At 38.9% G+C, this 57671-nt stretch carries 52 protein-coding genes (1 of these 52 running past the window's edge); 12 read left to right on the plus strand and 40 right to left on the minus strand.

Annotated features, from left to right (window positions below):
* Window positions 1-761 precede the first annotated feature (761 nt).
* From ACTQZM_RS04025 to hslO, 4 genes are all read right to left on the minus strand, one after another.
* Window positions 762-929, minus strand: coding sequence for a hypothetical protein (locus ACTQZM_RS04025; protein WP_441652974.1), 168 nt, complete (start codon window positions 927-929; stop codon window positions 762-764).
* Between the two features lie 272 nt (window positions 930-1201).
* Entirely contained in the window at window positions 1202-2704 is a 1503-nt protein-coding gene (gene lysS / locus ACTQZM_RS04030; protein WP_409194266.1) for a lysine--tRNA ligase, read from the minus strand.
* 106 nt (window positions 2705-2810) lie between these two features.
* Window positions 2811-3809, minus strand: a complete 999-nt coding sequence (dusB, locus tag ACTQZM_RS04035) for a tRNA dihydrouridine synthase DusB (RefSeq protein WP_047334011.1) — start codon at window positions 3807-3809, stop codon at window positions 2811-2813.
* Window positions 3806-4693 (minus strand): Hsp33 family molecular chaperone HslO, encoded by an 888-nt coding sequence (gene hslO / locus ACTQZM_RS04040; protein ID WP_441652975.1) that lies wholly within the window; start codon window positions 4691-4693, stop codon window positions 3806-3808. Before hslO ends, dusB begins: the two co-directional genes overlap by 4 nt.
* 363 nt (window positions 4694-5056) lie before the next feature.
* Between hslO and ACTQZM_RS04045 the strand changes: the two genes are divergently transcribed.
* Window positions 5057-6103 carry a Fic family protein gene (locus ACTQZM_RS04045; protein ID WP_441652976.1) on the plus strand — a complete coding sequence of 349 codons (1047 nt, stop codon included), beginning with the start codon at window positions 5057-5059 and terminating at the stop codon, window positions 6101-6103.
* A gap of 115 nt (window positions 6104-6218) precedes the next feature.
* Here ACTQZM_RS04045 and ftsH read toward each other — a convergent pair whose 3' ends face one another.
* The 9 genes from ftsH to pth all read right to left on the minus strand — a co-directional run bounded on the left by ftsH (window position 6219) and on the right by pth (window position 17649).
* The gene (gene ftsH, locus ACTQZM_RS04050) at window positions 6219-8261 is read right to left on the minus strand and encodes an ATP-dependent zinc metalloprotease FtsH (protein ID WP_113784916.1); all 2043 of its coding nucleotides are present in this window, start codon (window positions 8259-8261) and stop codon (window positions 6219-6221) included.
* 68 nt (window positions 8262-8329) lie between these two features.
* The gene (hpt, locus tag ACTQZM_RS04055; RefSeq protein ID WP_441652977.1) at window positions 8330-8878 is read right to left on the minus strand and encodes a phosphoribosyltransferase; all 549 of its coding nucleotides are present in this window, start codon (window positions 8876-8878) and stop codon (window positions 8330-8332) included.
* Window positions 8879-8898: 20 nt separating this feature from the next.
* Window positions 8899-10287 (minus strand): tRNA lysidine(34) synthetase TilS, encoded by a 1389-nt coding sequence (gene tilS, locus ACTQZM_RS04060; protein WP_441652978.1) that lies wholly within the window; start codon window positions 10285-10287, stop codon window positions 8899-8901.
* Window positions 10288-10595: 308 nt separating this feature from the next.
* Entirely contained in the window at window positions 10596-11027 is a 432-nt protein-coding gene (locus tag ACTQZM_RS04065) for a S1 domain-containing RNA-binding protein (RefSeq protein WP_016250337.1), read from the minus strand.
* 64 nt (window positions 11028-11091) lie between these two features.
* Window positions 11092-11481: an FtsB family cell division protein gene (locus tag ACTQZM_RS04070; protein ID WP_349279722.1), complete on the minus strand. Its 390-nt coding sequence runs from the start codon at window positions 11479-11481 to the stop codon at window positions 11092-11094.
* A 128-nt stretch (window positions 11482-11609) separates the two neighbouring features.
* Window positions 11610-11870, minus strand: a complete 261-nt coding sequence (locus ACTQZM_RS04075) for an RNA-binding S4 domain-containing protein (RefSeq protein ID WP_016250339.1) — start codon at window positions 11868-11870, stop codon at window positions 11610-11612.
* On the minus strand, window positions 11867-13459 hold the full coding sequence (locus ACTQZM_RS04080; protein ID WP_441652979.1) for a putative polysaccharide biosynthesis protein: 1593 nt from the start codon (window positions 13457-13459) through the stop codon (window positions 11867-11869). The genes ACTQZM_RS04075 and ACTQZM_RS04080 overlap by 4 nt, the downstream gene beginning before the upstream one ends.
* A 7-nt stretch (window positions 13460-13466) precedes the next feature.
* Window positions 13467-17012 carry a transcription-repair coupling factor gene (mfd, locus tag ACTQZM_RS04085; RefSeq protein WP_441652980.1) on the minus strand — a complete coding sequence of 1182 codons (3546 nt, stop codon included), beginning with the start codon at window positions 17010-17012 and terminating at the stop codon, window positions 13467-13469.
* 76 nt (window positions 17013-17088) lie between these two features.
* Window positions 17089-17649, minus strand: a complete 561-nt coding sequence (gene pth, locus ACTQZM_RS04090; RefSeq protein ID WP_047341634.1) for an aminoacyl-tRNA hydrolase — start codon at window positions 17647-17649, stop codon at window positions 17089-17091.
* Between the two features lie 565 nt (window positions 17650-18214).
* On the opposite strand from pth, the gene ACTQZM_RS04095 reads away from it, so the two are divergent.
* On the plus strand, window positions 18215-19180 hold the full coding sequence (locus ACTQZM_RS04095) for an L-lactate dehydrogenase (RefSeq protein WP_047341635.1): 966 nt from the start codon (window positions 18215-18217) through the stop codon (window positions 19178-19180).
* A 123-nt stretch (window positions 19181-19303) separates the two neighbouring features.
* Here ACTQZM_RS04095 and ACTQZM_RS04100 read toward each other — a convergent pair whose 3' ends face one another.
* The 3 genes from ACTQZM_RS04100 to ACTQZM_RS04110 all read right to left on the minus strand — a co-directional run bounded on the left by ACTQZM_RS04100 (window position 19304) and on the right by ACTQZM_RS04110 (window position 23673).
* Window positions 19304-20719: a L,D-transpeptidase family protein gene (locus ACTQZM_RS04100; RefSeq protein WP_441652981.1), complete on the minus strand. Its 1416-nt coding sequence runs from the start codon at window positions 20717-20719 to the stop codon at window positions 19304-19306.
* A 93-nt stretch (window positions 20720-20812) separates the two neighbouring features.
* Window positions 20813-22336 (minus strand): ATP-binding cassette domain-containing protein, encoded by a 1524-nt coding sequence (locus ACTQZM_RS04105; RefSeq protein WP_441652982.1) that lies wholly within the window; start codon window positions 22334-22336, stop codon window positions 20813-20815.
* 620 nt (window positions 22337-22956) lie between these two features.
* Entirely contained in the window at window positions 22957-23673 is a 717-nt protein-coding gene (locus tag ACTQZM_RS04110; RefSeq protein ID WP_441652983.1) for a class A sortase, read from the minus strand.
* 52 nt (window positions 23674-23725) lie between these two features.
* On the opposite strand from ACTQZM_RS04110, the gene hemH reads away from it, so the two are divergent.
* Together hemH and ACTQZM_RS04120 are read left to right on the plus strand one after the other, a co-directional pair.
* Entirely contained in the window at window positions 23726-24697 is a 972-nt protein-coding gene (gene hemH, locus ACTQZM_RS04115) for a ferrochelatase (protein WP_441652984.1), read from the plus strand.
* A gap of 288 nt (window positions 24698-24985) precedes the next feature.
* Window positions 24986-25441, plus strand: a complete 456-nt coding sequence (locus tag ACTQZM_RS04120; protein ID WP_441652985.1) for a hypothetical protein — start codon at window positions 24986-24988, stop codon at window positions 25439-25441.
* 47 nt (window positions 25442-25488) lie between these two features.
* Here the strand turns inward: ACTQZM_RS04120 and ACTQZM_RS04125 are convergent, their stop codons facing one another.
* The 5 genes from ACTQZM_RS04125 to ACTQZM_RS04145 form a co-directional block, all read right to left on the minus strand.
* Window positions 25489-26931, minus strand: a complete 1443-nt coding sequence (locus ACTQZM_RS04125) for a WD40/YVTN/BNR-like repeat-containing protein (RefSeq protein ID WP_441652986.1) — start codon at window positions 26929-26931, stop codon at window positions 25489-25491.
* 348 nt (window positions 26932-27279) lie between these two features.
* Entirely contained in the window at window positions 27280-27777 is a 498-nt protein-coding gene (locus ACTQZM_RS04130; RefSeq protein WP_047343105.1) for a VanZ family protein, read from the minus strand.
* 177 nt (window positions 27778-27954) lie between these two features.
* Entirely contained in the window at window positions 27955-28500 is a 546-nt protein-coding gene (locus tag ACTQZM_RS04135) for a TIGR01440 family protein (protein WP_441652987.1), read from the minus strand.
* Window positions 28501-28998, minus strand: a complete 498-nt coding sequence (locus tag ACTQZM_RS04140) for an ECF transporter S component (protein ID WP_047339226.1) — start codon at window positions 28996-28998, stop codon at window positions 28501-28503. It abuts the gene before it with no gap.
* A gap of 9 nt (window positions 28999-29007) precedes the next feature.
* Window positions 29008-29805 (minus strand): hydroxymethylpyrimidine/phosphomethylpyrimidine kinase, encoded by a 798-nt coding sequence (locus ACTQZM_RS04145; protein ID WP_441652988.1) that lies wholly within the window; start codon window positions 29803-29805, stop codon window positions 29008-29010.
* Between the two features lie 186 nt (window positions 29806-29991).
* Between ACTQZM_RS04145 and ACTQZM_RS04150 the strand changes: the two genes are divergently transcribed.
* Both ACTQZM_RS04150 and ACTQZM_RS04155 read left to right on the plus strand, forming a co-directional pair.
* Window positions 29992-31776: a M3 family oligoendopeptidase gene (locus ACTQZM_RS04150; protein ID WP_441652989.1), complete on the plus strand. Its 1785-nt coding sequence runs from the start codon at window positions 29992-29994 to the stop codon at window positions 31774-31776.
* Window positions 31777-31850: 74 nt separating this feature from the next.
* Window positions 31851-32417, plus strand: a complete 567-nt coding sequence (locus ACTQZM_RS04155; protein WP_441652990.1) for a GNAT family N-acetyltransferase — start codon at window positions 31851-31853, stop codon at window positions 32415-32417.
* 188 nt (window positions 32418-32605) lie between these two features.
* Here the strand turns inward: ACTQZM_RS04155 and ACTQZM_RS04160 are convergent, their stop codons facing one another.
* Window positions 32606-32971: a winged helix-turn-helix transcriptional regulator gene (locus ACTQZM_RS04160; protein WP_016250357.1), complete on the minus strand. Its 366-nt coding sequence runs from the start codon at window positions 32969-32971 to the stop codon at window positions 32606-32608.
* A 120-nt stretch (window positions 32972-33091) separates the two neighbouring features.
* Between ACTQZM_RS04160 and ACTQZM_RS04165 the strand changes: the two genes are divergently transcribed.
* Both ACTQZM_RS04165 and ACTQZM_RS04170 read left to right on the plus strand, forming a co-directional pair.
* Complete coding sequence (locus ACTQZM_RS04165) at window positions 33092-34138, plus strand: LLM class flavin-dependent oxidoreductase (protein WP_441652991.1); 1047 nt, start codon at window positions 33092-33094, stop codon at window positions 34136-34138.
* A 94-nt stretch (window positions 34139-34232) separates the two neighbouring features.
* Window positions 34233-34469 (plus strand): hypothetical protein, encoded by a 237-nt coding sequence (locus ACTQZM_RS04170; RefSeq protein WP_016250359.1) that lies wholly within the window; start codon window positions 34233-34235, stop codon window positions 34467-34469.
* A 20-nt stretch (window positions 34470-34489) separates the two neighbouring features.
* On the opposite strand, the gene ACTQZM_RS04175 is transcribed toward ACTQZM_RS04170, so the two are convergent.
* From ACTQZM_RS04175 to ACTQZM_RS04205, 7 genes are all read right to left on the minus strand, one after another.
* On the minus strand, window positions 34490-36934 hold the full coding sequence (locus ACTQZM_RS04175; RefSeq protein ID WP_441652992.1) for a heavy metal translocating P-type ATPase: 2445 nt from the start codon (window positions 36932-36934) through the stop codon (window positions 34490-34492).
* Between the two features lie 427 nt (window positions 36935-37361).
* Entirely contained in the window at window positions 37362-37673 is a 312-nt protein-coding gene (locus tag ACTQZM_RS04180) for a hypothetical protein (RefSeq protein WP_349278633.1), read from the minus strand.
* A gap of 42 nt (window positions 37674-37715) precedes the next feature.
* Window positions 37716-38486 carry a DUF6681 family protein gene (locus ACTQZM_RS04185; protein ID WP_441652993.1) on the minus strand — a complete coding sequence of 257 codons (771 nt, stop codon included), beginning with the start codon at window positions 38484-38486 and terminating at the stop codon, window positions 37716-37718.
* A gap of 13 nt (window positions 38487-38499) precedes the next feature.
* Window positions 38500-38958: a hypothetical protein gene (locus ACTQZM_RS04190; RefSeq protein ID WP_441652994.1), complete on the minus strand. Its 459-nt coding sequence runs from the start codon at window positions 38956-38958 to the stop codon at window positions 38500-38502.
* A gap of 174 nt (window positions 38959-39132) precedes the next feature.
* A complete protein-coding gene (locus ACTQZM_RS04195) occupies window positions 39133-39453 on the minus strand; it encodes a type II toxin-antitoxin system RelE/ParE family toxin (RefSeq protein ID WP_441652995.1) in 321 nt (106 codons plus the stop codon).
* A gap of 4 nt (window positions 39454-39457) precedes the next feature.
* A complete protein-coding gene (locus ACTQZM_RS04200) occupies window positions 39458-39760 on the minus strand; it encodes a type II toxin-antitoxin system RelB/DinJ family antitoxin (RefSeq protein WP_441652996.1) in 303 nt (100 codons plus the stop codon).
* Between the two features lie 146 nt (window positions 39761-39906).
* Window positions 39907-40257 carry a bacteriocin immunity protein gene (locus ACTQZM_RS04205; protein ID WP_441652997.1) on the minus strand — a complete coding sequence of 117 codons (351 nt, stop codon included), beginning with the start codon at window positions 40255-40257 and terminating at the stop codon, window positions 39907-39909.
* A gap of 273 nt (window positions 40258-40530) precedes the next feature.
* Between ACTQZM_RS04205 and ACTQZM_RS04210 the strand changes: the two genes are divergently transcribed.
* Window positions 40531-40833 (plus strand): MazG-like protein, encoded by a 303-nt coding sequence (locus ACTQZM_RS04210; RefSeq protein WP_243198114.1) that lies wholly within the window; start codon window positions 40531-40533, stop codon window positions 40831-40833.
* A 51-nt stretch (window positions 40834-40884) separates the two neighbouring features.
* Here ACTQZM_RS04210 and ACTQZM_RS04215 read toward each other — a convergent pair whose 3' ends face one another.
* The 4 genes from ACTQZM_RS04215 to ACTQZM_RS04230 all read right to left on the minus strand — a co-directional run bounded on the left by ACTQZM_RS04215 (window position 40885) and on the right by ACTQZM_RS04230 (window position 44131).
* Window positions 40885-41196: a heavy metal-binding domain-containing protein gene (locus ACTQZM_RS04215; RefSeq protein ID WP_087402305.1), complete on the minus strand. Its 312-nt coding sequence runs from the start codon at window positions 41194-41196 to the stop codon at window positions 40885-40887.
* A gap of 2 nt (window positions 41197-41198) precedes the next feature.
* Window positions 41199-42626 (minus strand): flotillin family protein, encoded by a 1428-nt coding sequence (locus ACTQZM_RS04220; RefSeq protein WP_047241696.1) that lies wholly within the window; start codon window positions 42624-42626, stop codon window positions 41199-41201.
* Between the two features lie 20 nt (window positions 42627-42646).
* Window positions 42647-43057: a hypothetical protein gene (locus ACTQZM_RS04225; RefSeq protein ID WP_047333989.1), complete on the minus strand. Its 411-nt coding sequence runs from the start codon at window positions 43055-43057 to the stop codon at window positions 42647-42649.
* Between the two features lie 240 nt (window positions 43058-43297).
* Window positions 43298-44131 (minus strand): VOC family protein, encoded by an 834-nt coding sequence (locus ACTQZM_RS04230; protein WP_441652998.1) that lies wholly within the window; start codon window positions 44129-44131, stop codon window positions 43298-43300.
* Window positions 44132-44312: 181 nt separating this feature from the next.
* Between ACTQZM_RS04230 and glf the strand changes: the two genes are divergently transcribed.
* Both glf and ACTQZM_RS04240 read left to right on the plus strand, forming a co-directional pair.
* The gene (gene glf, locus ACTQZM_RS04235; RefSeq protein ID WP_441652999.1) at window positions 44313-45416 is read left to right on the plus strand and encodes a UDP-galactopyranose mutase; all 1104 of its coding nucleotides are present in this window, start codon (window positions 44313-44315) and stop codon (window positions 45414-45416) included.
* Window positions 45417-45570: 154 nt separating this feature from the next.
* On the plus strand, window positions 45571-46296 hold the full coding sequence (locus tag ACTQZM_RS04240) for a DUF554 domain-containing protein (RefSeq protein WP_113784883.1): 726 nt from the start codon (window positions 45571-45573) through the stop codon (window positions 46294-46296).
* A gap of 43 nt (window positions 46297-46339) precedes the next feature.
* On the opposite strand, the gene ACTQZM_RS04245 is transcribed toward ACTQZM_RS04240, so the two are convergent.
* Window positions 46340-46912, minus strand: a complete 573-nt coding sequence (locus ACTQZM_RS04245) for a uracil-DNA glycosylase family protein (RefSeq protein WP_016250377.1) — start codon at window positions 46910-46912, stop codon at window positions 46340-46342.
* Between the two features lie 243 nt (window positions 46913-47155).
* Between ACTQZM_RS04245 and ACTQZM_RS04250 the strand changes: the two genes are divergently transcribed.
* Complete coding sequence (locus tag ACTQZM_RS04250; RefSeq protein ID WP_441653000.1) at window positions 47156-49147, plus strand: KUP/HAK/KT family potassium transporter; 1992 nt, start codon at window positions 47156-47158, stop codon at window positions 49145-49147.
* 53 nt (window positions 49148-49200) lie between these two features.
* Here the strand turns inward: ACTQZM_RS04250 and ACTQZM_RS04255 are convergent, their stop codons facing one another.
* The 6 genes from ACTQZM_RS04255 to ACTQZM_RS04280 all read right to left on the minus strand — a co-directional run.
* Entirely contained in the window at window positions 49201-49803 is a 603-nt protein-coding gene (locus ACTQZM_RS04255; RefSeq protein WP_441653001.1) for a histidine phosphatase family protein, read from the minus strand.
* A 226-nt stretch (window positions 49804-50029) separates the two neighbouring features.
* The gene (locus ACTQZM_RS04260) at window positions 50030-51493 is read right to left on the minus strand and encodes a peptide MFS transporter (RefSeq protein ID WP_441653002.1); all 1464 of its coding nucleotides are present in this window, start codon (window positions 51491-51493) and stop codon (window positions 50030-50032) included.
* A 541-nt stretch (window positions 51494-52034) separates the two neighbouring features.
* A complete protein-coding gene (gene cydC / locus ACTQZM_RS04265) occupies window positions 52035-53789 on the minus strand; it encodes a thiol reductant ABC exporter subunit CydC (RefSeq protein ID WP_441653003.1) in 1755 nt (584 codons plus the stop codon).
* A complete protein-coding gene (gene cydD, locus ACTQZM_RS04270; protein ID WP_441653004.1) occupies window positions 53782-55503 on the minus strand; it encodes a thiol reductant ABC exporter subunit CydD in 1722 nt (573 codons plus the stop codon). Before cydD ends, cydC begins: the two co-directional genes overlap by 8 nt.
* On the minus strand, window positions 55500-56516 hold the full coding sequence (gene cydB, locus ACTQZM_RS04275; protein ID WP_248625524.1) for a cytochrome d ubiquinol oxidase subunit II: 1017 nt from the start codon (window positions 56514-56516) through the stop codon (window positions 55500-55502). Before cydB ends, cydD begins: the two co-directional genes overlap by 4 nt.
* On the minus strand, window positions 56509-57671 hold the 3' portion of the coding sequence (locus ACTQZM_RS04280; protein ID WP_113827467.1) for a cytochrome ubiquinol oxidase subunit I. Its footprint extends 280 nt past the window's final position; only the last 1163 of its 1443 coding nucleotides appear in the window; the start codon falls outside the window, past its right edge — the gene reads right to left on this strand; it ends in the stop codon at window positions 56509-56511. Before ACTQZM_RS04280 ends, cydB begins: the two co-directional genes overlap by 8 nt.

Raw genomic sequence — 57671 nt, forward strand, 5'->3', positions numbered from 1 at the left:
GCGTTCGTCCTGAGCCAGGATCAAACTCTCATAAAAAGTATTGATAAGTCATAAATGACTTTAAGCTCAAAATTGATTTTGCTAGCTATTGCTTGCATGTATTTTTCTTTAACTCAAAAGTTAAAGACCCTACACATTGGTTGTTTGCATTTATTTGTTCAGTTTTCAAAGGTCTACTGTGTTGCATCGACAACTTCTAAAGTTTAACACTTTGTAATTTGTTTGTCAACAACTTTTTTCAAATAATTTTCTGAATTGTTTTTCAATTCAGCGACTCAATCAATATATCATCTTGGAACTTTTTTGTCAACAAGTTTTTTTATATTTTTTTGAGTGATTTGAAAATTATTTATTAACTTGAGAAAACCTTTATCAAATCAAGGCTCTATCTCAAAGACAAGTAATACTATACCAAGATTTCAGCTTTCGGTCAACAAGAAATTTAAAGTTTTTTTGTCATTTTTAAAACTTTTGCAAAAACTGGTACATTCACAACTATATTTGTTTTATTATTCGCTTTTTTCATAATAATAATACTGTTTCTTCTAAAATTATCGCTTTTTCGTTCATTACTTCTATTTGTTTATATTATATTGCGATCACTTGATTGCATCGGAATTTCAATCACTTCCAACATAAATTGACAAGAATTTAAAGCAAGAAGCGACCAATTCATAAATTTCTGAGATAACACTCGAAACCAAGTAGGTGCCTTCTTCGTTTTGGATAACTGGTTGCTAAATATTACGACTAGCTAAATTTCAAAGTGAAATTTGAGATAAGATATAACCAAATGAAGTAAATTTCCGTTTGACTTGTTCGAATTTTGGTACCTTACATACATCAAGCTCCATATCGGAAATAATTAATGATTTCACTGGCAAGGCTTCTTGTGGTAGTTCGTACTCAAGTACTACCTGTAAAATCAAATCAAAGACACCTTATAGATTAGTATTAGCAACTTCATCGTAGGTCGTTAAAGCTTCCAACTGATTCATAAATTTCTGACCTTTCATTCCCATTAGATGAAACTTCATATATTTACTTAGCTAGCCACTTCGGCGTATAGACATACTCGACTAGTAAAATCTTTATGCCTTGGAAAAACTTATCCGTTCGTAGCTGATCAACTCGCCTCACATTCTTATTCAAAAACGCCTAGAAGTCTCCTGTACTTCTAGGCGTTGTTTGTATATTATGCTTATTTTTCGACGTTTTTAAGAGTTGGGAATAATAAGACGTCACGGATAGATTGAGAATCAGTTAGCAACATCACTAGACGGTCGATACCGATTCCTAGGCCTCCGGTTGGTGGAAGACCATGTTCTAGTGCTTCTAGGAAATCTTCATCCACACCATGCGCTTCATCATTACCAGCTGCGCGTTCACGTTCTTGCGCTTCAAAACGTTCTCTTTGATCGATTGGGTCATTCAATTCCGTAAAGGCATTGGCAAACTCTTTACCCACGATGAACAATTCAAAACGGTCAGTGAAACGAGGATCTTCAGGGTTTTTCTTCGCAAGTGGAGAAACAGCCACTGGATGACCATAAACAAAAGTAGGTTGACGTAAAGTATCTTCTACAAATGTTTCAAAGAATTCATTGATAATATGACCGATTTCCATCGCATCAGTAATTTCTACATTGTGTTCTTTGGCTAATTGACGTGCTTGTTCAATCGTCATTTCTTGCCAGAAGTCGACACCTGTTTTTTCTTTCACGGCATCTACCATGTGTAAACGTCTAAATGGTGAAGTCAAATCAATCGCTTCTCCATCGTAACTAATTTCAGTCGTACCTAACACTTTTTGAGCAGCATTGCGGATAATGCCTTCTGTAAGGTCCATTACATCTTTATAATCAGTGTAAGCAGTATAAGCTTCTAACATGGTAAATTCAGGGTTATGAGTCGTATCAATCCCTTCATTACGGAACACACGAGAAATTTCGTATACTTTTTCCATACCGCCGACAATCAAACGTTTTAAGTGTAACTCTAAAGCGATACGTAAATAAAGGTCTGTATCTAAAGCGTTATGGTGCGTGATAAATGGACGAGCCGCTGCCCCCCCTGCTTGATTGTGTAAGACAGGCGTTTCAACTTCGATATAGCCTTGAGAATCTAAGTAACGACGAATTTCGCTGATTATTTGGCTACGTTTCATAAAACGGTCAAAACTTTCACGGTTACTGATTAAATCTAAGTAACGTTGACGATATCTTTGTTCGACATTGGTTAGTCCATGGTATTTATCAGGTAATGGGCGCAATGCTTTCGATAAAATTTCAAAAGTTTCAGCCTTGATGGACACTTCACCGGTATTGGTCTTCATAATTTGACCAGTCACACCATAAAAGTCCCCTAAGTCAGCTTGTTTGAATAATTCATAGGCTTCTTCGCCGACTTCATCTTTTCTCACGTAGATTTGGATTTGACCTTCGCGATCTAGTAAATGCGCAAAACCAGCTTTCCCTTTACCACGTTTGGTCATCATACGACCGGCAACGCTAGCTTTTAAGTTTAAGTCATGTAATTCTTCTTTTGTTTTGTCATCATAAGCTTCGTGTAATTCTTTTGAGTTATGGGTACGCTCAAAACGTTTACCGAATGGGTCAATGCCTTGTTCGATTAGTCGTTCCATTTTTTCACGACGAACCAACATTTGGTCATTCAACTCTTCTTGTCTTTCAATTTCAGTCAAGATATTTTCCTCCGTTTCAAAATTTGCACTCATCCATAATATTGCCAATGAAAGGCGAAAAAATCAAGCGAAATTTAGGAATTGCTTGATTTTTTTCATCTATCTATTATCGCACAACAGGATTTTCCTCCGTTTTTTTCAAGAAGTCATCCAATAATTGAATCATTGTTGCTTTATCTTCCGTTTGGTTAATCGCTGCTTTGACTTTAGCCGCACGTGGAATGCCTTTTAGATAGTAAGCAGCATGTTGACGGAATTCACGTGAAGCGACTTTTTCCCCTTTTAAATCAATTAAACGGTCGAAGTGAATTTTCGCAATATCAATCTTTTCTCGCGGGGTTGGCTCTGGTAATAATTCACCCGTTTCCAAATAATGGACGGTGCGTTTAATCATCCATGGATTACCTAAAGCAGCCCGACCAATCATCACCGCATCGCAGCCGACTTCCTCTAACATTTTCTTTGCATCTTCTGGTGTGCGGACATCGCCATTGCCCATAAATGGAATGTCGATGTTTTCTTTGACTTGACGCAAGATTTCCCAGTTTGCATGTCCTTCATACATTTGCACCCGAGTTCGACCATGCATTGCTAAAGCCGCTGCACCTCCTGCTTGAGCCGCTTTGGCATTTTCCACAGCGAATAAATGCGCTTCATCCCAGCCAGTACGCATCTTCACAGTTACCGGTAATTTCACCGCAGAAGATACCGCATCGACCATTTCATAGACTTTATCTGGATCTAATAGCCATTTAGCCCCGGCTTCAGCTTTGATCACTTTATTTACCGGACAACCCATGTTAATGTCGATAATGGCTGCTTTAGTATTCGCTTCAACAAACTGAGCCGCTTCTACCAAGCTATCTTTATTGCCACCAAAGATTTGCACGCTTAATGGATATTCGCGCTCATCGATGTAAAGCATGTCTAAAGTCTTTTTATTGCGGAAATGAATGCCTTGGTCACTAATCATTTCACACACGACCAGACCGGCCCCTGCTTCTTTGACTGTCACCCGAAATGCCGCATTAGAAATTCCAGCCATCGGTGCCACTACGACTCGGTTTTTAATTTCAATATCGCCTATTTTCCAAGTATTTGTCATTTGTTTTCCTCAATTTCTGTGATTAATCCTTGTAAGTCTTGCTCAGAGAAGTGATATTTATTCCCGCAAAATGAGCAAACTGTTTCTGCGCCATGATCTTCATCTATCATTTCTTGTAATTCTTTGGTCCCTAAAGTAATCAGTGCTGTGGCGAATTTGTCTTTGTTACAATCGCACTTAAAGCAAACTGGTTGGGTTTCAAGATAAAAAATGGTCGTGTCATCCAAAATGGTTTCTAAAATTTGTTCTGGCGTCATCCCACTATCTAAAAGACTAGATACACGTGGCAGGCTGGCTAATTTTTGCTCTAGGCGTGAAATCAGCTCTTCACTTGCACCCGGCATAATTTGTAGCATGAATCCACCTGCTATTTGAATCGTGTCATCTGGATTTACCAAGACACTTAGTCCAACTGCTGAAGGGATTTGTTCAGAAGAGGCTAGATAATAGGTGAAATCTTCCCCTAGCTCACCAGATACAATCGGTGTTTGACCGGTAAATGGTTCTTTCAAGCCTAAATCTTTAATCACGACAAATGACCCTTGCGTACCCACCGCGCCTCTGACATCAATTTTTCCTTGCGCATTTAATGGTAGGGCAACTTTAGGGTTTTGGATATATCCTTTAACTTCTCCTTTGGCATTTCCATCGACAATGATTGCCCCTGCTGGACCGTCACCTAAGATTTTTACGGTTAATTTATCTTCCCCTTTTAAAGTCGATCCTAAAAGCAAAGTTCCCACTAAGGCACGACCTAACGCAGCCGATGCCGTATGCCAAGTTTCATGTCTTTTTTGCGCCTCTGCTACGGTATCTGTGGCATTCACCGCATAGGCACGTACCACACCATCATAGGCCAGCGCTTTTACTAAATAATCAGCCATTTTTCTCCTCCTTTGGCTCTTTTCACTTTTTCCTCGATACCTAAAGATAATACCGAATTCACGGGAAAAATTCAAATTTAAAGTTTAATTGCAAAAAGAGAACAGCACGGGGGCTATTCTCTACTCATTTCCAAACGCCATTGCATCTTACATGACTCCAGAAAGTTCAGTGGATTCAGGTTTTAGTTTTTCACCATAAAGTATTCATCCAGCCCATCAAATAGCGGTAAAATCCCTAAATTATTCGCTATAACAAAGTCGAATTACTTGCTTGATCATACATTTCCCTCCATAATCGCCTAACACCTTAACAATCGCCTAAAATAGAGTTATAATTAGGCGAAAAGTGAAGGAGGTAGGCGAATGAGAATTTTTAATTATGAAAATCTAGCAAGTATGAAGTGGGATAGCGAAGTTGTAAATCTCCTCACCCAAATTCATGAACATAAGGGAAAACAAGAACTTTTTCTTCAAAGAAAGCCTGCTGTTTTAGATAAATTAGTGGAAATTGCTAAAATTCAAAGTGTAGAGGATTCTAACAAAATTGAAGGTATTGTTACGACATCAGTAAGAATTAAGGAATTGATGAATCAAAAAACAACACCTAAAAATAGAGATGAAGAAGAAATTCTAGGATATAGAGATGTGCTCAATACAATCCACGAAAGCTATGAATACATCCCAATTAATAGTAACTATATTTTACAACTTCATAGAAATCTATTTAAGTATAGTGAGAAAGGTATAGGTGGCCGATATAAGAACACTCAGAATACTATTGTAGGAAAAGATGCAAATGGTCATACCATCGAAATATTTAAACCTTTATCTCCATACGAAACGCCCGCTGCAGTAGAACAAATTTGTAACGAATTAAACAGGGCTCTTGATAGAAAAGAAATAGATTCACTCCTTCTAATCCCAATTTTTATTCATGATTTTCTATGCATCCACCCTTTCAATGATGGCAACGGAAGAATGAGTCGATTATTAACCACACTCCTTCTTTATAGACAAGGATATTTTATTGGAAAATATATCAGTTTAGAAAGTAAAATAGAAAAAAATAAAGATAGCTATTACGTATCTTTAGAAAAAAGCGGAATCGGTTGGTCTGAAAATAAGGATAATCCTCTACCATTTATCAAGTATATCCTTAGAACAATATTAGCCGCTTACATTGACTTTGAAGAAAGAGTAGATTATGTAGATGAAAAAACACCTACAATAACCCTTGTGAGAAATGCCGTTGATAGCAAATTAGGGAAGTTTACAAAGAGTGATATTATGGAATTAGTGCCTAGCGTAGGAAGAGCAACAATTGAAAATATGCTTAAAAAACTTACTGAAGAAGAATACATTGAAAGACATGGTAAAGGAAGAGCGACATTTTATGTAAAAAAACAATGAGCAACTATAGACAGTGAATTTTAAGATAAAAACCAAATTGAACCTTTTCATTTCTCTTTTCTAATTACCCACAATTAAAAAAAGCGACCGATTGCTAGAATCAGTCGCTTTTTTCTTATTCTTCAGTTGTATCATCTGGTGTGATTGTCGTATCTTCATCAGATTGCGCTTGTTTTTTCGCATCACGTTCTTCTAGGGCACGTTTTGCTTCTTCATAACTTTGCGCTTTTTCACTTGGAAATTCAGATTCATCTTGTGCAGGCATTTTCCCTGTTTCAAACAAGGACTTGATTGCCTTAGCATCTAATGTTTCAAACTCTAATAATTTTTCAGCAATTAATTTATGTTTGTCACGATGCGTTTCGATGATTTCACGTGCTTTATCATGAGCTTCCATCAAGATACGGCGAACTTCTTGGTCAATTTCATAAGCAATTTGTTCAGAATATGCTTTAGTTTGACCATAATCACGACCAATAAAGACTTGATGATTACCTTCGTATTGCACAGGTCCAAGCTTGTCACTCATACCATATTCAGTCACCATGCTGCGCGCTAAGGCTGTGGCTTGTTCAAAGTCATTGGAAGCCCCGGTAGATTGAACACCAAAGATAATTTCTTCAGCTGTACGTCCACCTAATAGACCAACAATTTGTTCGAACATATCGTCTTTGGTTAACAACATTTGATCTTCTTTTGGTAAAGCAATCATGTAACCACCGGCGCGTCCACGAGGGATAATCGTTACCTTGTGTACAACACGCGCACGAGAAAGCACTAAACCAACAATGGTATGTCCGGCTTCGTGATAGGCCACCATTTCGCGCTCACGTTTACTAATGACGCGGTCTTTCTTAGCAGGACCAGCAATCACGCGGTCTTCAGCTTCATCAATATCAGAAGCATCGATTTTCGTTTTATTACGACGGGCAGCCACTAAAGCCGCTTCGTTTAAGACGTTTTCCAAATCAGCCCCGGCAAATCCTGGTGTTTGTTGGGCGATTACTTTCAAGTCGACGTCATCAGCCAATGGTTTATTTTTCGCATGGACGCGTAAAATAGCTTCACGACCTTTGACATCGGGACGACCGACTAAAATTTGACGGTCAAATCGGCCTGGACGCAATAACGCTGGATCCAAGACGTCTGAACGGTTGGTAGCAGCAATGACGATTACGCCTTCATTTCCACTGAAACCATCCATTTCAACAAGCAATTGGTTAAGGGTTTGTTCACGTTCATCATGTCCGCCACCCATACCAGCACCACGTTGACGACCCACTGCATCAATTTCATCGATAAAGATAATGGCTGGTGAGTTTTTCTTCGCAGTATCAAATAAATCACGTACACGACTTGCTCCGACCCCGACAAACATTTCTACAAAGTCTGAACCAGAGATAGAGTAAAATGGTACGCCTGCTTCACCGGCAACTGCTTTGGCTAATAAAGTTTTACCGGTTCCTGGAGGTCCTTCTAGTAACACCCCAGCTGGAATACGTGCACCTAATGCTGAGAAGCGACGTGGATCTTTTAAGAATTCCACCACTTCGACTAATTCTTGTTTTTCTTCTTCAGCCCCAGCTACGTCAGAGAAACGCACGCGGTTGGCTTTTTTATCGGCTTCTTTGGCTTTTGATTTACCAAAGTTCATCACGCCACGGCCACCACCGCCACCACCGGCTTGTTGACCCATAATCATGTAGAAGAAGAATATCATGATGACAAACGGCACCATGCTAATTAAGAATGAAATCCAAACACCGCTGCTAGATTCTTCCTTAATGGTTGTATCTACGTTATGTGTTGCTGCCAAAGATGTAATTTCACTTAATGTGGAATCATTTGGCAAGACAATCGTTGTAAAACTCGTTGACTTCGTGCTAGTTGAACCTAGAATCGAAAGTCCACTGTTATTACTTACTGTTTGTTCATCTTTGTATTTCCCGCTAATTTTGTAGACGCCATTTGCCGGTTGTACGGAAAATGACTTGATTTTACCGTCTTCTAATTGCTCAGTAAATTTCGAGTAGTCAATCGATGGTGACTGACTGCTACCATTGCCGACAAAGAAGATTAAAATCCCCGCCATTGCAAGAAGCACAAGGATGTAATATAAGGTATTTTTTAACATACCATTATTATTTTTTCTGTTCATCGAGCTCCTCCTTGCCCTTGTTTGTCTTTTATTGACCTATATATTTTAACATAAGTATCAATATTTTTTTACTCATTTGTTTGATAAATTTCAGGTTTTAATACCCCAACATAAGGTAAATTACGATAACGTTCGCAGTAATCTAAACCATAGCCGACCACAAATTCATTCGGCACATCAAAGCCAACATAATCAGCTTCGATATCCACCGCGCGTCCTTCTGGTTTGTCTAAAAGGGTCACAATGGTAATCGAATTTGCTTTACGATATTTGAATAGGTCTACTAAATATGCCAAAGTACGACCACTATCAATAATATCTTCCACGATTAACATGTCACGGCCTTCTACATTGGTATCAAGATCTTTCACAATTTTGACCTCACCAGATGACACTAAGGCATTTCCGTAACTTGAAACATCCATAAAGTCGATTTCCACATGGCTATCCATCGCACGAATAATATCCGCCATAAAAGGAACAGCCCCTTTTAAGACACCTACGACTAAAGGAGTTTTTCCTGCAAATTTTTCTTGTAATTCCTTACCTAGTTCTTCACAACGAGCGGCGATTTGCTCTTTTGTAATCAATACTTTTTCAATGTCATTCATCAACATGACCTTATCCTCCTTAAATGCTACTCTATGTATCGATAGACCAGTATGTAACGTATTTTATCAGTTTTAGCATCAATACTCAAATAAGAATTCACAAAAGGAAGCAAACTCATGATATTTTTTGACGCATCTAAGACCACAATTGCCTGCATTCTTTGTGCTGTCGGCATCTTTTCGTCAATAAAATACCGCCGAACCTTTTTTGTTAAACTTGCACTTAACGCGATTTTATCCCCAGGTTTTCTCGGGCGTAACGTTAAAACCGGATTTAATTCTGCCAAAAATTCATGGCGAAATTCTGAGAAATGTTTGACTTTTTTGGGAATTTTTTCCTCCCCTGCGACAAACAAGCCCACCCAACGATTTTCATCAATCATGATTGACTCGCCCACTTTGAGCGTGTAGCAAAAATCTTGACTCGTCACTTTTTCTTTTTGACGCGCAATGATTAGCTTGTCTTGGCTGGCTTGAATTTGCCACTGGTTTTCTACCGAGAGTACAAAAGTAAGGCGCTTCTCGGCAAGTAGGTCTAACACTTGCGCTACATGGGCTTCTTTTAAGGGAATCTGCGCTTTAAGTGATAAGCGATGAAAAATCCCCTGTAAAGCAAAATAGCGTTTCGCCGGTGTGAGTTGCAAAAAGGGTTCAAGCAAAATCTGATAAGTATCGTACCTTTGTCTGACAAGTGTATCATACCATGTATCTTGCATTTCTTCCAAGATTTCCTGTAAAAAGTGCAGCTGCTCACCCAAACGCGCCACTTGGTTTAACGCTTGCGGATTTTCGCCTTTTAGCACTGGCAGTACCTGATGACGCATACGATTACGCGCATAGGCAAGACTTTGATTGGTTTCATCTTCAAAATAGGTTAATCGCTTTTCGTGCGCATAATCATAAAGTGTCTTTTTATCCGTAAATAGTAAAGGACGGTACAATGGCAAGTCGGTCTCAGGAAGCACACTTTTGGCTTTCATACCAGCTAGATTTTGAAAATTACCGTACTTGACTAACTTCATCAGCATGGTTTCCAGTTGGTCATCGCCATGGTGGGCCGTTAATAGACAAGTAAATCCTTGTGCTTTCATCACTTGGGCAAAATAACGATATCTTGCTTTTCTTGCCTGCGCTTCAAGATTTGTGGTCGTTTTTTCTTGCCAATTTGCCGTAAAGAAAGGTAATTGGTGTGTTCGGCAATATTCTTTTATAAAGGCTTGTTCTATCGCTGCACTTTCTCTTAGTTGATGGTTAAAATGCACCACCGCCATTGGGATTTTTGCAAAACATCGCTGCATCAAATCAAGCAAGACCATCGAATCCACGCCACCAGATACAGCAATTAATATCCGATCACCGGGCTTAAAAAAAGCATTTTTTTGACAATGTTGATAGAATTGTTTGGCTAAATCCATAGCACACCCCTTTCCTTATTTGGCGACATCACTCGGACTTTCCCGACATTCCGGACAACCTTAGCTGCTTGGAGCTAATCGACCCGGCTCACATCCTTATAACTCGGCGTTCAACAGCTAGACATTGTGAAGTTCGCCCTCCCGCTTGAGAAAATCCCCTTTCATCCGATTTTCTCAGCGGTAGGTAAGCACATAAATTTCTTCGAGGCTTTCCGAGCTACTTCACGACCTTATAATAAAACGAGCATCAATTAAGTCTCGTCTGGAATAATGAGTACTTAACTGATGCTTAGAAATAATAATTTGAATTAGCTACGACGTCCGCCACGTCCACCGCGTTTGCCTTCTGTATTGCGGCGTAAAGAAGCTAGGCGATCATCGCTATCCTTTAAGAATGAACTCATCAGCGCATCGAAGTCTTGCTTAGGTGCATTTTCTTTGCGGCCATTATGATTTTTGTTAAATGGTTTTTTGTGTGAATGTTCCTTCTTTTCTTCTTTTGGCTTGTCAATTGCTTTACGAATGGATAAACCAATCTTCCCATCTTCGCCTATAGCAGTTACCAAAACAGTCACTTCATCGCCAACTTTGAGTACTTCATTAATGTCTTTGACGAAACCATTTGAAACTTCACTAATATGCACTAGGCCGGTTTTTCCCTTTCCCAAATCTACAAAAGCACCAAAATTGGTAATTCCTGATACTTTTCCTGGTAGTTTTGCTCCAACTTCGATTGACATAAAAAAATAGTTCCTCCTAATATAACCCTTGTATATAATTCAACGTGACTTGCACGATGGATCCTTAATCATTTGAATCGCTAGTCTCCGGCAACACATAAACTAGCTCTCCTTCTTTTGTATAAAAATAACGACTTCTAGCAAGTTTACCCACATAGTCATCGTCTTTTAATTGCGCCACTTCTTTTTCTAGAGCAGCCTTTTCTTCCTTAGTCGTTTTATTCTTTTCCTTTGTTTCTTGTGCGTAAGTCTTTAATTCACGCAAACGCATTTGATCTTTGAAAAGCGCCACACCTGCACTAGCAAACAAAATAAAGGCAATCGTGAACAGGAGGGTCAAACGACGTCTGCGAAAGATTAACTGTCGCTGTGTATAGTTAGTGCTTGCATGAAATTGTTTGGTTGCAGCATTATCCAACATATGTACATTATCTTTTTTTGCCTTTTTCAACACCCTTGCCTCCTATTGATTCTTTCATACTTGTCAATTATACCAATATCTAAAAACAATGTCTAGATAGCTAAATTGAAAGTCAGACAAAAAATAGCCTTCCTCTTTTTTAGAGAAAGACCATTTTCTTTTTAAGCTTCTATGCGTTTTTCAGAAAGAATTTCATACATCTTACTTGCATCTTCTTTTTTTGTAGAATCTTGCAAAGCGAGCACTTTGACTTCAAGCGTTTTATTGCCAAATTGAATTTGCAATACATCGCCGACTTTTAACGTGCTACTTGATTTGGCTAATTTGCCATTAATTTGAATTCGTCCTTTATCTGCTACTTCCTTGGCAACAGAGCGACGTTTAATGATTCTGGATACTTTTAAAAATTTATCTAATCTCATTTTTTCCCTCGCATTAATACTAAAATTTGTTTTCCTTTTGGTAATAAGAGCCACTCACGAATCGTCAATAAGCGGACTTTTAAAGCTGTTACTAAAAATAATGTCGCACCAATTATCACGCCGAGAATACATACCGCTAATGAAGCCAGCCGCGATAAGTCAGTCGGTAAAAGCTGTAGATAACCGATTAACCCTATCGTCATCACTAATAAACACACAGCTAATTTTAGCACAAATTGATCTTCTTTCCAAAATCCATTGACTACACGACTTGTCTTTAGCATAAAATAGCCCAAAGCATATCCTAAAGCAAGAATGGTGGAAAGACTCGCACCATTAATCGAAAAGAAAATCGTGAGCGGATAAGATAAAATCATTTTTAGCACAATCGCACCTACAACAGCATAAAAAGCCGGTCGAAAATGATTTTTGCTTTGTTCAATGGCTTGGTAACTCTGAATCATCGACATCATAAAAATCGCAATAGCAAAAATACTCAAGGCGCTACTTCCTAAGGTGTCTCTAAACAAGGCTTTATTCATCAAAGGTAAGATTAAAATCAGCCCCACGGTAGCCGCACTCGCCAAGGTAGCTATCAAACGCAAATACATCTTACTAGAACGTAGGTGAGAAAATTCCTTCTCTTGCATCTGATAACGGGTCAGATTAGGCAGAAAACTCGCAGACAAAGCGGTTGAAACGACTAAGCCTAATTGTACAAAAGGTTGACCACGGTCGTAAATGCCTTTTAAATTTTGCGCCTCAAGCATAGAAAGCCCCGCCTGATGCAATCCGTTCGCAACTGTAAAGCTATCCACTAACTGAAAGACAATCAATAGTCCGGTATAAAGCGTAAGTAAGCCACCTTCAATTATTAAGCGTGATAACAGATAGCGTTCGGTTTGGAAAAGTTCTTTGATTTGTGCCACAGACGGCCAAGCAAAGTGTAGCCAAGATAACTGTTGCTTTTGATATTTCTTTAAAATGCATAAGGCAATTATCCCACCAATCACTGAGCCTGTCATCGCCCATTGTGCCGTCTGGTAGACATCAAAATACCCGAAAGAAAATCCCAAAGCTGCCAAAATGATGATGAGTACGCGAATCAGCTGCTCATATACCTGGGAGACCCCACTAGCTAGCATCGCCAATTCACTCTGATAAGCGCCACGATAAATAGAAAGCAACGGTACTAAGAAAAAGGTACAGGCACTCACCATCAACACACCAGTTAATCGTTCATTGCCCATCCATCTGGCAAGCAGTGGACTCAGTAGCAGCAAACCAATCGCCATCGTAAAAGATAAAATCACCAATAGTGGAAAGATTTTCGCTGCTTTTTTCTGTTTTTCTAAATCATTTGGACTTTCCGCTAAAAACTTGGATAAAAATTGCGGAAAGCCTGTTAACGCCAAAGTCATCGCTACTCCATAAAAGGGGTAAGCTTGCTGATAGACATAAAAGCCCAAATCACCCACAAAGTTTTGGAAAGGAACGCGATAAACCGCACTTAAGATTTTTGATAAAAAGGCCGCAAATGTTAATATAAACGCCCCTTTGAGTAATTGTTTCATACTTTTATCGGACATTGGATCCTCAATTCTGCACATCTGTTTGTTTTTGTGCGACTTGTTTTTCGTATTTTATGTCACGTAAAGCTTGCATAAATTGATTTAATTCCATCAGCCAGACCATCGCCGGCATTTTTGGTGTCAAGCTTAAAGTGATTTCCATCTTATCTTTGGCTTGGTTCATATTTGCTTTTAATTTGGTAGCCGTTAATGCTTTAAACAAATCTTGCACCACATATTGCTGCGTGCCGACTTTGCTCAAGGTAATTTTGACAGCTAGTCCTTGTTTTTTCACAGCTTCTACTAAGGCACGTTCTGCATTCATTTTTAACTCACCGACTGCTAATAAATGCGCGACTTCATCTGGATATTCTCCAAAGCGATCGAGTAAATCATCTTGTAACTCGTCCAGTGCTTCTTGACTATCCAACTCGCGAATCCGTTTATAAATCTCGATTTTTTGCCGTTCATCTTCAATATAGCTCGTTGGTAAGTACGCATCCAAGCCCAAATCGATTTCGACCATCGTTTTTTCCAATTGGGTATTTTTCCCTTGCTTGCGATTGACCGCTTCAGCTAGCATTTGCGAATACATATCAAAACCGACTGAATCGATAAAGCCGTGTTGTTGCGCACCTAATAAATTACCCGCACCACGAATCGATAAATCACGCATCGCAATCTTAAAGCCAGAACCCAACTCAGTGAAGTCCTTGATTGCTTGGAGTCGCTTTTCACTGACTTCATTTAAGATTTTTTGCTGTTCATACATAAAGTACGCATAGGCTACACGATTACTACGGCCCACTCGACCACGCAATTGATACAAGGTAGAAAGCCCCATATAATCGGCGTTTTCGACAAATAACGTATTGGCATTTGGAATATCGACCCCAGTTTCAATAATTGTTGTCGTGACCAAAATATCATATTGGCCTTCAATAAAGTCAAATAGCGTATTTTCTAGCTGAACTTCTGTCATCTGTCCATGCGCAAAGGCAATCCGAGCATCAGGAACTAAAGCTTGGAGTTCTGCTACTTTGCTTTCGATACTCTCCACCCGATTATATAGATAAAAGACCTGGCCGCCTCGAGCCATCTCACGCATAATGCCTTCACGAATCGCCCCGGCATTATACTCCATCACATAAGTTTGAATAGGATAGCGATTGGCAGGTGGCGTCTCAATCACTGATAAATCACGCACACCTAACATCGACATATGCAACGTTCGCGGAATAGGCGTGGCAGTTAAGGTTAACACATCCACTTGGGTACGCAATTGTTTCAAACGTTCCTTATGACGGACTCCAAAGCGTTGTTCCTCATCAATGACTATCAGACCTAAATCACTAAAAGTCACGTCTTTAGAAAGCAAACGATGGGTGCCAACGATAATGTCAATTTGTCCATGTTTAAGCTGTTCGATGGTTTCGTTTTGTTGCTTTTTGGTTCTAAAACGACTCAGCAAGCCAACATTTACTGGAAATCCTTCAAAACGTTCCAAAATCGTCTCGTAGTGTTGCTGTGCCAAAATCGTAGTAGGCACTAAGAAGGCGACCTGCTTACTTTCTTTAATGGCTTTAAAGGCTGCACGCAAAGCTACTTCTGTCTTACCAAAGCCGACATCTCCCACCAACAAGCGATCCATTGGTTTTGCTTTTTCCATATCTTTTTTGATTTCAGCGGCACTCTTTAATTGGTCCGGTGTCTCTGAATAAGCAAAAGCATCTTCAAATTCTCGTTGATAGCCATCATCTGGTTGGTACGCATAGCCTTTTTGCGCTTCTCGTTTGGCATATAGCTCAATCAAATCATCAGCAATATCTTCAATCTTTTTGGCAACTTTACGCTTGGTCTTGGTCCATTCGCTGCCACCTAATTTGTTAATCTTAGGTTGCTTAGATTCTGAAGAGACATACTTTTGAATTAAGTTCAGCTGCGTCACCGGGATAAACAATTTATCATCATTTTGGTACTGAATGGTCATGTAATCTTGGTGGACGCCATCTACTTCCAAAGTCTGCAATCCTAGATACTTCCCGATACCGTGATTGGCATGAACGACATAATCGCCCACTTTTAATTCGTTATAGCTCTTTAAGCGTTCGGCATTGGTAATATTTTGACGGCGTGCTCGTTTTTTTGCGACTTTTTGGAAGATTTCACGCTCGCTAATCACCACCAAATGACTTTCTGGCAATTCAAAACCAGCTTGTAGCTCAGAAACAATTATCTGACTACGGTTAGTAAAAATCTTCTCCGGTGTGGTTTCTACCGCATAAATTTCGTGCTCTTTAAAGGCTTGCATCAACTTTTCTTGTTGGGTCGTGCTGCTGACTAAAAAGAGGACGGTTTGTTGTTGGCGTTCAAAGCGGTCTACTTCTGCCTTCAACAAGCCCATTTGTCCAAAGAATTGCTGCATCGGACGGTATTGTACCTGACAAATCGCCTTGAAACGCAAATTACCCATCCCTTTTTGGAAAAGGGAGAAAAAGGTAGTTGGCGCCTTGTGTTTGGTTAAGAGTGGCTGGATTTCCCGGAAAAATTCTTGGCTTGAAAAAATGCGCATTTCTTCTAATTTTTGGGCTACCCATTCCATCGTTTCTTGCTCTAACTGACGGGCTGATTCCATTACACGGGCATAGTCATCCACGATAAAGTAATGCTCATCGCTAAAGTAATCTAAAATCGTGACTGGCTTGTCGTAAAGTAAATCAACATAGTAATGAACGACATCAGTGGCTTCCAAATGGCGCCAGCGTTCCATCAACTCTTGGAAATACTCGGTTAAACGCACTTGATCTTCTTCATGCTTAGTTACGGCCAGGCGCTTTTGTAATAACTTTTCTACTTTTTCAATTCCGCGGATAAAATCTTGCGGAAGAAATACATACTCACTCGTCGGCGAAATCAAGACTTCCTCAATCTTTTCAATCGAACGTTGGGTTTCTACATCAAATAAACGTAAAGAGTCAATCTCATCATCAAATAATTCGATACGGCATGGATAAGTCTGGTCAAGCGGATAAATATCAATAATGCTGCCACGAATACTAAATTCACCTGGTTTGGCTAACATTTGCTCTCTTGTATAGCCCATTAAAGTTAATTTTTGCGTGATAGCTTCTAAATCCAAGGTTGCCCCGATTTTTAAAGCGAGATGACTATCTTGCCAAGTACTTTTTGCTGGCAAAGCTTTTCTTAAACTTGCAACCGGCAAAATATAAATTCCTTTTTGCCCTGAGCTAATCGCATTTAACGTAGCGACACGCTGACTTTTCGCTTCAGGGGACGCAAAAGCCATCTCCGCAGATAGTACTTCATCCACCGGGAACACAAACACTTCATCTATCTGCGTACGTAAATCATCGGCTAACTGGTTGGCATAAAACAAGTTAGGACAGATGATCACAATTGATTTTTTTAGCTGTTGAAATGTATCGATTAAAGCTAAAGTCTTGGCCGAACCTGCTAACCCTAAGACCAGTTGGCGCGATAAGCTTTCTTGTAATCCTGCTTGCCAAGACGCAATGGCCGGATCTTTTCCGACGATTCTTGCTAAACTCATTAAAATCCTTCCTTCATGTTATTTTTGAAACAGACTTAGCCACTTTTACTTTTTTATCAGTAAAAATGGCTGATGATTAATTAAATTGATTCATGGTTTTCATAAAATCATTGGTCTGGATAAAATATTCCAGAGCTTCGACTGTTTTATCCATCGCTTGGTTGATAACAGGCTGTTCATCCTTATCAAAATTGGTCAATACATGGTGAATGACCGTCTGATTTTGTTTTGGCCGAGCAATTCCGACTTTGATGCGGTTAAAAACTTGACTATTCAGATGTGAAATCACACTTCTGACCCCATTATGACCCCCAGCGCTTCCTTTTTGACGCAGACGAATCTTCCCTAGTGTCAAATCTAAATCATCATAAACAATCACTAGCTCTTCTGGATAAATATTGAAATAAGTCATCAACGGTCCAACTGCTTTTCCTGACTCATTCATAAAGGTTTGCGGCTTCACGAGTAGAATCTTTTCCCCATTTTCAAAATACTCGCCGACCAAGGCTTGGAAGGCATTCTTTTTAAAGGTTACCTGATGTTTTTTTGCCAATTCATCAATAACCATAAAGCCGACATTATGCTTGGTTTTTTCATATTTTGTTCCCGGATTTCCCAGGCCTACAATCATTTTCATGAATATTTTCCTTTCAAATTTAACAAAAAATCTTCATTATCCTACTATTAATTGTCAAAAAAATCAATAGCTTTGCCTATTCAGTATAGCACACTTCCGAATGATAGCGAATATTTCGTGATTTTTGTTTTCTATTTTTATGAAAATCATTTACGAAAAACACCAAAACTGAATTTTCTCATCTGTACCACTCTATGAAAATAAAAACATAAAAATGAAAAGAGTGTTTTTTCATTATATGCTAGCAAAATATCATTCTCTATCCTTTTCATCTATCGCAACAAACAATCTTGAACCTTACTTTCAAACACATAAAAATCAAGAAACGACCTTTTTTATCTCCTTTTCCTTCTTGTTCGTGAAGCAACGAACGAAGAATGAGAATTTTTCTCATTTTAGTGTATATTTTCACAATTGAACAAAGCCGATTTAAAGCCAAAGAAAACATTTGCATAAAAACAGTTCAAAATTCTGTTACATTTTTTGAAAAAAGTAATGACAAATCTTCGTGAAAATGGTAGCATAGACATAGAAATAAAAATCTTTGGAAGGATTGGTACACAAGATGTCAAACGAAAAGAAACATCAAAAAGTTATTCTAGTTGGAGACGGTGCTGTAGGTTCTAGTTATGCATTTGCGTTAGTTACTCAAAATATTGCTCAAGAAGTTGGGATTGTTGATATTAACAAAGCAAAAACTGAAGGAGATGCCATTGACTTATCTCACGCTTTAGCTTTCACTTCTCCAAAAACAATCTATTCAGCAACTTATGAAGATGCACATGATGCTGATCTTGTAGTCATCACTGCGGGTGCCCCTCAAAAACCAGGTGAAACTCGTTTAGACTTAGTACACAAAAACTTAAAAATCAACCGTGAAGTCGTAACATCAATCGTTAACTCAGGTTTCAACGGTATTTTCTTAATCGCTGCTAACCCAGTAGATATCTTAACTTACTCAACATGGAAATTCTCAGGTTTCCCAAGAGAACGTGTTATCGGTTCAGGTACTTCATTAGACTCAGCTCGTTTCCGTCAAGCACTTGCTGAATTAGTAGGTGTTGATGCTCGTAACGTTCACGCTTATATCTTAGGTGAACACGGAGATTCAGAATTCCCAGTATGGTCTCACGCTAACGTTGCTGGTTTACAAATTTACGATTGGGTTAAAAGCCATCCTGACATCAACGAAGAAGAAATCGTTGACTTATTCTTCAGCGTTCGTGATGCTGCTTACACAATCATTGAGAAAAAAGGTGCTACTTTCTACGGTATCGCTGTTGCCTTAGCACGTATCACTAAAGCTATCTTAGATGATGAAAATGCGGTATTACCATTATCTGTTTACATGGACGGCGAATATGGCTTAGAAGATATCTTCATCGGTGCCCCTGCTGTAATCAATGCAAAAGGTATCAAACAAGTTATCGAAATCCCATTAACTGATGGTGAACGTGAACGTATGCATGCTTCTGCTAAACAATTAAAAGAAATCATTGATGAAGCATTTGCTAAATTAGATGCTGAATAAGCACTAAATATAGATAAGTAAAAAACGTCTATCTTGATTCTTCAGGATAGGCGTTTTTTATATTTCTAACAAAAAAACACCTACTTATGGAGCAAATACCATAAGTAGGTGCCTATTATTATTTTAGAAAATCACTACTGGTGTACCGACTTCAACCGCATTGAATAGTTGCGCCATCACACTAGGTGGTGTATTCACACAGCCATGAGAGCCACGGGTTTTCCATAAATCGCCCCCATAAGCAGGTTGCCAATCAGAATCATGAATACCGACTCCCGTCCAATCCACTGGCATCCAGTAACTTACTGGACTTGCGTATTTACTACCATCATCATTGGTACCACGTAAAGTTGCATTGCGTTCTTTCTTCCAGATGTAGTCGACTCCCTTAGGTGTAGGGGTCGTTGGTTTCCCTGTGACGACATCCGTTTCAATGACTACAGCACCATCTTTGTAGTACCACATGTGTTGATTTGTTAAGTCTACTTCGATATAGGTGTTCCCTACAAGTGGTTGACTCGCTTTAGCACTCCCTTTTGTAATTGGTGAGCGCGTGAAGTTTTCTCCAGCTAAAATTTGTTCAGTAAGGGCGGCGGCTTCATCTGCCACTTGGATACTCCAACTTAGCGTTCCCGATGGTACGCTCACTGTGCCACGTTTTGTACTATTAAAACTTGTTGGGTTCGTGCTAGTATTGTATTGATTGGCCAATTGTTGCACATATGCTTGCACTTTTTCTTGATTCAACGTTACTTGTTTATTTTCATAAGTCACCCAATCCGCAATTTGTTCAGTTGGAATTTGGAAAGTGGTGCCATTAATCGAATAATTAGCTTGAACTTGAATCACTTTATTCACAGTGTTTAATTCTTCTTGTAAGTGCGCATCTTTAGAAGTTACGCTTGGTTTTTGAATAAAATCATTTAAGCTGACAGATGTCTGACCACTCTTTAAACCTTTTTCAATGGCCTTCATCGCTTGGTCTACATTGAAATTATTTCCTTGAACTTCTGGCGTAATCACAAAACCTGAAGCCTCTCTGGCAATTCCGGCGTCTTGTGTTTGCGTACGCCCTTGATTGACTTGATCTAGCTCAGTCTTTAAGCTATTTAACTGTTGTGTTAACACTTCTTGGTTAAAAGTTGTTTTATTCGCAGTGGCTTTCTTACTTGAAAAGAATGATCCACCCCAAGACCAAGGATTTTGCGCCTTTAAGATAGATTCCAAAGTCGCTTTTGAATTTGATTCCATCCCAAAGTCAGACTTCTTGATTTCTTTAAGCACTTGATTGTCTAACTTAATTTGGAAGGATTGATTTTTATGTTGATCATCCACGGTTTTTTGTGCTTGCTCCAAGGACATATTGCTAATTTCAACGGCTTCTACCTGGGTGTTAGGTAAAAAATGTTTTGAATAATAATTGCTGCCCAGTGCATAGCCGCCGACTGCTACAATCCCAACAGCAGCAATGGAGCCAAGGATGAGTTTGGTATTTTTATTTTTTTTATGACGTTTTCTTCTATTTGAAACTTCTGGCATATAAACACTCTTCCCCTATTTACTTTCTGTATCAATTATCATACCACATTTTCCCCAAAAAAGTTTTAACATATGCTTAAATTTTATATTTGCTTAAAAGATACGCTGTAAGCCGGTTTTATCAAGTTGATAGATTTTCTCGCAAACCTGTTCTAGAAAATAACGATCATGCGATACCGTCAGCAAGGCGCCGTTATATTGCTGAAGTTGTTGTGTTAAGACTTGGTTGGAAGTTGGCGATAAATTACGCGTCGGTTCATCTAGCAATAATACATTAGCTTGGGATAAAAGTAGGCCTAAAATCACCAATTTTGCCCTTTGACCGCCAGATAGATAGGCTATAGGGCGCTGCATCTCTTGAACAAAAAACTGCAAACTACCCAGATAAGTCATCACTGTTGCTTGATCTTGCTTGGTTTGGGATAACAAATATGCGACAGGACTTTGCGTGGTATCCAACGCTTCAAAATAATTTTGTGGCATATACTTCATTTGAATATCGGTTCGCTTTTGTAGCATTTCAGCGATTTTGTGTAAGAATAGGCTCTTACCAATCCCATTATTGCCCACGATACCTACTTTTTCTTGACCAAAAAACGTAAAATCAATCTGCTCAACCAATATTTTATCCGCGACTTTAAGCTGATCATTTTCTAAGTGAATGAGTGGCTTACTAGAAGGCACCGCTTGAACAGTCTGCCATTTTAAACCAATTACCTCTTCTTGTTGCGGCATTTCGGTAAATTGAGCGCGCTCTTTTTCAAATCGTTTTTCACGAGATTTTAAACTCGCCATTTTTTTCGCTAACAACCGCCCCTTCGTATCCAACTTAGTGGTTCGCAATTGATGTTGGACCTTTTGCTTGACCTGCTGGAGTTGAGCATTACGTTTTTTATCTTCGCTTCGTTGCTTAAGAGCGATTTGCAACTGTTTATCTGCCGCACTTTTTCTTTGTTCAATATAGGTTTGGTAATCTTCTTTGACAAAATGGACGACGGCACGCTGTTGATGCGCAATTTTTTCCAGATGAATGATGCTTGTTGCGGTATTTTTTAATAACACTACATCATGTGAAATATAAAGTATTGCTAAATCACTCGTTCGAATAAAGTGTTCTAACCACTGGATACTTTCATAATCTAAATCATTCGAAGGTTCATCCAATAACAATATATCCGGATGATGTAACAGAATTTTCACTAGCTGGATTTTGATTTTTTGCCCACCAGAAAGTGTACCCATCTTTTGGCTTGAATATAGAAAATCTTGATCCAATTGAAAATCACTCGCCAACTTTGCTAAGTAGGAATAATCAATTTCATTGGCATCTAAATCACAAAACAGAAAATCATAGACACTTAATGGTTCATCTTTGCTAGGTAAAAATTGCGGCAAATACCCAATTTGCTGAAAGGTACATTGATAACTGCCTTGCGCTTCTAAATAATCATTGACTTCAGGGCAGCGACAAAGCCACTTTAGTAACGATGACTTACCCGTTCCTTCTTCTCCGATAATAGCGACCTTATCCCCCGCATGAACAACGCCCGTTAAGCCATCTACCAAACGAAATTGGTCTTTTTGGTGGATTAAGGTTAAGTTTTGAAACTGCAACATAAACATCCCTCCTCGTGTATTTTCTGAACGAATGCATTTTTTATAACCAAGCTGCTTGGAGCTGATCAACCCAGCTCACATCCTTAATATCGGCGTTCAGCGACTAGCCACTTCGGCGTATAAGCCAGCTCGTCTGGGAAAGTCTTTACTTCTCGGACTTTCCCGACGTTCTGGACAAACTTATACGCTCGTGGCTGACCAAGTCGCTTCACGACCTAAAAAAAAGATACTTACTTTTGTTATTAAACAACAAGAGTAAGTATCTTTGCATGCAAATATATAGGATGATGACTGCAGCTATTAGGCTTTCCTACTACGATTGCTAAATTTGATGGTGCAAAACTCTATGTTTAATAACGCATCTATCTTGTTTTTAGCAAAAGTAGCCAATGCACAACAGTCCTTTCTTTTTGGAGCAGCTAACTTAGCGCTCGTATTTACGACTTCATTATCACTCAATTCTCATCAAAAGTCAATCTTTTTTTAATCTGTGTTTGGCAGCTAGTCATTTTGAAAATTCGCCCCAACGATTGTGAAAGTCTTTAAAACTAACTGATTTTCACATCTGTGGGTACGCACGAGTTTTCTCATGTCTGCCCAATCTGCCACACATCCTTTTTTTAGTGATTGCTATTCATCTCAAAGGCTTCTTTCATCGCTTTGGTTCCATGGTCAAAATCAACAATTTCTTTTAATTCACCTTGAATGACGCGTCTGGTTTCCCCGCTCATTTCACCACAAGTCACCAGTGTTACCAAGCGTTTTCCTGGCACCACATCTAGCAAATCCACCCGATCAGGAGAAACGCGCTGATTGTTAATCGCTTGGTAGACATAAATTTTAGATAAATCTGTCAAATAAATTTTGTCGCCCACTTTCACATGATCAAGCGGCGTAAATAACAAACTTTCATCAAACATTCGATGGGAAGCAAGGCCATAATTTCCCTCGCCCATCTTCTGTTGCTCACTTGTCGTCCCAGCTCCGTAAAGCAAAACTTCATTGGCTAACCCTTTAAATATCGGCAAATTCACTTTTACACTTGGAATGGCAATCCCACCAATCACCGGCAAATCTTTAGCACTTACTTGGTTTTTCATAATTGCTTCTAAACTAATCGGCTCGACCTGATCAAAATCAAAAGTTGCCCGAGCTTTTTCATTGTCTTTCACTTGTTTTTTATCTAATTTCGTCACCTGATAGCTGTTGATTTTTTGATGGAGTAAATATTTTTGAATCGGCTTATTAAAAACTAAAACCAAGCCCACAACTAATAAAACAACTGTCAGGATATTTAGAATAACAGAGACTAGCTTACGTTGTTTCTTTTCCGCCATATCGCACACCTCGCCTTTATTTATAACAAAATTATGCTATAATTTCTTTGTTATGTCCAGTAATTCAATTGTAGAAAAGGTGAATAATTTGAAAAAAGGTGTACTCATCATCAATCTTGGGACCCCTAAAAGCCCTGAGGTGAAAGATGTGAAAAAGTATTTAAAAAAATTTTTAAGCGATCCACGAGTAATTCAAATGCCGCGTTGGTTTTGGTTGCCGCTTTTAAATGGTATTATTTTACAGACGCGTCCCAAAAAATCAGCACAATTATATCAACAAATTTATACAGACCAGGGGTTTCCATTGCTTCATTATACGCAAGCACAAAAAGAACACTTAGCGCAACTCTTACCTAATTATGAGGTCGGGTTTGCTATGAGTTATAGCGATCCAAGTATTGAAGACGCCCTAGATGCCATGTTAGCCAAAAAGGTAACGGATTTGACGATTGTACCGATGTATCCACAATATTCTGGTACCACAGTCGGTTCGGTATTTGATAGCGTGATGAATTATTTTAAAGGGAGCGATAAAATTGTTACTACGCGATTTATTCGTTCTTATTATGACCATCCCGATTATATTCAGTACTTTGCTGAAAAAATCAAAAACTTCCTGACCCATCATCAGGTGGATGCCATTTTGTTTTCTTACCATGGCTTACCTGAAAGCTATGTACAAAAAGGGGACACCTATCCAGATGAATGTCATAGCACCACGCAAGAAATCATGGCAAAAGTCGGTCCTATTCAGTATTTTGAAAGTTTCCAATCCAAATTTGGTCCCGGAAAATGGCTCACTCCGGCTACTGATGCCCTGATGAAAGAACTACCGACACAAGGAATCAAAAATCTCTTAGTCGTAGCGCCGGGATTTGTCGTGGACTGTCTGGAAACCATTGAAGAACTTGAAGAAGAAAATAAGGCGTACTTTTTACAAGCTGGCGGCCAACATTTTTACTATTTGCCACCCTTTAATGCCGATTCTGATTTCGCCCAATTAGTAGTGAAATTACTATCCTAGCCGCCCTTTTCATGATATAATGAGGGTAAGAAATGGAGGCGATTTTATGTGGTTAGATGTATTAAAAATTGTCGTTGTTGTCTTCGTTTTAGGTGCGCTTGGTTTTAAGGGTCAGTTCTTGACTCGTTGGCTAAGTGACTTAACAGAAAAAAGTAAATAATCGTATAGAGAGCTGATCTAAGTGGAGTGGCTCTTTTTTTAGAATTCGCTACCAATGTTGATTTACTTTTTTCATGATGTGCTACAATTAATTATATAAATATTCTGACAATTCAAGAGGTGATTGGTATGCGTCAATTTCTAAGATTCCTATTATCGATTGGTTTACTTTTTATACTTACAGGCTGCCAAAGTACTGCCAGTAAATCTGCTGAAACTCATGAAAGCACCCAAAAGACAAGTTTAAGTACTGCCCTGAGTAATTCGACAACAACCAGTACGCAACAGGCTACCACGCAAACACTCAGCAAAACGTATCAAAGTCTAAGTGATATTCCTAAAACCTTAACAGAGGAAAAGCAAACGTGGCAATTATTATCCGTTGACGTAAAAAACGAGAGTCAGCTAGAAGCCACCTTCATTCCTGAAACTGATCACACGCAAGCAAAAGACGAATGGACCGAAAAATACACGGACCTCAAAGCTATTCCTAAAACGATTACACAAGCAAACCACAGCTATCATCTTATCAGAGTACAATTGATTGGCGAAGTATTCGAAGCAACCTTTACCAGCGAAAAATAAAATATTAGCAAACAGGCCAGAGATGACATGCATTCTGACCTGTTTTTTCATTTATTTTCAAAAGTCCATGTAACACCCTCATCTTGAGAATAAAAGCTTAAGTGTTCTGTCTCGCTGGCACTTGTAGATACATGAATGACCAGTTTACCCTCTTGATAAAATGGCATAGAAAGATATTGAAAATCCTCCAATTTCAATCCATAGGTCTTTACTTTTTCTGGCATTTCTTTCAATTGATTAAAGGGAAGAAGTACCTCTGTAAATGTTTTTCCGCCATCTTTGGTCATAAATATTTGAGAATGTGTCTGTGAAGCACCTGTCACACCGATAAAACCAAAGTCACTCGTAAAAAATTCGATCCCTTCTGCCACACCAGCTACTCCAGCAAACGGATTTTCATGTATCATCTGCCAGTGCGTTCCGCTATCTTCTGTTTTTTCTAGCACATAGTATCTAGATCCGGCTGCTGCATCTGCCACTTTTAAGCGATAACCAATAGATTTCTGTTCAGGAACAAAATAATACACACTACCATCCTGTGAATCTGTAGTCCATGTTTCGCTTTGCTGTGATTGGTTGATTATTTGCTTTTCTTGGGATTGATCGATTGAATCTGGCGTAAGATATTTTGGATTCAGAATTAATCGTAAAGGCGAAATATCTTCACGCTGTGGAATAAATAAGGAAACGGCAAAACCTTCGACAGCTCCTCCATTGTTGAGTTTAGCCAGTTCTTCTCTTCCTTTTTCGTCTATGGATTCCAAACCTTCTGCTGTTGTAAATTGGCGTTTCCCAGTGTAAAGAAGGCCATATACATCGGCATCATTTGTAACTGTCAATGGAGAAATTTTTGCCCGAATATCCACCTGATTGAACATTTGAAGTAAGGGCGCAAATGAGGCAGCTTCATCAAAAGTAGTGTTTGCCTTGCCATTCATCTGAATAATGAGCTTTTTAGATTGTGCTTCATCGTAGGAAAGCAAAAAAGTCTGAACCTTTCCCGAAGTATCGCGTCCGTATAAAAAACCATCCACCTTTGTTATGGTGCCATTCTTTTTAAACTGCACAGAAAATTCATCCAGCACATACAATGTGTCTGGTACGTTCATTTTTTTCCTGATATCCTTTAACAAACCATATACGCCATCCTGATAAAGATTACGATGGACGAATTCGACTTGCTTCTCATTTAAGAGTTGCATTATCTTCCAGGAGAGTTGCCCATGATAAGGAATCCCTGTATAAGTAATCAAGCCACCAAAAAACAGCGTAATTGCTAGAAAAGTAATCAGGCGAATCCGACTAAAAGAAGGCCAGTTTCCAAGACCTCTTAGAATCAACTTTACAAGCAAAAATACAATGAGTATCCCCAAGCAAATCAGTAAAAGAGGCAGTCTACTTCTAAGCCCTCCTTTAAAACAAATCTGGTATACTTGATAAAGAACAAACGCATACAGCAGCAAAATCAGCCAGTCAACACTTTTTTTCATAAATAAATACTCCTTGAAATCAACGAATTCACCATAACATCAGATTATTTTCAGATTTAAACTAAATTAGACACAATAATAAGCAAAATAATCTTTACTTAACTATTGTACAATGAAATAGACTGTATAGACTACTCCTAATATTTCTGCATTATTATCTTAACCTTATCTGACAAAGTTCCTATAAGAATTTTGTTGAAAGGTTCATCCAGAAGTTTGATAGTTTTGTGAACAAATGATTACGCACCATCTTGAGACTGCCTTAAAAGAACGGTGCGACCGAATCATTGAACTATAAAATAAGCCCTTATCTCTGACTTTACTTCAAAGATAAGGGCTTAAAGTTTGCTATCTTTTCTTCCATGCACGAAACAACAATACAATTACTACGGCACATAAAGCTCCAGCACCATCTAGCATCACATCTTGGAATAATGGTGTCCGTCCACCGGTTAACATTTGGTGAAACTCATCGCTGGCCGCATAACCCAAAGCCGCAAAAACACTAACCGGGGCACACAGCCAAGCAAGATTTAATTTCGCGCTTAATCCTAAAAATAAACTTCCACCTAAAATAAAGTAAGTGGTAAAGTGAGCAGCTTTGCGAATAAAAAATTCCACAAAATGAAAATAACCCGAATGTGCAATACTCACGGTTGAACCGGCATAATCAAAAGAAATCTTACTCAACCAGTCACGTAGCGGCTCGTCTTTTAATAGTTTGGTCAGCAAAGATATTTGAGATTGTTGCTCATAAGTTTGCGATGAACTGTAAAATAAGATTGCCATCATGATTAACGTAACAATAAGATAAAAGTTCCCATTTTTTCTAGATTGTTTAAACATTTTTGTCCTCTACTTATGTCATTATTATGAAGAAATACTTGACCTACTTCTTTTCTTTTTATAGCTTAACACGAATGACAACTTTTGAATAGTCGATATCTTTTGAAGTAGAGCGGACTTTCCCGACGTTCCGGACAACCTTATCCGCTCGTGGCTGAGCAAGTCGCTTCACAACCTTTATTCATATTTTGCGCGTGGGCCGCCGATGTATTTTGGTCGGCTATAAAGGGCAGTTACATGTGCACCGCCAAGTTCGCGGATACTTGGGCGAATCGGTACTTGGACGTGTTTGATATGCATGCCAATTGAGGTATCTCCTAAATCGATTCCTGCTTTGGCCACGAGATGCTCCACTTCGACTGGTTCGGTAAAATAGCGAAAAGCAGCCACACTACAAGCCCCACCTGCATGTAACTGAGGGACAACGGCAACTTCTTCTAGATTGTAACGTTCTTGCGCGGCTCTTTCCACAACCAGGGCACGATTTAAATGCTCACACCCTTGGACTGCTAGAAAAATTTGCTGCTCTGACAAAATCGCAAGCAAAGTTTCAACGACCCATTCTCCAATCTCTTGACTCGAATTTTTGCCAATCACGCCACCAGCAATTTCACTAGTGGAACAACCCAAGACAAAAATATCCCCGGCTTTTAGCTGTGCTTTAGCCAAAACCTCTCGCGTAATCGTTGTTAACTCACGGATTAATCGTTCTTTTTCAATCATTTACTTTACCCCCAGATGTAGCATTTTCTTACTGCGCGAAATAGCTCCATAGCTTAAATAGGTCACACCCATTCCAAATGCCGTCTGAACGATATTTCCTGGAATCGAGGCAATCCCTGCTGGCCATGTATAAAGCAGACTGGTCGCAAAAAAATAACCAACAACCATCCACACACTAGCTAAAAGTAAACTCCAAACTTTGGCAAAGGGTAGACCACTATGAAAGAGTTGACCGGCAATATATCCTTGAAGTCCATGAATTACAAAAGAAAAAATCATCCACTGTGGATATCCTGATAATAAGTCAATGAGCCCGCCACTTAAACTACCCACAATCAAACCACCTGTGCCACCAAATAAACAAGCACTCAAATAAATACCCACTTCACACAATGTCACAATTCCTTTTGTCGCAGGTATTGGAATAATCACCATCATTGATAAGGCGACGGTCAAAGCTGTCATCATCGCCAATTGTGCTAATCTTTTTACTTTCATTTTCTTCACCTAATTTCCTTTTATTTGCGGCCAAACATTGCCACTTTCCTCTGTGACAAAAAATCCAGCTTGAATGGCCTGATACACATATTTTTTAGCTTCCTGACTGGCTCCAAGAAGTGAATGATTTTGTGCCAATGCCCCACACAACGCACTGGATAAACAGCAACCCGCACCATTGATTGTCGCCTGCTTGATTTTGGGTGCCTGTAAAACATGAACCACATCATCCAAAACCAAAAAGTCCACTGCTTGATTGCCTGACAAACGCGCGCCAACTTTCAAGTAAACCGCACACTGAAACCGCGCTTGCAAACTTTGGGCCAAATTCTGCACGCTAGCCAGGTCATCGGGAATCTTTTCTCCCAATAATAAACAAGCTTCTGGCAAATTCGGCGTAAGGATGGTCGCAATTGCCAATAAGGGTTGTAAAGCAGCAAGATAGTCTTGATTCGCTTGCTGAGAAGTTTCCTTAAAAGCCAATACCGGATCAATGACTATCGGAATTTTTCCAATAAACGGCTGACAAAATTGATAAACTGCTTTTATTTGTTCAGGATTTGCTAGCAGTCCAATCTTAATGCCCGCCAATCGATTTTGAAAATTTTGCGCAATCGTAGCCAGTTGCATCTCAAAGGTTGCAATGTCCATTTCGTGAAAAACAAATTCTCCTTGCTCTATACCAGCCACTAGACTAATCACGCTCAACGAAAAGAAACCATAATGCTCCATCGTTTTCATATCTGTACCAATACCGCCACCGCCGAGCACATCTAGCCCGCCAATGGTTAATAAACATCGCTTCATCCATACACCTCACTTCTTTTCTTTTATTATACCGATTTTTGATGATTCCCCTACAACCAATTGGACGAAAATTTACCCAACCAATTTATGATTTTCAAATCAGCTAGTTCTGCTTCCCTTTTCCTAGCTTTTTCAAGAAAATAACATTATAATGAGAATGATTTCATAATTGAAAGGATGACTGAAATGAAGTATGCAATCAACTGGGATTTAGAATCAATTTTTGCTGGCGGAAGTAGTTCTGAAAGCTTGCAACAAGAATTACAAGAAATCAGCACAAAAATAAAAGAATTCCACCAATTAGTCGACGCTTTTACACCAAATACTGAAAATCAAGTAGAAGCATTGACCGATATTTTAGCAGTTCACGAAGAAATTCAAAAAAGCTTTACTGAATGTGGCTCATTTATCGAAGCTTTGAACTCTGCAAATATCCACGACCAACAAGCCAAATTATTAACTGGTCAACTTTACAGCAATCTTCCTGCTTTTCAACTAGCCACAACAATTTTAAATAAGAAATTTGCTAGCTACAGCGAAGAAGATTGGCAAAACTTAATGACACACTTTAGTCAAATTGCTTTCCGACTATCTGAAATGCGCAGAGATGGCCAAGAATTATTAGATGAACAATCTGAAAATATTATCAATACCTTGGCACTAGATGGTCAAAGTGCTTGGAGTCAACACTACGATACCATCGTCGCAAGTATCCAAATTCCATTTAACGGCGAAATGCTTTCAGCCGGTCAAGCCTTCAACACCATGATGTCTAGCCAAGATAAAGCGGTCCGTCAAGAATTATTCGAAAAATGGGAAAAAGCTTGGAGCGAAAAAGCAGATATTTTTGCTGACACGTTAAATCACTTGGATGGGTTCCGTTTAAATAACTACAAATTACACGGCGTACAAGATTACCTAAAACAACCTTTGGAATACAACCGTTTGGACAAAGAAACGCTAGACATGATGTGGGGAACCATTCAAAAAAATAAACAACCAATTATCGACTTCTTGACACGTAAAGCGCAATTGTTCGGTAAGGATAAAATGGATTGGCAAGACCAAGATGCACCGATTGTTTTAGGTGATTTTGAAGAACGTCGCTATACTTTTGATCAAGCCGCAGATTTTATCGTGGAAAACTTTAAGAAATTTTCTCCTAAAATGTCTGAATTTGCGCAAATGGCCTTTGATAAAGCCTGGATTGAAGCAGAAGATCGCCCTGGTAAACGTCCTGGTGGTTATTGTACAAGTCTACCTAAGTCACAAGAATCTCGTATCTTTATGACTTATGGTGAATCAGTCAATGAAGTTTCCACTTTGGCGCACGAATTAGGACATGCTTTCCATAGCCATGTCATGTGGGATTTACCTACTTTGAACCAAGACTACGCGATGAACGTTGCTGAAACGGCAAGTACTTTTGCAGAATTAATCGTGGCAGATGCAACCTTAAAAGAAGCCAAAACAGATGAAGAAAAAATCAATTTGCTAGATGTGAAATTACAAAATGCAATTGCAATGTTTATGAACATTCACGCACGCTTTATCTTTGAAAGCAACTTCTATGCAGCACGTCAAAAAGGCTTAGTAGCAACGGATGAAATTACACGTTTAATGGTCGAAGCACAAAAAGAAGCTTATATCGATGGTTTAGGCAGCTATCACCCACATTTCTGGGCAGCTAAACTACACTTCTTTATTGATGAAGTACCATTTTATAACTTCCCATACACATTTGGTTACTTATTCAGCTTAGGAATTTATGCCAAAGCTAGCCAACATGCAGATGGTTTTGAAGATCAATACATTGCGTTACTCCGCGATACAGCAAGTATGACGACGGAAGAATTAGCGAAAAAACACCTAGATACCGACTTACACCAAGCAACTTTCTGGCAAGCAGGTATCGATATGGTTCTAAAAGATATCGCAACCTTCATGGAATTAACAGAAAAATATATCTAATTTGTTACAGATTAAATGCGCACCCTATATCTAATCGCTATGGTATAGGGTGTGTTTTGGTAAGGAGGATTTTGATGGAATATATTACCCCCATACTAACTACACAACGATTAATCTTACGCCCACTCAGTGTTGAAGACGCCCATGAAATGTTTCATCATTGGGCTAGTGATACTAAAGTAACAAAATACCTCACCTGGACAGCTTATCAATATGAGCATGAAGTAAAAGAGCGACTCCGATTACGGGAAAAACGCTACCAAAACAAAGAAATACTGGACTGGGGATTGGTGGTCAAAGAAACAAATACATTAATTGGCACAATCACCGTGGTTGAATATGATGAAAATATTGGCACAATGGAGATTGGTTATGCCATTGGTCGCCCTTGGTGGCATCAAGGATATACGTCAGAAGCATTCAGCCGAGTGATTACCTACTTATTTGAACACTACCCTTGGTTAAACCGTATTGAAGCAAGTCATGACGTGAACAATCCAAATTCCGGTAAAGTAATGCAAAAATGTGGACTACAATTTGAAGGAATTCTGCGACAAAAAGGAAAAAATAACTGTGGAATTGTTGATATTGCGATGTATGCTATCTTACGCAAAGATTATCTTTCACAAAATACTCCATAGCATTGAACAAATACCCGTTGTAAAAATTCGTCCTCCCATCTATATGTTTCTCAACGGAAGATAAACTTCTGAATTTTTTCCTGTCTGATTACACAGTTTAAGACCTCATAATGAAAACGCATGACTCATTCACTTTGAGTCATGCGTTTTTGCAACAAAAAAGCCCACTATAAAAGCGGGCTTTTCTCTTATCCTCGATTTTTTTGTTCCAGATAAGCGCGATGTTTTAAACCGAAATAATGTAATTGGTCCAAAATAGGTGCTAATTCTTTACCATGTTCCGTCAAGCAATACTCGACTTTTGGTGGAACAGTTGGGTAAACGACACGCTTAATTAAATCTTCTGCCTCTAATTCGCGCAAATTTTTCGTCAACATTTTCTGCGTAATACCAGGAATCGCTCGTTGTAAGACTGAAAAACGTACGGTCGGATTTTTAAATATTTGCATCAGGATTTTCAATTTCCACTTACCGCTCAAGACTTCCAAACCATCTTCCACACGGCAAGTCATCACATTAAGCGTCTTAGGATTTGCGATTGTTTCTTCGTTCATAGGCCATTCCTTCCAATAGTATCTTTTTGGTAACTAGGGCAATAAAAAGTGCCTACTTCTCAAATGCTTTTTGATGTTCTATAGTGATTATACGAAAAAGAAAAGAAAAGAGGAAATAAAATGATTGAATTAGGAATTTCTACTTTTGGTGAAACAACCCCTATTGAACATACCGGCGAAGTATTATCCCACGATCAACGCATTCGCAATATGATTAAAGAAATCGAGCTTGCCGATCAAGTCGGATTAGACATTTATGCCGTTGGTGAACATCACCGCAAAGATTTTGCCGTCTCTGCTCCTGAAATTATTCTAGCTGCAGGTGCCGTGAATACGAAACATATCAAGCTATCGAGCGCCACCACAAACATTTCGCCCAACGATCCCGTGCGCGTATTTCAAAATTTTGCAACAGTGGACGCTTTATCCAATGGTCGTGCAGAAATCATGCTTGGTCGCGGCTCATTTATCGAATCTTTCCCATTATTTGGTTATAACTTAGAAGATTATGAGGAATTATTCAATGAAAAATTAGCCATGATGCTAGAATTGAACAAAGGTGAAATACTGACATGGAAAGGAGATTTCACGCAAACAGTTGATCATCGGGGAGTCTATCCGCGTCCCGTTAATGGGAAGTTACCATTATGGGTAGCGACAGGCGGCTCACCAGATTCAACCTTACGTATCGCAAGTCTAGGCTTACCGATTGTTTATGCGATTATCGGAGGCAATCCAATGCATTTTAAACCATTAATTGATTACTATCATCGCGTGGGGAAAGCTTACCATCATCCTGCTGAAAACTTAAAAGTCGCCGCACATTCTTGGGGATTTGTGAAGGAAAATCATGAGGAGGCCATCGAGCAATATTTCCATCCTACGAAAACTTTAACCGATCAATTGGCTATGGAACGTCCACATTGGCAAGAAATGACAAAAGAACAATATCTACAAGCTGTTTCCGATGAAGGGGCGATGTTTGTCGGTAATGTTGAACATGTCGCGAACAAAATCATTCGTATCATGGAAACCCTTGGCCTAGAGCGCTTTATGCTGCATCTGCCGGTTGGTTCGATTCCTCATGAAGATACCATGCACGCGATTAAATTATATGGTGAGGAAGTCGCTCCTCGTGTAAGACACTATTTTGAGAAGAAAATCTAAGAAATAAAATAAAAATTTATGTTTTCATTTGAATTTTTTCTAAGCTTTTGCGACAATGAAGAAAACAGTTACCATAGGAGTTTATACGATTATTATGAGTAAAATCCATCGTCTCAGTCAAGTGGCTGCCTTTATCTTTTTGTTAGTCGCACTTAGTTCATTTTTACTTGTGTATGCCCCACTTCGCAGTATCGATGGGGATAAACAAAATTTGATTTTCTGGCTTGATTATGGGCTAATCATTTACCGCATCGGCATCTTCTCTTTGTGCCTAGCTGTATTTAGCCAACTTATCAGCCTGTTAAGCAAAAAAAGTGAAGCAACACAATAAACATGTTGCTTCACTTTTTGTTATCCTTTAAATCTTTTTAGACGTAGGGCATTTAATAATACTGAGACGGAACTAAAACTCATCGCCGCACCTGCTAACATCGGGTTAAGCAAAGGGCCACCGAATAAGTGTAATACCCCCATCGCTACCGGAATTCCTAAAACATTATACGCAAAAGCCCAGAATAAGTTTTCTTTGATATTGCGCATGGTAGCTTTACTCAAACGTAAGGCTGAAACGACACCATTTAAATCTCCGCGCATCAAAACGATATCGGCAGACTCAATGGCAATATCCGTACCTGTACCTATTGCGATACCAACATTTGCTTGGGCTAAAGCTGGGGCGTCATTAATGCCATCGCCAACCATCGCCACTTTTTTCCCTTGTGCTTGTAATTCTTGAATCACTTGTGACTTTTGATCTGGTAACACTTGGCTAATCACCTGCGTAATACCGGCTTGTTTGGCAATCGCTTGGGCAGTCTGTTCATTATCACCGGTTAACATCACAACTTCTAAGCCCATTTTTTGCAAGGCTTGAATCGCTTGAGGACTGCTTGTTTTGACCGGATCACTCACCGCAATAAGTCCAATCAATTCTCCTTGGCTTGCGACATACATCACCGTATTGCCCTGGCTAGATAATTGAGCCACTTGAGCTTGCACCGCTTCAATTTCGATATCAAAACTTTGCATGAGTTTTTCATTTCCTAATAGGACTTGTTTTTCATCGACTTTGGCTTGAATCCCTTGACCAGTCACGGTATGCACTTCAAAAGCTTGTCCAAGAGTGATCTGTGCCTCTTTGGCTGCTTGTAAAATGGCTTGAGCTAATGGGTGTTCTGAGCGTTTTTCGACACTGGCTGCTAAATAAAGCATTTCTTCAGTTGTGAAATTGGCAAAAGTTTGGATGTCGCGGACTTCTGGTTGACCTTTTGTAATCGTGCCAGTTTTATCAAGGACAATGGTTTGGATTTCTTGAGCAGTTTCTAGTGCTTCCCCATTTTTAAAGAGGACTCCTAGTTGTGCGCCTTTTCCAGTACCGACCATAATTGCCGTTGGAGTCGCCAAGCCCAATGCACATGGACATGCAATGACTAAAACGGAAATCATAATCGTTAAAGCAAACACTAAACCAGAGTGACCAAAAATCAACCAAGCAAGCCCGGCTAAAATGGCCAAGCTCATCACCACGGGAACAAAAATCGCTGAAACTTGATCGGCTAATTTAGCAATCGGTGCCTTGGTGCCTTGTGCTTCTTCAACTAATTGAACGATTTGTGAAAGGGTGGTATCTTCGCCGACTTTGGTTGCTTTAAATTGGAAGCTCCCTGTCTTATTAATGGAAGCACCAATAACAGTATCGCCCACTTGTTTTTCTACAGGCATGCTTTCTCCGGTCAACATCGATTCATCCACCGTACTTTGACCTTCTGTAATCACGCCATCGACTGGGATACGTTCTCCTGGTTTGACTAAAATGACATCTCCTACTGCCACTTGTGCGATATCGACTAATTTTTCTTTACCATCTTTCAAAACAACTGCTTTTTTCGGTGCTAAAGCTAATAATTCCTTGATAGCTTCCGAAGTTTTGCCTTTACTGATGGCTTCAAACGTTTTACCAAGCGTAATCAACGTCAAAATAACCGCTGCCGACTCATAATATAAATGCATGGCAAATTCCACTTGACCTTGATACACGGCAAATGTACCAACTAAACTATAGATAAAAGCGGCACTCGTTCCTAATGCGACCAAAGAATCCATATTCGGATGGCCCTTAAATAACATCTTAAAACCATTTAGATAAAAAGAGCGGCCAAAGTACAACACTGGCAAGGTTAAAACCAACTGCGCTGTCACAAAAGCAATCGGTGAGGTACTTGGATGAAGAAAACCAGGTAGTGGCAAGCCAACCATGTGTCCCATCGATAAATATAATAAAGGTGCCGTAAAGACTAATGAAAGAAAGAACCTACGCCACATTTGTTTAATAGCTGCTTGTTTTTCTTGCGCTAATTTTTCTTCATCGTCTTTTTTTAAGATAAACGCTTGATAGCCTGCTTCTTTGACCGCTTGCATGATTTCATTAGCTGTTAGTTCTTGATGATTATACTCAATATTTAATTTTTCCGTAGCTAAGTTCACATTGGCACTGGCAACCCCAGGTAAATTACGGGTCGCTTGCTCAATTTTGGCCGCACAAGATGCACAGCCCATCCCTTGAATCCCAAACACTTCTGTATCGCTTGGTTTAACTAATTCAAAACCGATTCCCTTCACCGCTTGCGCCATATCATCGACATTGACTTGGTTTTGTTCATAATCAACGGTTAGCTTTTCGCTGGCTAAATTCACATTGGCCCTCTTTACTCCCGGCAAGGCTTTAATCGTGCGTTCGACATTTTGCGCACACGAAGCACAGTGCATGCCTTTAATTGGATAAGTTGCCTGACTCATAAACATCCCTCACAATCTATATTTGCTTGCAAACAACTTGCAAGTTATTTCGTCTACATTTGTAATCAACTTACAACTATAGTGTACGCATCTAGGGTTCATTCGTCAATCATTTTTGCTTGATTTTTATGAAAAATGGCTATACTGTTTGACAAGCCAAGTGATTCTCATTTGAAAAAAATCGCTTACATGTTATACTTAAGCTAGTAGAGGAAGTCAGGCAGGAAAATAGTTGTTAAGCTTACGAAAAATGAAAGGTGTGAGCACAATGATGATGTATACTCATTTATTACCGTTGCTAAGTTTTATATTTGGACTCGTTCCCATCGCTTTACAAGTCGTGATGTGCGTATTACTATACAAAATCTGGCAGAAAATGAAATAAAAAAATAGGCTCGTCTAGCTATTGAAACTAGATGAGCCTTTTTTATTTTGTTTCACTAGACCACTCAAAGCCGTCAAATTGTTCGCCGTCATAATATTTCAGCAATTCTTCATAGCTAAGTAACGAAGAAGTCATCGGTTCTTCTTCTAAATCTTGGGCATATAATTTACGTTGCTCCTCGACATAAGCATAATACTGCTCCATCAAGGCTTTATTGAGTTCGCGCTTGGAGTTGGCCATGGCTTGCATATAGGGGAATTCTTGGATAAATCCTTGATAGACAGGCTTGCCATCTTGAACTTCTACAGGTAATTCGACAATATGTAAATCAATTTCTGAAAAATGTTCGAACATCACTTTCACCTCAAAACCATTATACACAAAACTCTTGCGCAATTATAGACTATGATGGCGTCTTGCTTGGCGTGAAATCGTCGGAACTTCCTTGACCACTTGATTTTTGGCCATTAATTTTAATTGATAAGGTTCGTGGAAAAGTTGACCATTCATATAAAAATCGCCACCAGATAAGAATAATCCCACTGGTTTCAATTCCTCCTCCTCGTTTAGGCGAATCATTCCGACTTCAAATAAACGTTGATAACTCGATCCGATGCGCACTACATATTCTTTTTGTCCGACTTGGGCCAAATCATAAAATGGAAAGAGTGTATTTTTTTCCAATGCATACCCTTGTTGCTGCTTGATAAAAGGCTCAGCAAGTGGCAATTGTTTGGTTTGGATACATTGTTCAACCACTTGATTGACTAGGAGTTGATAATCTTTGCCAAAGTGAATCGGTACTTGCATTAAGTCTAATTCGCCGGCAAAAGCATTATTTTTCTTAGAGCTGCTCGTTTGTATATTCAGCGCATCCTCTGGTAAATATTTGGCGAAAAGTTGCGTCACATCGTATTTAGAATTTTTATCCAGAAAATAATAAAAACTATTCAATACGATAAAATAAACCAAAACTAAAAAGACTAGGCTATATAAAAGCATTTGCAGATAGTGTTGATTTAAAAACAAGCCATAAATAATCCGCAAAATATACAAGGTCGGAAAAATACTAAGAATCGTATACGCGCGATTTAAATATTTGGGACTGATTTCCAAATAACCTAGAAACTTATGAAAAGAACTAATTAAATCAATTAATAATGTCAATTTCGTTCACCTCTTAGGACTGACTGGCTTCATTCGCATTTGCTTGCGTGTCTGTTTGGGGCTTTTCTTGTGTGCTACTCGTTGATTCTTGGGTCTTTTCTTGGTCGCTTTCAGTCTTATTTTGATTGTCTTGATTGGTATTTTGGTTATTGGTATTTTGATTTTGTTTCTCTTCTGTTGCGTTATTTTGACTCTCGGTATCTTGACTGGTTGTCGTCTGCGCTTTATCAGTGGTTTGGTCTTTTTTTGTCGGTGTACTTTCCGTCGAACTAGTTGTTGTTTGCGTTTTTTCTTCTTTTGTCGTACTCGTTTTTGGCGTGGAAACAACCGTGCTCGTAGTCGTTGTACTCGTTGGTGTTTTTACGCTTGGTTGACGGTAACTTTCACTATTGATAATTCCCGTTGTGGTCGCAATTAATACCGATAAAGTTAAGACGGCAATAGGTTTTACAATCGGCGCTACTTTCTTCAAAGCCTTTCCCTCTCTTCTTTGATTTCTTATTCTTTATACGCCGATTTGCTGAAACTTTCAATAAGTCCGCCTAAAACTTAGCCAACTTTTAAGAGTCTTAAGATTAACTTTACTTTTGTGAATTTTGCATGAAAAAAGCACCGGCGCAATTACCGATGCTCTTGATGTTTGCCCTTATTTCAATTGATTCACTACGTCCTGTCTCTTATTCAATATACGGACAACAAGAATTTGAGATTTTATTTTTATTAATTTGTAAAAGACGATATAGCTTTTCACATTAAAATATCTCAATCCTAAAGATGTCCACGGCTCATCAGGAAACACAGGATATCTTTCTGGAAATATTCTTAACTTTTCGATTGCAGAAATAATGGATAATACGTACCTACTAGCATATTCTTTTGAAGAGTAAAAAGTTAAATACTCTTTAATATTTATCAAATCATTATCCGCTTCTTTTGAGTATACAATATTCCAATAAACTGAGCTCATCAAGTTACTCCTCAAATTTTGCCTTTACTTCTGCAACAGTTAAAACTCTACCCTTTTCATAATCATCCAAGCCTTTTTGAATTTCACGGTCAAAGGCTTCTTTGGTTAAGGAATCATAATTTACTGGTTTTTGCGGTAGTTTTATTTCAAATGGGATTCTCTGTTGATTCACCACTTGTTGTAAAAACATGCTTAACGCGGTTGACATTGGGATTTGTAGCTGTTCGAGAACTTTTTCCGCTTCTTCTTTTAATTCGGGCGTCACTCTGGTAAAAATACTAGCTGTTTTTTTTGATGATACAGACACACTTATCGCCTCTTTCTTTTCTTCTTACCGTAAATTTAACACAACAAAAAGCAAAAAAGCAATCATTTGATATACAAACGATTGCTTTTAGTAAAAAGGATGTCAAGCAATGTACGATTCTTGCCTCACATCCTGTTATGATTCATCTATCTTCTAATTGGCATATACTCGGTTAAATCATAGAACTGTGATTTATCCACTGCATTGGCACGATATTGCCGATTGATACCCGCCTCATTAGCATAGTGGTTCAATTCGTTAATCAACCCTTCTTCTTGCGGTGTAAAATGTAAACGAGCATCCACTGCGGTTAGATAAATATAGTTTACGAGCTTACTCACCAAAATCGGCGGAGAAGGATTGGTGTCGATTTTTTTGTAAACTTGCAAGAGACAATCCGTAATATCTAACCATGATGTCGCTTGTTCTTCCTTCGTATGCGCAATTAGTAACTTATACAACTCATGTACCTTTTCTTTTACAGCTGATACTTCCATCACAAACCCCCCCCTCTTTAGCTATACTATCACTTCGAATTTCTTTGCTCACCCCATATTTAAGCGTTTACATTTTATCCGCTTAAAAAAGGAAAATCAAAAATTCAGAATTTTCCCATACCCTTATTTTACTCCTATTTTACTATTTACTCAAGAGATAAGTATTGGTTTCCGATTGACATCCAGCTTAGTTAAAGTATGCTATAATAAGCTAGGCCATGTACCTCTAGTCAAGAGTATTCGTGGTACGTTCAGCAAAAGTGAGGCAATCCGATGGAAGTTAACGAATTAATCAACCGCAGTATTCAAATTAGACAACGTTACCATGAATTAGAACGCCAGCATCATGGCAGCGAATGGTCAGTTGAAGAAGATCTTTTAGCTCTCAGTAATGATATTGGCAATCTCAATCGACTAGTGATGACCAAATTTGGCCGCTATTATGATGAGACACCCTATACTTTAGAACATAAATTAGCAGAAAATGTCTGGTGGTTAATTGAATTAGCGAATCGATTAGACATAGACATTGAACAAGAGCTCGAAAATTTTTTAACCGAAAAAGAACAATTATAAGCCAAAAAACGTTACTAACTCTCTCTTGAGCAGTAACGTTTTTGGGTTTCATTATTTAAATTTTACAGCTGTACCGTAAGCAACCACGCTTTGCATCTCTTGCATGATTGAGCCGCTATCAAAGCGCATCATGACAACCGCATCGGCACCCATGGCTTTGGCGTTTTCTTTCAAACGTTCAACTGCTACTTCCCGTGATTCTTCTAACATCTTCGTATAGGCTCTGACTTCTCCACCAACTAGACTCTTCAAACTTGCGCCAATATCTGAAAAGGCGTTTTTCGATTGGGTTGTTAAGCCAAATACTTCGCCAATAATTTCATATTCTTTTCCTGGAATTCTTTCTGTTGTTGTAACAATCATCTTTATTCTCCCTCTTCTTCTATCTTTTCTTTTACTTCTGGTTGTACTTTTTGTCCTTCAATCGCTGCAACAATTTCTTGATTAGCTTGTTTTCTAGACATCGTTTCATTGATTAAGTTCACTAAATCAAGGCCTGTGGTTTCTTTGATGGTTTCAAAGGTGCGAGCTAATCCTGCTTCTCCCATTTGATGAACACCATCGCCAGCTCCAAAGCTAACCACTTTATCGATATTGCTAATTGGCGCATTGACTTCTTTAGCAATGGCAGGTAAGACTTTGATAAATTCGACTAATACCCCAGCTTCGTTTAATTTTTGTAAAGCCAAGGCCATTTGTTCCTTGCTTTGCGCTTGTGCTTGACCGACTTTGGCAATCTTTTCGGCTTCAGCTTGCCCTAGTTTTTCAATTCTTTGGGCTTCAGCTTCGGCAGCTAATTTGATTTTTTCGGCTTCAGCTTGGGCATAGGCAATTTCTTGAGCTTTTTTCGCTAAGGCATTTTGTTCTACCACATATTTATCGGCTTCAGCTTTTTTACGAAGGGTTGCGGTTAATTCTTTTTCAGTTAATTCGGCTTGTTTTTCTTGAATTTCGATATTCTTTTCTTGTTCAATCAAACGAACCTTCATCTTTTCACCAACAGCCACTTGTTCTGCTTGTGCCACAGCTACTTCTTGTTCTTGTTTATAGTGCGCTTGTTTTAAGGCCATGTTTTTATTCGCTTCAGCAATTTCGGTTTTGCGGCGAATTTCTTCTTGTTGCGCCAATTGTTCGTTTTCGGCTTGTTTGATACGAGTTTCGCGCAACGCATTAGATTCTGCAATTTCAGCATTTTTCTTCACTTCGGCAATTTGTGGACGTCCCAAAGCATCTAAGTAACCATTTGGATCACTCACATCTTTAATGGTAAAGGAGACAATTTCTAGACCCATTTTTTGTAAGTCAGTAGATGCCACGGCTTGGACTTGTTCCGCAAAGTCATCACGGTTTTTGTAGATGGCTTCTACGGTCATAGTCCCTAAAATTGCACGTAAATGACCTTCCAATACTTCTTGTGCTTCATCTTCTAGTTCAGCGGTTGATTTGCCTAAATATTGTTCAGCAGCTGTTTTAATCGCTTCGGTACTATTGCCCACTTTCACTAAAACGGTCGCACTGGCTTTGATTGGCACGCCTTGTTCGGTATAAACTTCTGGTGTGCCGATTTCTAATTTGTGGGTAAGTAAACTCAATTTATGCGCTTTTTGCACAATTGGAATTACGAAAGTCCCACTGTTTTTTAAAATCTTGATGCCTTCTTTACCTAAGAATGAACCGGTTACAATCAAGGCTTCATCGGGTTTTCCTATACGATAACGGACCATCAAGAAGATCACTAAAGCTAAAACAACAAATACAATCCAAAAAATCGGATTTCCCAAAAAACTAAACATCTACACCACTTCTTTCTTTTTTAACGCGGATAATTGACGACGAGCGCCCGACCTTCAGCATCAAATTCGACAATCAAGACCTTACTACCAGCCGGAATCTCAAGGTTTGCTTTGATATCTTTTGGACGGAATAATTTGGCAGGAAAAGTCGCACGTGCATGACCACTACCTGTTTCCATTACTTCCCCAATCGAATCCCCTTTAATCTTGACGGTCAATTCACCTAGCAAATAATCTTCCTTTGAGAGTGAATTGCTTTGATTGCGGTCGGTCCACTTATTATAAAGATACATAAACGGCGCAAAAATTAGACTAAAAATCAGGTAAAGTCCGATAAGCCCCAAACTAATGATACCTACCCACACCAGGGCTTGCATCAAATCTGGTAAGGTGGCTATTGACTGATTTAACCAATTGATTAGTGCTTGCATTTTGCTCATCCCTTTAAGTTCTATAGTTGTATAATAACACTATTTGATTTTCTATTCAAGCAAGTTAAAGTAAAATCCATCTTAAGTCCTAGATGTTAATCCTTATGATGCAAACAATTGAAAGAGATTTATCTACAATTCAAACAATTTATTCAGTCGTAGTAAAAAAACAAATATAGGTAAAAACGCACTTTTTCTTCCTATATGTATAGCACAAAAAAAGACCGCCAAGAAAGCGATCTAATTTTGATAATCGATTTGAATCGCGATGCCGTCTGTATCTAGCAATTGAAGTTGGCGGGTGGTTTGATGCTTGATTTGAAACCCTAGCTTCGAGGCGCGACTGGCGATGGCTAAAAGTTCGGCTGCCTGGTCACTTACAAAACCGATTTTAGAAAGTCCGGCTTGCTTGTCTTGATGCACTGTATGACGTCGTTGCCACTGGTTAAAAGCTAAATGATGATGATAACTTCCGCTCGCAATCCAGGAAGCCTTGGCATATTGGTGCTTTTCTTGCATATCGAGTAACGCTTGATAACGTTTGGAACTAGCCAATGCATCGCCTACTGCTAAATGAACGTGCCCCATCTTAGTGCCTTGAGATAAGAAAAAGGGCTCAGGTGCTTGCGAAATCATATCATAAATCTCTTGAGCGGCTAATTCTTCAGTGACGCCAATGATCCGTCCATCGCTTCTGACATCCCACTGATTTTGCGGTTTATCGCGATAAATTTCAATTCCATTACCTTCTAAATCATGAAAATACAAAGCTTCACTATAGCCATGGTCCGCCCCACCTTCTAATGCCACCCCACATTGAATTAAATGATGCAAAACTTCAGAGAGTACAAGCCGTGTCGGTACCAAAATCGCCAAATGATAAAGTCCGGCTGTTTGCTTATCTTCCTTAGTGGCTTGTTGCAAGATCACTAATGGCCGCTGATCTGCCGGAATGCCTAATACGATTTGTTCTTTTGTTTTGGACAATACACTTAACCCGACAACTTCTTGATAAAACTGCGATAGTCTTGGTAAGTCAAGTACATTGAGATAAACGGGACCTAATTGTAACATATATATTCCTTCTTTCTGCTCTTTACTATAGACCTAAAGCCAACAGATAGGAAGTAGGCACTTTTTTTACCGTAAGTTTCCCAAAAGATACCTTTGCGAAAACTCAGACTTGTGAAACTTCACTTATTGAAACTTTATGACCTGTGCTATAATGAAATCAAAAAGAAGAAAGGGTGGCAGCATGAACTATTTAATTGTCGGCGCGGGACTTTTCGGGGCAACGATGGCACACAAACTCGCTAAAGCTGGACATCAAATCACCATCATCGAAAAACGCGACCATCTCGCCGGAAATATTTATACCAAAGAAGTAGCGGGTATCCAGGTCCATCAATACGGCGCGCACATTTTTCATACCTCGAATGAAGAAGTTTGGCAATTTGTGAATCAGTTTGCTGAATTTAACCATTTTATCAATTCGCCGTTTGCCTTCAGCCGTGGCGAACTCTACTCTCTGCCTTTTAATATGAGCACCTTTTATCAGCTTTGGAAATTAACCAAACCTAAAGAGGTTCAAGCAAAAATCGATGAGCAGCGCCAAGTCCTTCATGGGAAAAAACCGGAAAACTTAGAAGAACAGGCGATTGATTTAGTAGGAACGGATATTTACGAAACGTTGATTAAGGAATATACCGAAAAACAATGGGGCCGTAAATGCAGTGAATTGCCGCCGTTTATCATCAAGCGTCTGCCAGTCAGATTGACTTTTAATAACAACTATTTCAATGATAAATATCAGGGAATCCCGATTGGTGGCTATACGAAAATGGTGGAGAAGATGCTCGATTTACCAAACATTACCGTGCATCTCAAGACAGATTTTTTTGCTAAGAAAGCGGACTATTTGAACAATTACGATAAAATTATTTTCACCGGAATGATTGATCAGTTTTTTGATTACAGGTACGGTCCTTTAGAGTATCGTTCTTTACGCTTTGAACATGAATTGCTAGATGAAGCCAATTATCAAGGTAATGCGGTCATTAATTATATTGATGCCAAATATCCTTTTACGCGCATCATCGAACATAAGCATTTTGAATTTGGTCAACAGGAAAAAACGGTGATTACCAAAGAATATCCTGCGAATTGGCAAAAAGGCGACGAACCTTATTATCCCGTACAAACACCGGAAAATGCCGCCTTATATCAAAAATATTGTCAGCTTGCTAAGGACTATCCGAATGTGATTTTTGGTGGGCGTTTGGGTATGTATCAGTACTTTGATATGCATAAAGTCATTGAAGCTGCCTTAAACGTAGCGAAACAAGAATTAGCTCAATAAACCCTTCCCCGCACTTTGAATGAAAGTGGTGGGGATTTTTTATGCACCAAAAACTTGCTCTGTACTGAAAATTTACCTCTACAGTTCTCCTTGTTTCTTGGCATCATTTTTGCTAGAATCTACTCATTCAATCATCTTGAAAAGAGGGGTATTTGTGCCAGTAGGAATTATCGTCAATAGTATTGCCATTTTTCTAGGAGGAATTTGTGGCGGATTATTAGAAGAACGGCTATCAGATCGTTTCAAACAAGAAATCACCCTTATCTTTGGATTATGTTCGATGGGAATGGGTGTCAGTAGTATTGTCTTAATGAAAAACATGCCCGCTGTGGTATTTGCGGTCATTATTGGGACTGCTGTTGGATTAGCCTTTCATGTAGAGCAACGATTACGAGGCGCAGCAAGTGTGATGCAAAAGCCAATCAGTAAACTAGTCGGTGAGCAAACCCATATGAGTCAAGAAGCTTTTCAAATTCAACTCGTTACCATCATCGTGTTGTTTTGTGCTTCAGGTACTGGGATTTATGGAAGTTTGGATGCAGGGATGACTGGCGACCACACCATATTGATTGCTAAGTCGATTTTGGATTTCTTTACCGCGGCGATTTTTGCTTGTAATCTTGGCTATGTAGTATCCGTGATTGCTTTGCCACAATTTGTCATTTTCTTTTTATTATTCCTTGGTGCAAAGCTGATTTTTCCACTAACCAACCCAACAATGATCGCGGATTTCAAAGCAGTGGGTGGCTTTTTAATGTTAGCTACCGGATTTCGCATGGTCAATATCAAACAATTCCCAACCGCTGATATGATTCCGGCGATGGTGTTCGCGATGCCTTTTAGTTATCTCTGGACAGCAATCATTATGCCGATGCTATAATTTAATCAAAAAGTCACTCAGTTTGTGGGCTGAGCGACTTTTTTTATTTCAAAATATTTTCGACTTGTTTTTTTAAGCAAGGCAGCACTTCTTGATCAAACCAGGGATGTTTTTTCTGCCAAATTTGATTTCTTGGTGAAGGATGGATCAATGGAAAATACGTAGGCAAATAACGCTGATAGTCTTGCACCACTTGTGTTAAGGGAGTGCTTTTTTTGATGCCTAGATATCTTTCCATCGCATAATGTCCGATTAAAAGGGTTAGTTGAATATCCGGCATTTGTTCTAATAGCAGAGGATGCCATTTTTGCGCAAAACCTTTTCTAGGTGGAAGGTCCCCTGATTTACCAGCTCCTGGAAAGTAAAAGTCCATTGGCAAAATCGCAATTTGACCACTTTCATAAAACAGCTCCTCATCTACCCCTAGCCATGCTCTTAAGCGATTCCCACTCGCATCCGCAAATAATTTTTGACGATCTTGGGCTTTTTGACCAGGTGCCTGTCCTATAATAAGCACTTTAGCTGTAGGGCTCACCTGATATAATGGCGCTATTTGCTGTTGTGTATAAATTTGATTGGCTTCATCTTGCATGATTGATTGTTTAATTGTTTGCATCGACATTCCTCTTTTAAACTAATTTTTTTCGTATAAAGCTCTATTTAATAATTTTTATTATGCAAAAGATGAAAATAAACAGGTTTCAAAAAGACAATCCACTTATTTTCTTAATAGTTTTCAAAACTATTGTAACATGAATTCTTTCAGCGTAGAATTATTCTGTTTTTAACAGTTTATAAAGGCCGGATAGCAATGGAAATGCAAGTATTCTTCCTAATTTTAGGTATCCGTGAATAAAAAATGAAAGCACAACACATACGACCTACTACCAGTACAACAGCAGGTATTCTATTAGCCTTAGGGATTGTTTATGGAGACATTGGTACTAGTCCACTTTATGTAATGAAAGAAATTATCCATGGCAATCAAGGAATTATTAGTCGTCCATTTATCTTTGGCGTTATTTCACTTATTTTTTGGACGGTTACTTTGCTTACCACTGTCAAATATGTATTTCTCGCTTTAAAAGCAGACAATCATGGTGAAGGTGGCATCTTTTCTTTATACACACTCTTACGCAAGCAAAAAAAATGGTTAATCGTCCCGGCTATGATTGGTGGTGCCGCTATTTTAGCAGACGGGATACTAACTCCTGCAGTAACCGTTACTTCAGCCGTTGAAGGGTTAAAAGGACTCCCTATGCTGAGCTCATTTTTTGACCTTCATCAGCAAGGAATTTTATTGATTACACTAGGTATTTTAATGTTTTTATTTTTCATTCAACAATTTGGAACAGACATTGTAGGTAAAGCCTTTGGTCCAGTTATGTTATTATGGTTTAGTTTTCTAGGCATATGTGGTTTATTACAAATCAGCCATGATGTTAGTATCTTAACCGCCATTCATCCTAAATATGCCTGGGATTTACTATTCTATCGTCCGGAAAATCATCTGGGTATTTTTATTTTAGGAAGTGTTTTTCTGGCAACGACGGGTGCAGAAGCTTTATACTCTGATATGGGACATGTTGGTAAAAATAATATTCGGCTAAGTTGGCCTTTTGTTTTCATCTGTTTGCAATTGAACTACATGGGACAAGCAAATTGGATCTTACAACATGCGCAACATTTACAGATGGAAAATCCCTTTTTTGCTATGGTACCTGAACACGCACGCTTAATAGCGATTATTTTAGCAACCCTAGCTGCCATCATTGCTTCACAAGCATTAATTACTGGTTCATTTACTTTAGTTTCTGAAGCAATTAAATTAAAATTACTACCTAAATTACAAATTCGTTATCCTGGAAAAAGTATTGGGCAAATGTATATTCCTACAGTAAATTGGTTGTTATTAATTGGCTGCAGTGGCATTGTTTTAGGATTTCAAACATCTAGTCGCATGGAAGCAGCTTATGGATTAGCCATTACGGTAACAATGTTGATGACTACTATTTTGCTTTACCAATTTTTACTAGTTAAGCACGTGTATAAAGTATTTGCATTCATCGTATTTTTATTTTTCACTAGTATTGAAAGTATTTTCTTACTGGCCAGTCTCGTAAAATTTATTCATGGTGGCTTTGTTGCTGTCTTATTGGCATTATTTATTTTAAGCATCATGTATATCTGGTATCAAAGTAATGAAATTCAAGAACAAAATATTCGTGCAGTCAACCTAAAAGACTATTTACCTCAACTTAAGCAATTAACTACAGATGAGTCTATTCCGACTTATCAAACCAATCTGGTCTTTTTGGTTCCTCAACTGCAAGGTGAAAAAATTGCACAACAATATCTTTACTCTATTCTTGATAAAAAAGTCAAGCGAGCAAAAGTTTATTGGTTCGTCAGTGTTGTCGTTACTGATGAGCCGTATACAAAAAAATATGCTATTGATATGATGGGAACTAATTTTGTAGTCAAAGTACAGCTATTTTTAGGGTTCCGCGTGGCTCAGGAAGTCAATATTTACTTACGCCAAATTATCCAAGAGCTAATGGATCAAAAACGATTACCAGAGCAACCACAAAAATACTCACTCACTCCTGGAAGAAAAGTGGGTGACTTCCGCTTTGTACTCATTCGCGAGGAATTATCTAATTTGACCACCTTATCACGTTGGCAAAGACAAATCATGCAAACAAGGCTTTTAATCAAAAAGTTTACCGTCGCACCAGAAAAATGGTTTGGTTTACAGTATAGCGATGTGGTTCATGAAACAATTCCATTAAATGTAGGTAAAAAAAGAAAAATTTATCTAGAAGAATGTTTATTTGCTAAAAAAGGATAATTCGCTATTTCTCACCCTAGCAAGGAGCAAAATTTTCTTGCTAGGGTGCTTTTTTATTTACCCGTGATTGCCCATTGAATCAGTTGTGCCTGTGATGTGTGTAACTGATAATCTACAATCGTCACACTCGCATTAGGTAGTAAACCATCTTTACGAAAATCAGCGATACCATTCCCTAATAAACATTGAATTAACAACGTCAAATGAACACCATGACCGGCTATTAGCACATGACCATCTGGAAAACGTCTTGCTAACTCATCAACAACAGCCTTACCACGAGCGAAAACTTCTTCATAAGATTCCATCTGATAGTCTGCAGTCGGAAAAGCTTCCGGATGATCACGATAAAGTTGGCGGGTTTCTTGTGGGACTTCTTCAAACAAGATTCCTTCCCAATCGCCAAAATAAAACTCACGCAAACGTTCATCGACCACATATTGCTGCGGATTGACGGCTAATTGTAAAGTCGTTTGCGCACGAAATTGAGGCGATACATAAATAGCCGCAAAATCTATCCCTTCAAAAAAAGGACGTAATCTTTTGGTTTGTTCGATGCCTTCTGGTGTTAACGGCGAATCCACACGCCCCCCATTAAAGCGCCGTTGTTCATTAATTTCAGTAATACCATGTCGTAAAAAATAAAATCTTGTCATACTTACACTCTTTTCTTCGCTGTTTTTCTTTTATGATACAAGAGTTTGCTTTTATTGACCAGTCTTTGCTCCTTTTGAATTGATGTATCGATAAAGTTCGATAGAGAATCTACCTGCTTTGCCTGGTGCTGAAAGTATTCGTTCGATACACATCGGACGTTTTGATATGTATCGTAAATAATAAAAAATGCCGTTCTCACGTGATTGCGAGAATGGCATTTTATTTTTAATGAATATTTCCCATTAATTTTTGGATAGGTTTGCGATTGAAGTACAGGATAATTCCGGCAATCACCGCAACCGCACCGACAATCCCGTAATAAGCGGACTCGGTTTGCGGGGTATAAAAGCGAGCAATTTGCGCATTGATGACTTGTGAAGATGCATCAGCCAATAACCAAATCGCTAAAGTTTGCGCTTCAAAGGCTTTTGGTGCTAATTTAGTCGTTACGGATAAACCAACTGGAGATAGACACATTTCCCCCGCAATCATAATGAAGAAGCTACCGATTAACCATAATGGACTGACGCGACCTTCTACGCCATAAAGCATCCCTGGTAACATTAATAGCACAAAAGAAAGACCGGCTAAGACTAAACCAATTGAGAATTTCACAACGGTTGATGGTTGTTTCTTGCCCATTTTAGACCATAACCACACAAAGAACGGTGTCATTAACACAACGAATAATGGGTTGAGCGTTTGATACCAACTAGCTGGAATGGTAAAGCCAAAGAAAGTTGCTTGGGTTCTTTCACTAGCAAATAAAGCTAAAATGGATGAGCCTTGTTCTTCTAAGGACCAGAAAATAATCGCCGCAAGAAATAGTGGGATATAAGCACGTACCTTTGATTTTTCCTCGGCAGTCACTTCATCAGAAACTAACATACGAGTAAAGTAGATAATCGGAATCGCAATCCCCACCACGCTGACAAAGTTCACAAAGAAATCAATCGTTAGCACCCCTAAAGCATAGGCACCGACAAAAATAACTAAGACGGCTACAATTAATAGCGCAATGGTACGAAATACTTTTTGACGCTCGGTACCTTCAATTGGATTCGTTGGCTGAGTCGCAATGCCGTTTAATGTAGATTTGCCTTGGAAGTAGTAAACTAAAAGTCCGATAAACATCCCTACCGCAGCAATCCCAAAGCCTAGATGATAGCTGTAGCCTTGACCGACTGTTCCGACAATAATCGGGGCAAGTAGCGAACCGATATTAATGCCCATATAAAAAATCGAAAAACCTGCATCGCGGCGTAAATCTTCTTTAGAGTATAGATGACCTACCATACCTGAAACATTGGCCTTAAGCATCCCGGTACCGATGACGATTAAAATCATTGAAACGAAAAGGCCAATCACAGCTAATGGTAAAGCCAAGACGATATGACCAAACATGATAAATACGCCACCGTAAAAGACGGTCTTATGCGAACCAAATAGTCGGTCTGATAACCAACCACCTAAAATACTAGACATATACACTAACGCACCGTAAACCGACATAATGGCTACGGCTGTTGATTTTGGTAATCCTAGACCGCCATTCGTGACTTGATCATACATGAAATACAGTAAAATCGCACGCATCCCATAATATGAAAATCGTTCCCACATCTCCGTGAAGAACAAGGTGGCGAGTCCTCTAGGTTGACCTAAAAAAGTTTTTTCTTCGTTTTGCATCGAAGACCTCCTATACAATAATTATGTACTGACTGTTTAGATTCAGCCAAATAAAAAAAGACAATAAATATTTTACCCCTAATTATAGTGTTATGTAATAAAAAAGAGAATATCTTAATTTATCACAACTTGCATCTCGAAAAATTTCTATTAATTTTATTGTATAGACATTTTTATATGAAAGAAAATTATTTTTTATCATAATTTATTCATTTTTATTCGAGATATTTTTAATAATTAATATCCTATACCAAATATTAGTTATTTATTACACTTGTTTTCTTAATAGTCTGACAATTGAAAGCCTTTCGAATATACAAAACATCTGAAATTTTATAAATCGTTGCAACTATTCATCCAACGTAAATTTTTCGTTGCATAATCGTTGGATAAAAATAGTGGGAATTGACCGAAAATCCTTATACGACGCAAAAAAATCGTTGCACCCGAAAATGCAACGATTTTTTATGATTATTATGAAACGAGCTTTTTTACCATCCGATTTTCTCAGCGGTAGGTAAACACACGAATTTCTTCATGTCTAAACGAGCTGGTTCACAACCTTTCCTTCATCTATGGCTTTGAGTTGTTGGAAGCGTGCGTTGTTTTGGGCTAAGGCAGCGGGGGTTCCAGACATTTCTAGGCGGCCATCTTCAATGAAAATGACGCGGTCCATGATTTCGATTCCTTGTAGATGGTGGGTAATCCAAATCACGGTCTTATCTTGCAGCTGACTAAAGAACGTATCGATTAAGGCTTGCTCAGTTAATGGATCAAGGCCGACAGTTGGTTCATCGAGTAAAACAATCGGGGTATCTTGTAATAAAATACGTGCTAAAGCCATTCGATGACGCTCTCCACCTGAAAAACGCAAGCCAGCTTCATCCACCATGGTATGTAATCCTTCTGGCAATTGTTCGACTAATTTTTTCAAACCAACTCGTTCTAGCACTTGCCAAACTTCTTCTTCACTCTTATTCGTGTTTGCCATACGGACATTATTTAAAATCGTCGTATGGAATAAATAAGGTGCTTGCTGAATGACGCTGATGTAATGACTCATCGCATCACCAAACTGATAAGTCGGCACACCACCAAGCGTTAACAGTCCATTTTGCGGTTTCAAATCTCCGCGAATCAAACTAGCCAACGTACTCTTCCCTGAGCCACTCTTACCTAAAATCGCAATTTTTTCACCTGGTTCAATCGTTAAGTCCAAGCGATCCAAAACAAGATGATGATCATAGCTAAAACTCAAATCCTCCACTTGAATACGTGTATCGGTCACTTCTATGGTTTTAGGTGCTTCATCAGGTGTTTCATCTAAGGCATTTAAACGATTGATGGAATCTTTATAGACATTGCTTTCTTGCATCGCTTCAGGTAACACCACAAAAGCATCCACCACTGGAAAAGCACTTAATACAAAAGCCGCAATCCAGTTCGCTGCGCCCCCATGATTTCCGACAAAACGCTGCGAAGTCCAAACGATTAAACCAATCACGACAAAACTATAAATCAATTGGAATAAGACCTGCACTCGTCTGTTAAAGAGGCGTTTTTGATCTTGCACTTGATAGAGTTCTTGCTCGACTTGTAAATGCGTATCGACATACTCACTTCCACGTTGACTGAAAATCCAATCCGCAACACCTAGCACATTATCGGTCAAATCCGTATATAATTCTGTTTTAAGCGTTTTTTCTCTTTCTTGGCGCGCCCCATTGACAACCACGGACCAAACAGGCAAAACAATAACCAAGATAAAGAGCAACAAGGCTAAATACAAGGCAAAAAAGATAGAGAACATACCGACTGCGATGACGATAAAGGCATATAAAATCAAGGCAATAATCAATGGGAAAATCGTCCGCAAATAAAGGTTTTGAATATATTGAATGTCTTCTGCTAATAAGCCCAAAATATCTCCCATACGATACTTTTGCTTAAAGACCATCGCATCTTTTTCTAAAGTATGGTACAGTTTGCGACGAAGTTTAGAGGTCATCTTCAATACCCAGTTATGACTCGTTAAACGTTCGATATAGCGAAAGACCGGACGACTCACCCCAAAGGCCCGCGTTAAGACAATCGGCACATAAACCAGTAAAATATTTTCCGGTAATGAAGCCGACTTACTAATTAAGTATCCTGAGTTGAACATTAAAGCGCCGGCACTAAAGAACGTACAAAATCCTAAGAAAATTGCCAACATCAAAGGTGCTTTATAACGTTGAAGGTATGGTTTAACCCAGGTATCCTTTTCAAAAGCTTTTAGGATAGGAATTTTAGACATGACGTTCACCTCGCATTTTCTTCGTTAGTTCAAAGAAGGCGCCCCGTTTTTCGGTTAATTCGTTAAAGGTTCCCGCCTCGACTAATTTTCCTTCTTCTAAGACTAAAATATAATCCATTTGGTGCATCCAGTGCATACGGTGAGTCGCAAAAAAGACCAAACGATTTTCCATTAGCGGTAACATCTGATTCTTTAATTCGACCTCGGTTTCAATATCCAAATGGGCAGTTGGTTCATCTAAAATCAACACTTTGCGATTCTTATCTAAAAAGGCCCGTGCTAAGGCAATTCGCTGTGCTTGACCCCCACTTAGACTCCGTGCCCCTTCACCGATTAAGGTATCCAAGCCATCTGGTAATTGGGCGAACAATTCGCTAAGCCCAGCAACTTCAATGGCTTGCATAATCGCCGCATCATCAGCTTCTGGTGTATAAAAGGCAATATTTTCTCGTAAACTTGCCCGGAAAACATAAGGATTTTGCGGAATATAAATCAACTGCTTTTGCCAATCTTCTTGTTTAAAGCTAGTCGTTTCTTCGCCATTAAAGAGAATCGAGCCTTGCTTAGGTGTTAAAAAGCCACTCATGACATTCATCAGCGTGGACTTCCCTGAACCACTCATCCCAATGACGCCAATTTTTTGGTAGCCACTTACTTGTAAATTCACTGGTTGTAAGCCTGAGCCTTGACCATAATCAAAGGAAAGCTCACTTAAATCAAGCGTTGAGGATTCATTCCAAGGAGCAATGGCGATTTGTTCCACTTCATTTTCGGGTAATTCTAAAATTTCACGAATCGCTGTCATCGCATTTTTCCCATCTAAAGTCGCATGATAATCACTTGAAAAATCACGAACCGGCAAGAAATATTCTGGTGCTAAAATAAGAACCGTCAATGCTGGGAATAATAAGATTTCCGCATTTAACAAACGCAAACCTAAAAAGACCGCCACAATCGCTACTGATAATGTCGTAAAGAAATCTAAAGCAAAGGTGGACAAAATCGCAATCCTTAACGTAGACATGGTCGCTTTCCGGAATTGTTCACTGGTTTGATAGATGCCTTTTTCATAAGATTTACTCATGCCAAATAGTTTCAACGTATCAATCCCACGCAACGAATCGATGAAATGGTTCGATAAAATTTGGAAGGAACGATATTGACGGTCGGCCTTGGCTTGAGCAGCATATCCTAATACAATCATAAAAATGATAATTAATGGAAATACTAAAAGCAAAATCACGCCACTGACCCAGTCATAGTAAAAGACCACGACTAAAATCACCCAAGGCACAATCATCATATTCATCATCTTGGCTAAAATCAGATGTATATAATTTTCGACTTGACTGATACCATCTACGGTCATAGTCGTTACATTTCCCGTACCATGTGCTTGAACCACGGTAGGACCAAGTTTAAAGATTTTTTGCAATAATTGGGTACGTAGCTTTTTGGCTTGTTCTTGCGCATAATTATCTAAAAGTCGTTCACGCAAGTAAGTAATCACATGTCGAGCCATGAAAAATAGGAAAAAACCAAGCACGTAAAGTCCGACTTCTTTAAGTGTGTGACCTTCCCATAAATGAGTAATCGCCGCACTTAACATCCATGCTTGGCCAATGATAAAGATTGCTTGCAAGAAAGCAAATCCTGCAAGCAACCCAAACATTTGTCTAATTTTTTCAAGGCGCATAATTGCCTTATCTATCATTCTTCATACCCCGCTACATCAGCAGTCACACGTTTTCTGAAGATATAGTATGTCCAAGCAAAGTAAGCTAAGACAAATGGTAATAAAGTAATTGCGACAATACTCATAATCTTCAAGGTGTAAGGTGTTGAAGAAGCATTCTTAATCAATAAGTCAAATTTAGAACTGATTGAACTAATCATCACACGTGGGAATAAACCAGTAAATAGTAAAGCCACTAGTGAGACTAAAGTTAAACCACTGGCTAAAAAGGCTGCTAATTCTTTTCCTTTTAAGACTGAAATATTTGCAAAAACCGTTAATAACACGATTAACACCACTAAAGCTAAAGTTGTTGCAAAGTGTAGTTTAAAGAAGTCTGTTTGTAAGTATAATAGAATCGCAAATACGACTAAACCTGCGTAAAGTACGTAATATAAAACTTTCGCATAATCGCGCGCACGATGACGGATTGGGCCATCTGTTTTTAGCGCGATATAGTTTAAGCCGTGTAAGTAGCAAAGTAAAGTTAAAGCAACGCCACCCACGATAGAGAAAATATTAAAGTAATCTGTAAAGTGAGCAGTCATATTTCCATTGGCATCTAAAGGCATTCCTTGAATCATGCTGATAAAGATAATCCCAAAGAAGAATGGCACGATAAAACTACCAATCGTTAATGTCCAGTTCCAGAAATTCTTTTTACTTGGTTCGACTTTGTGACGGAATTCAAATGAAACCCCACGGATGATTAAACCAAATAAAATCGTGAACAATAGTAGGTAATAACCACTGAACAATGAGGCATACCAGAAAGGAAATGACGCAAACATCGCTCCACCAGCAGTTAATAACCAAACTTCATTTCCATCCCAAACTGGGCCGATTGTCGCAACTAATTGATCTCTTTCTTTTTCATTTTTGGCTAATGTATGCATAGACATGCCCACACCATAGTCAAAACCTTCTAAAAAGAAATAACCTGAGAATAATACACCAATTAAGAAGAACCATAAAAGTTGTAAATTACTCATGAACGGCACCTCCTTCAAATGGATCGACCGGACTTTCTACTGCGACTTCTTCTAATTCAGGGCCTTTGCGAACTTCTTTGACCACTAAAGTCACCATCACAGCAGCTAATCCTGTAAATAGTAAGAAGTAAATCGTATTAGAAATTAATAATGAAGTAGTAGATACATTTGGTGACACACTATCCATGATGGTAAATACACCATAAACTGTCCATGGATAACGACCTAATTCAGTAATTAACCAACCAGTTGTATTAGCTAAGAATGGCGCAAAAGTCGTTAAAGCCATGACCCAAATGACCCAACGTTTCTTAAATAGACTTGGATCTGGTTTTCTTGTCATCACTAGTCCAACGATTGAAACTAAAAGCATCAATACGCCAAAGCCAGCCATCACACGGAAGCTCCAGAACAAAGCATTTACTGGTGGGTAGAAGTTCAAATCTTCACCCGTTGATTTTTTGTAAGCTGCTACTTGATCTTTGAAATCTTTTTGGAACTGTTCGTTTAATTCGTTCATCCCTTTGATTTCTTTATTTGGGTTATTGAAAGCTAAAATCCCTAACATGTAAGGCACTTTCACCCCAAAGACTTCTTGTTTGTTTAATTCATCTGCCCAGCCGACGATGGTCCAAGCATTGGTCTTTTCGTAAGCTCCTTCAGTGGCAGCTAATTTCATTGGTTGTGTTTCTACTAAGTCTTTCATTTGTAAGTCCCCAGCAAGTAACACGCCTAATGAACCGACTAAAGCAACGGTTAACCCTACACGAATAGATTTGCGGTAGAAGTCTTTGAATTTGTCTGTAAGATTTTTGTTGCGTAATAATTGGAAAGCCGTTAATCCAGCAACAATAATCCCACCCATTGTAATCGCCGCAGTAATGACGTGTGAGTATTCATACCAAGTTTGTGGGTTTTTAATTAAAGCGAAGAAATCAGTCATTTCCGCGCGACCATTACGTAGTGCATAGCCTGTTGGGTGTTGCATGAACGCATTGGCAATTAAAATCCACAAGGCAGATAACATCGAACCTAATGTTACCAACCAAATAAAGACTACGTGAAGTTTAGGACTTACTCGCTTCCAAGTAAACATCCATAGTCCTAAGAAAGTTGATTCCATAAAGAAAGCTAATAGGGCTTCAACAGCTAGCG

Source organism: Enterococcus cecorum, from assembly GCF_052119425.1.
Taxonomy (GTDB): domain Bacteria; phylum Bacillota; class Bacilli; order Lactobacillales; family Enterococcaceae; genus Enterococcus_E; species Enterococcus_E cecorum_C.

Bases quoted from the DNA above. Each gene is read 5' to 3' on its own strand.
- hemH (WP_441652984.1), top strand. From the start codon at position 23,726: ATGTCCAGTAATTCAATTGTAGAAAAGGTGAATAATTTGAAAAAAGGT.
- glf (WP_441652999.1), top strand. From the start codon at position 44,313: ATGAACTATTTAATTGTCGGCGCGGGACTTTTCGGGGCAACGATGGCA.
- ACTQZM_RS04220 (WP_047241696.1), bottom strand. From the start codon at position 42,626: ATGTTTAGTTTTTTGGGAAATCCGATTTTTTGGATTGTATTTGTTGTT.
- ACTQZM_RS04210 (WP_243198114.1), top strand. From the start codon at position 40,531: ATGGAAGTTAACGAATTAATCAACCGCAGTATTCAAATTAGACAACGT.
- ACTQZM_RS04150 (WP_441652989.1), top strand. From the start codon at position 29,992: ATGAAGTATGCAATCAACTGGGATTTAGAATCAATTTTTGCTGGCGGA.
- ACTQZM_RS04110 (WP_441652983.1), bottom strand. From the start codon at position 23,673: ATGGCGGAAAAGAAACAACGTAAGCTAGTCTCTGTTATTCTAAATATC.
- ACTQZM_RS04095 (WP_047341635.1), top strand. From the start codon at position 18,215: ATGTCAAACGAAAAGAAACATCAAAAAGTTATTCTAGTTGGAGACGGT.
- tilS (WP_441652978.1), bottom strand. From the start codon at position 10,287: ATGGATTTAGCCAAACAATTCTATCAACATTGTCAAAAAAATGCTTTT.
- mfd (WP_441652980.1), bottom strand. From the start codon at position 17,012: ATGAGTTTAGCAAGAATCGTCGGAAAAGATCCGGCCATTGCGTCTTGG.
- ACTQZM_RS04215 (WP_087402305.1), bottom strand. From the start codon at position 41,196: ATGATTGTTACAACAACAGAAAGAATTCCAGGAAAAGAATATGAAATT.
- ACTQZM_RS04165 (WP_441652991.1), top strand. From the start codon at position 33,092: ATGATTGAATTAGGAATTTCTACTTTTGGTGAAACAACCCCTATTGAA.
- ACTQZM_RS04160 (WP_016250357.1), bottom strand. From the start codon at position 32,971: ATGAACGAAGAAACAATCGCAAATCCTAAGACGCTTAATGTGATGACT.
- ACTQZM_RS04135 (WP_441652987.1), bottom strand. From the start codon at position 28,500: ATGATTGAAAAAGAACGATTAATCCGTGAGTTAACAACGATTACGCGA.
- ACTQZM_RS04195 (WP_441652995.1), bottom strand. From the start codon at position 39,453: ATGAGCTCAGTTTATTGGAATATTGTATACTCAAAAGAAGCGGATAAT.
- ACTQZM_RS04075 (WP_016250339.1), bottom strand. From the start codon at position 11,870: ATGAGATTAGATAAATTTTTAAAAGTATCCAGAATCATTAAACGTCGC.
- ACTQZM_RS04170 (WP_016250359.1), top strand. From the start codon at position 34,233: ATGAGTAAAATCCATCGTCTCAGTCAAGTGGCTGCCTTTATCTTTTTG.
- ACTQZM_RS04180 (WP_349278633.1), bottom strand. From the start codon at position 37,673: ATGTTCGAACATTTTTCAGAAATTGATTTACATATTGTCGAATTACCT.
- ACTQZM_RS04175 (WP_441652992.1), bottom strand. From the start codon at position 36,934: ATGAGTCAGGCAACTTATCCAATTAAAGGCATGCACTGTGCTTCGTGT.
- ACTQZM_RS04250 (WP_441653000.1), top strand. From the start codon at position 47,156: ATGAAAGCACAACACATACGACCTACTACCAGTACAACAGCAGGTATT.
- ACTQZM_RS04130 (WP_047343105.1), bottom strand. From the start codon at position 27,777: ATGTTTAAACAATCTAGAAAAAATGGGAACTTTTATCTTATTGTTACG.
- ACTQZM_RS04255 (WP_441653001.1), bottom strand. From the start codon at position 49,803: ATGACAAGATTTTATTTTTTACGACATGGTATTACTGAAATTAATGAA.
- ACTQZM_RS04245 (WP_016250377.1), bottom strand. From the start codon at position 46,912: ATGCAAACAATTAAACAATCAATCATGCAAGATGAAGCCAATCAAATT.
- ACTQZM_RS04205 (WP_441652997.1), bottom strand. From the start codon at position 40,257: ATGGAAGTATCAGCTGTAAAAGAAAAGGTACATGAGTTGTATAAGTTA.
- cydD (WP_441653004.1), bottom strand. From the start codon at position 55,503: ATGATAGATAAGGCAATTATGCGCCTTGAAAAAATTAGACAAATGTTT.
- ACTQZM_RS04045 (WP_441652976.1), top strand. From the start codon at position 5,057: ATGAGAATTTTTAATTATGAAAATCTAGCAAGTATGAAGTGGGATAGC.
- ACTQZM_RS04140 (WP_047339226.1), bottom strand. From the start codon at position 28,998: ATGAAAGTAAAAAGATTAGCACAATTGGCGATGATGACAGCTTTGACC.
- cydB (WP_248625524.1), bottom strand. From the start codon at position 56,516: ATGAGTAATTTACAACTTTTATGGTTCTTCTTAATTGGTGTATTATTC.
- pth (WP_047341634.1), bottom strand. From the start codon at position 17,649: ATGAAAATGATTGTAGGCCTGGGAAATCCGGGAACAAAATATGAAAAA.
- ACTQZM_RS04100 (WP_441652981.1), bottom strand. From the start codon at position 20,719: ATGCCAGAAGTTTCAAATAGAAGAAAACGTCATAAAAAAAATAAAAAT.
- ACTQZM_RS04225 (WP_047333989.1), bottom strand. From the start codon at position 43,057: ATGCAAGCACTAATCAATTGGTTAAATCAGTCAATAGCCACCTTACCA.
- ACTQZM_RS04230 (WP_441652998.1), bottom strand. From the start codon at position 44,131: ATGTTACAATTAGGTCCCGTTTATCTCAATGTACTTGACTTACCAAGA.
- ACTQZM_RS04065 (WP_016250337.1), bottom strand. From the start codon at position 11,027: ATGTCAATCGAAGTTGGAGCAAAACTACCAGGAAAAGTATCAGGAATT.
- hpt (WP_441652977.1), bottom strand. From the start codon at position 8,878: ATGTTGATGAATGACATTGAAAAAGTATTGATTACAAAAGAGCAAATC.
- ACTQZM_RS04145 (WP_441652988.1), bottom strand. From the start codon at position 29,805: ATGAAGCGATGTTTATTAACCATTGGCGGGCTAGATGTGCTCGGCGGT.
- dusB (WP_047334011.1), bottom strand. From the start codon at position 3,809: ATGACAAATACTTGGAAAATAGGCGATATTGAAATTAAAAACCGAGTC.
- ACTQZM_RS04125 (WP_441652986.1), bottom strand. From the start codon at position 26,931: ATGAAAAAAAGTGTTGACTGGCTGATTTTGCTGCTGTATGCGTTTGTT.
- ACTQZM_RS04260 (WP_441653002.1), bottom strand. From the start codon at position 51,493: ATGCAAAACGAAGAAAAAACTTTTTTAGGTCAACCTAGAGGACTCGCC.
- cydC (WP_441653003.1), bottom strand. From the start codon at position 53,789: ATGTCTAAAATTCCTATCCTAAAAGCTTTTGAAAAGGATACCTGGGTT.
- ACTQZM_RS04080 (WP_441652979.1), bottom strand. From the start codon at position 13,459: ATGTCCGATAAAAGTATGAAACAATTACTCAAAGGGGCGTTTATATTA.
- ACTQZM_RS04155 (WP_441652990.1), top strand. From the start codon at position 31,851: ATGGAATATATTACCCCCATACTAACTACACAACGATTAATCTTACGC.
- ACTQZM_RS04105 (WP_441652982.1), bottom strand. From the start codon at position 22,336: ATGTTGCAGTTTCAAAACTTAACCTTAATCCACCAAAAAGACCAATTT.
- hslO (WP_441652975.1), bottom strand. From the start codon at position 4,693: ATGGCTGATTATTTAGTAAAAGCGCTGGCCTATGATGGTGTGGTACGT.
- ACTQZM_RS04120 (WP_441652985.1), top strand. From the start codon at position 24,986: ATGCGTCAATTTCTAAGATTCCTATTATCGATTGGTTTACTTTTTATA.
- ftsH (WP_113784916.1), bottom strand. From the start codon at position 8,261: ATGAACAGAAAAAATAATAATGGTATGTTAAAAAATACCTTATATTAC.